This window comes from Nonomuraea sp. NPDC001699, assembly GCF_053596455.1.
In genome coordinates, this window is the sequence record NZ_JBSFGF010000035.1 from 1 (window position 1) to 56184 (window position 56184).

The following is a 56184-nucleotide window of genomic DNA, read 5'->3' on the forward strand; positions in this document are numbered from 1 at the left end:
GCGAGAACTGCCTACGACGCCTCGTCACGTACCTACCTCTTCCAGACTTCTGTCAGCTTATGTAGCCGACTGTCCGGAATCTGCTGGGCACCTCAGATAGACATTTGACCCGAAGCTGGTCTCTTTTCGCACTCATCACGGAAAGCAGACCAGTATGCAGGAACTTACGCGCTCGTGGTGGCTGCTGCTCATCCGTGGCATCGCCGCGATCATCTTCGGTGTGCTGGCGTTGATCTGGCCGGGAATCACGCTGCTGGTGCTGGTGATCTTCTTCGGTGCGTACGCCATCGTCTCCGGCGTCTTCGAGTTGTTCGCCGCCTTCCGGCACGGCGCCCGGTCACGGGCCTGGCTGATCTTCTCGGGCATCGTCGGCATCGTGGCGGGTGTCATCGCCTTCGTCTGGCCGGGGATCACCTCACTCGCCCTGCTCTACCTCATCGCCTTCTGGGCCATCATCTCCGGCGTCTCCGAGATCGTGGCGGGCGTGCGGCTGCGCAAGAGCATCGAGAACGAATGGATGTTCATCATCGCCGGCATCCTGTCGGTGATCTTCGGTGTGCTGCTGCTCATCTGGCCCGGCGCCGGAATGCTGAGCCTTGTCTGGCTGATCGGCATTTTCGCGATCCTGTATGGAATCGCAATGATTGTGCTGTCACTTCGTTTGAAGAAGTTCACTCGCGGGGCAGGAATACCGTAAATTTTACGGATACGACCGGGTTCCCTGTGAGGAACCTCCGGCCTGTCTCACGACATTGGAGAAGGCATGGACGTACACACCCGCCTTGCCCGTCACCTGCTCGTCGATGGCTACCGTCTCGTCCTCGATCTCGAACTCAGCCGTGGCTCCTGGTTGGTCGACGCCCGCAACGGCCGCCGCTACCTGGACTTCTACACCTTCTTCGCGTCCGCCCCCCTCGGTGTGAACCCGCCCTTCGACCGCGACTTCGCCGCGCTGCTCGGCCAGGTCGCCCGGAACAAGCCCGCCAACCCCGACATCTACACCGAGCACCTGGCCGACTTCGTCGACACGTTCGCCCGGGTGCTCGGCGACCCGGAGCTGCCTCACCTGTTCTTCGTCGAGGGCGGCGCCCTGGCCGTGGAGAACGCGCTCAAGACCGCCTTCGACTGGAAGAGCCGGCGCAACGAGGCCGCCGGCCGCCCCCGCGACCTGGGCACCAAGGTCATGCACCTGACCCGGGCCTTCCACGGCCGCAGCGGCTACACGCTGAGCCTGACCAACACCGAGCCGGGCAAGACCGACCGCTTCCCGAAGTTCGACTGGCCGCGCATCGACGTGCCGGCCATCCACCTCGGCGACGTGGAGGCCGCCGAGGCCCGCGCGCTGGCCCAGGCCAGGGAGGCGTTCGCCCGCCACCCGCACGACATCGCCTGCTTCATCGCCGAGCCGATCCAGGGCGAGGGCGGCGACAACCACATGCGGGCCGAGTTCCTGCGCGCGATGCAGGACCTGTGCCACGAGCACGACGCCCTGTTCGTCCTGGACGAGGTCCAGACCGGCGGCGGCACCACCGGCACGCCCTGGGCCTACCAGCAGCTCGGCCTGGCCCCCGACGTGGTGGCCTTCGCCAAGAAGGTGCAGGTCGGCGGGATCATGGCCGGCCGCAGGGTCGACCAGGTGGCCGACAACGTCTTCCAGCTCAGCGGCCGGATCAACTCCACGTGGGGCGGCGGCCTGGTGGACATGGTCCGCAGCCGCGGCATCCTGGAGATCGTCGAACGCGACGGCCTGATCGCCCGGGCCGGCACGCTCGGCGGCGTCCTGCTCGAACGGCTCACCAAGCTGGAGGCCGAGCACCCCGACACGGTCTCGGCCGTGCGCGGCAGGGGCCTGATGTGCGCCTTCGACCTGCCCGACCAGGCCGCCCGCGACGGGTTCGTGACCCGGCTCAGGGAGGAGCACGGCGTGCTGGCGCTGCCCTGCGGGCCCCGGTCCGTACGCCTGCGCCCGGCGCTGAACATCCCCGAGACCGACCTCGAACACGGCCTGAACGCGCTGTCCGCCGCGCTCTGAGCGCCGCTCACTCGGTCGAGGCGATGCTGGTGGCGCTGCGGCGCGGCCCGCCGTAGCGCCAGAAGAAGTTCAGCAGCACGCTGACCCGGTTGCGCCCGCCCAGCAGGTACGCCACGTGCACGAAGATCCAGGCCAGCCAGGCGGGCAGGCCGCGCATGGTCAGCCCGTCGCGCAGCTGGAGCACCGCCTCGGCCTTGCCGACCGTGGCCATGATCCCCGGGTCTCGGTAGGAGAAGCGGCTGAGCGGCCGCCCGTGCGCCGCGGCCAGGACCTGCCTGCCCACGTGCTTGCCCATCTGGATGGCCGGCTGGGCGAGCTGGGGCAGCGCGTCCGGCTGCCCCGCGAGGTCGCCGGCCACGAAGATCTCGGGATGGTCGGGCACGTTCAGCGCGTCGGTGAGCGTGATCCGGCCGCCCTTGCCCTGCGGCAGCCCCCAGTCGGTCACCTCCTTGGGCGCGGTGACGCCGAGGGCCCAGACGGTCACGTCGCTCGCCAGGCGCGTCCCGTCCTCCAGGATGACGGCGTCCGGCTCCACGCCCGCCACCGTGGCTCCCAGGCGCATCCGCACGCCTCTCCTGCGCAGCGCCGCGGCCGCCGCGTCCCGCAGCCGCGGCTTGTACGGGGCCAGGACGTAGTCGAACCGCTCGACCAGGGTGACGCTCGTCTGGTCGGGCCGGATCTCCGGATGCGTCAGCGGCACCGTACGGCGGCGCAGCTCGGCCAGCGTGCCCGCGGTCTCCACGCCGGTCGCGCCGCCGCCTACCACCACGACGTGGGTGCCCTCGCGCCGGCCCGCCGCGGTGTCCTCCAGGTAGTGCTGGAGCCGCCGCCGCAGCTCGGCCGCGTCGCGCAGCGAGTAGATCGGCAGCGCGTTCTCCTCGGCGCCGCTCACGTGGATCCAGTTGGTGGTGACGCCGGTGGCGATCACCAGGTAGTCGTAGTCGAGGGTGGAGCCGTCCTCGAACTCCACCCGCCGGTCGGACGGGTGCACCTTGCTCAGCGCGGCCCGGTGGGCGCGGACGTTCGGCCACTTCGCGGCGAACGTACGGATCGGGTAGGAGATGTCGGACGTGCCCATCCCCGCGGTGGCCACCTGGTAGAGCAGGGGCTGGAAGGTCGAGTAGGGGTTCCGGTCCACGAGCGTGACCAGGGCGCCGCCCTTGGCCAGTTCCCGCGTCGCGGCCAGGCCGGCGAAGCCCGCTCCCACGACGACGACGCGCGCTCTCCGCACTATGACCACGTTCCTTCCCGAGATTCCGATTCATGGTCCATATGGCACCCAGAGCATCGGTTAAACCATTTCTGTCGGATACACCACCGGGAAGTGGGGAGATCCGGGGTAGGGCATTTCGTATGTCTGAGCAAGTGACCACGATGGAACGTCTGGGCCGCCGCATCGCCGAACGCCGCGAATCGCTGAACCTGAGCCGGCAGGACCTGGCCGACAGGTCCGGCGTGGCGGCCGGCTACGTCGCCTATCTGGAGGACCAGTCCGGCATCTCGGTGCGCGAGGCCCTGACCCGCCTGGCCGCGGCGCTGGAGACGACCGTGGAGGGCCTGCTCGGGGAGGTGGCGGACACGCCCGCCGGCGTGGGCCCGGCCTCGGCGCACCCGACGCTGCTCCCGCTGGGCGAGGAGGAGTGCCTGCACCTGCTGCGGTCCGGGGGAGTGGGCCGCATCGCCTTCGAGGGCCGCTACGGCCTGACCGTGCTGCCGGTGAACTTCCGCATGTCCGAGGGGGCGATCGTGTTCCGCACGGTGGCGGGCGGCAGCACCGACGAGGACCTGAACACAGGGGTGGAGAACGTCGAGTACGAGGTCGCGTTCGAGGTCGACCGCATCGAGGAGCTGACCCGGGGCGGCTGGAGCGTGCTGGTCCGCGGCTCGCTCCACCACGTCACGACCGAGCGGGAACGCGCGGAGGCGGAGAGCACGGGCGTCGAGCCGTGGGCCGGCGGGCGGCGCCAGCACTACCTGAAGATCAGGCCCACCCGCCTGACCGGACGCAGGATCGCGCCCGGCTGAAACCCCTCACCCGATCAGGCGCCGTCCTTCCTGATCGAGAGCCACAGCCCGATGGCCGTCACCCGGGAGTCGACGCCGAGCTTGGCGTAGATCCGGTTGACGTGGTTCTTCACGGTCTTCTCGCTGAGGAACAGGCGCTGGGCGATCTGGCCGTTGGACTGGCCCGTGGCGATCAGGTCCATGACCTCGGCCTCGCGTTTGCTCAAGGACGTGAGCACGCTATCGAACGCTGCGTCGTCGACTCTCATCCGGCCTCCGGGGGCGCGCAGACGGTCTGATCGCCGATGGCCCCCGTGCTTCCGGCGTTAGCGGTAGACAGCGAGCATAACTCGCATTGTCCTGATTTGGGGGCGTTGTCGGGAGAAAACGACAACAGCCGGTCCCGAGGGACCGGCTGTGCGCTTGGGGTGAGTGAAGGGACTTGAACCCTCGACATCCAGGACCACAACCTGGCGCTCTGCCAACTGAGCTACACCCACCATGGCCGCCAACTCCGTGGCGGCACAGGAAAAGTGTAGCGGGGTTCGGGAGTCTTTACGCCATCCAATTAGCCGCTGACCCGCTCGGCGAGTTGCCGGGCGGTCGCCGAGTCGGGCCCGGGCTGGGCCACGAAGATCGCCGCGCGGTAGTAGCGCAGCTCCCTGATGCTCTCCTTGATGTCGGCCAGCGCGCGGTGGCCGCCCTGCTTCTCGGGGGCCGCGAAGTAGACCCGCGGGTACCAGCGGCGGGCCAGCTCCTTGATCGACGACACGTCGACCATGCGGTAGTGGAGATAGCCGTCGACGCCGGGCATGTCCCTGGCGATGAACGTGCGGTCGGTGCCGATCGAGTTGCCGCACAGCGGCGCCTTCTTCGCCTCCGGCACGTGACGCCGGATGTAGTCGAGCACGAGCGACTCCGCCTCGGCCAGCGTGACGCCGCCCGGCAGCTCGGGCAGCAGGCCCGAGGCGGTGTGCATCTCGCGCACCACCTGCGACATCTGCTCCAGCGACTCCGGCGGCGGCTTGATGACCACGTCGACGCCTTCGTCGAGCTGATTGAGCTCGCTGTCGGTGATGACACACGCCACCTCGACCAGCGCGTCGCGCCCCAGGTCGAGCCCGGTCATCTCGCAGTCGATCCAGACCAGCACGTCACTCATTCGATCTCCTCGCCCAGCGGCTCGGAGCAATCCGCCCGCTTGTTACCCCACCAGCCTAGTGCCACCCGCTTACGCGGGCTTGAGGGAGCCGAGAACCTTGCCGACCACGTCGGTGCCCAGGTTGTCGGGAACGGAGATGTACAGCAGCGTCGGACGCTGCCCCGGCCCGCGGTCCATGAGCACGATCGCGGCGTTCTCCTTCTTCCACTTGTAGCCGTTCTTCTCCGCCACGGCGGTGAAGTCGAGCTGGAACTGCATCACCCACGCCTGGCGGTCGCCGATCTTGACGCCCTTGTTCTCGATGATCTTGGTCGTGTGCTGCGGCTCGTAGAACTCGGTGCTGAACTGCATGAACAGCGCCTTGCTCGTCTCCTCCAGCCCCGAGGCGCCCGCGTACGGGATGAGCCCGGCCAGCGGGCCCGCGTAGGCGTTGCCGATCCAGTCCTTGTCGCCCTCGTAGTTCTCCTGCGAGCTGGCCTGCACGCCGCTCGTCCACATCTGCTGGGACGGGTCCGAGCCGTTGACGTCGCCGTACGCGGGCACCTTCCAGCCGTCGGGCGCCAGGTAGGACAGGCCGCTCCGCGCGTCGGTGATGCGGCCGTCCTGGGGCTGCGGCAGCTCGCCGCCCTGCGAGGGCAGCTCGGTCGGCGGCCCGCCGGAGGGCGGCTCCTCGGTCGGGAACGGCTGCGACTCCTCGGTGGAGGGCGAGGCCACCGGGGTGCTGCCGCCCCGGTTGAGGAAGAAGATCCCGGCGACCACGATCAGCGCGACCACGACCAGCGCGGCCAGTCCGCCGAACACCCACGGCAGCGGGTTGCCCTGCTTGGGCGGCGCCTGCCCGGGGCCGGGCAGCGGACCGCCGGACCACTGTGTGGGCTGCTGTGTGGGCTGCCCGTGGGCGGCACGGCCCTGGGCGGGCTGCTGTCCGGCCGCGGGCTGCCCGTAGGGGGGCTGGCCGAAGGTGGGCTGGCCGAAGGTGGGCTGGCCGTACTGGAGAGTGGGGTTCGCCGGGCTGGCCGACCAGTCGGGGGACGACTGGGGCTGCGCCCCCGGGCCCGGCTGCGGCCCGGAGGACGGCTGCTGCGGCTGCGGCTGCGGCTGCCGCTCCTGCGCGTGGGTGGCGTCCGTCCATTGGTTGCCGTCCCACCAGCGGAGCTGCGGCTCTCCGTACGGGTCGGGGTACCAGCCCGCGGGGGTCTGCGTGGTCATGCCCGTCAGATTAGTAAGAACCGCTTTGTTGCGCATTCAGGGAACGTCAGCACTTGTACGTGAAGCTCGCCTTGTCCGTACGCACCGGGCCCGGTGAGAGCACCTTGAGCGTGGCCGTGGCCTTGACGTTGCTCTTGCCCGACAACGTCCAGCGCAACGGCACCGAGTAGGACGTCTTGTCCGCGCTCGTGCGCAGGCTGCCCTCGACCACCTCCTTGTCCAGGTTCTTGCGCCACTCGTAGCGGATCTCGCCCACGCCTCCGTTGGTGACCACCGTCGCGGTGAGGACGATCGCGCCGTCGCAGCCCAGCGTCTTCTTCGGCGCCACCACGTCGATCGACCGGACCGCCAGCTCGGGGGCGTCCGTCAGCCGGAACCAGGCCACGATCGCGCCCGCCATGACGACCGCGAAGATCGCCGTGGACAGGATCGTGCGCCGCCGCCGTCGCCGCGTGACCTTGGCCACCCGGCCGCCGGACCGCCTCTCCGGCTGGTGGACGGTCGCCGCGCCGTCACGTCCCTCGCGCCAGATCCGCTCGGCCGTCGTCTCCTGCCGGTACTGCTGCGCGGTCCCGGCGGCCCCCGCCCCTGCTCCCGGGCCCACCCCCGGCCCGAACTGCAGGCGCGGCGGCGACCCCGGCGACCCCGACGACGGCACGTGCAGCAGCGTGACGATGTCGCCCTCGTCCTGGGGCACCGGCGGCGGCTGCGCGGCGAACGACGGCGCCTGCGCGAACGCCGACCGGCCGCGTGCCGCACGGGCCAGCGCGTCCCGGCTGATCAGGCCGCCGGGCAGCGCCGCGCGTTCCTGGCTCAGCAGGGCGCGGGCCGCGTCGAGGCCGAGCGTGGTGGCCGTGCCGGCGGCCCGTTCGAACAGGCCGGCGGCGCGCGGCGCGGTCTGCGTGAACGAGGCGGCCAGCCCGCGGGCCAGCGACGCCCAGCCCGCCGCGTCCCGCTCGCGCGGCGAGACCTGGCCGCGGATCGCGTCGGACAGGCCGCGCTCCGACAGCAGCGCGGCCCCCTCGGCGGTGATCACCACCGTGCCGGGGTGCACCGAGCCGTGCGTGACCCCGGCGGCGTGCAGCGCGAGCAGCGTCTGCCCGGTCTCCATCAGCACCGACGCCGCCCCCGCCGGGTCGATGGGCGCGCCGGAGAGCAGATCGGCCAGTGTGGGGCTGACCGCCTGCGCGGTGAGCAGCCACACCTGGTCGCCGGCCGCGACCACGTCGGCCACCGGGATCAGCCCGCCCAGGCCGCCCAGCACGAGGTGCTGGTCGGTCATGACCGTGTTCACCACCCGCTCCCGGACGCCGGGCCGGCCGATGACCCGCGGGTCGAACAGCAGCGCCCCGGCCCTGCGGCCGTCCGGCGAGATGGCGTCGATCCAGTTGCCCAGCTCGGTCATCCACGTGTGCTCGGTCAGCCGGAACCCGGCGATGCCGTTCCTGTGGTTGTCCATCCCCCTTGGCCCCCCGGCGCGTCTAGCGCTGCTTCCTGTGGCGTCCCGTCATGCGACGTTTCACCGCAAGTGTGACCGGAACCGCGCCGGACGTCATCAGGCCGAGCGCGAGCAGTCCGGCCTGAGCCTGGCCCACCTTGTCCAGGGTGGGCGTTTCGGTGCCGCCCCCGCCGCCTTCGCCGTCGTCGGTCGAGGTCCTTGTCGGCGTCTGCGATGTCTCCGAGGGGCCCGGGCTGGTCGGGGGCTGGCTGGTCGGGGGCGTCCTGGTGGGCGGGGCGGTGGTCGGGGGCGTCGGGGGCGGGGTGCGCGTGGGGGCGGCGGTGGTGGGCCTGCTGCCGTCGCTGGTCGTGCTGTTCTTGCCGGTGATGTCCGGCTCGGGGGAGTCCGTCGGGGTCGGCTTCGGCGTCCTGACCGGCCGCCTGGTCGGCTTCCGCGTCGGGGTCGGCCGGGGCGTCTTGGACGGCGATGCCGAGGCCGACGCCGTCGCCGTCGGCAGGACGGCCGGCGGGGTCGAGGCCACCGGGTCCGCGGACGTCGGCGTCGGGTCCGGCTCCTGGGTGCTCTCCTCGGGCGTCGCGGTCGGCTCCTCCGTGGGGTCGTCCGTGGGCTCGTCCTCGATCACCGGGTCGGCCCCGGTGGGCGTGACCTCGCTCGTCTGGGCCCGCAGCACCGGCTCGTCGGTGGAGGAGTTGACCAGGATCACGCCCACGGCCACCACCACGCCCACGGCCACCGCGCCGATCGCCACCTTGGCCGAGAGCTTGCTCAGCAGGCGGGCGGGGTCGGGGAAGCGGGTCTCGGTGAGCGCGGTCTGCGTCTCGGCGGGATCGTGCAGCGGGCTCGGGAACAGCAGGATCAGCAGGCCCGCCAGCGCGGCCAGGCGGCGGCGTCCGCGCTCCTCCCAGTCGGCGCCGTACGCCTCGGCCGCGATGGCCTCCAGCTCGGTCAGGAACGCCTCGGCGGACGGCGGCCGCTCGCCCGGCTGCTTGGCCAGCCCGCGTTCGACCAGGTTCTGCAGCGCCGTCGGCACCTCCTCGACGGGCGGCGGCGCGCTCTGGTGCTGACGGGCGAGCGCGGCGATGTTCGGCGCCCGGTAGGGCCGGGTGCCGGTCAGGCACTCGAAGAACACGACGGTGGCGGCGTAGACGTCGGTCGCGGGCCCGGCGGCCCCGCCCATCCACTGCTCCGGCGCCATGTACGGCGGCGTGCCCGCGGCGCTGACCCCCTCGCCGGCCCGGACCGCGATGCCGAAGTCCACCAGCTTGCTGACGCCGTCGCCCTGGACCATCACGTTCTCGGGCTTGAAGTCCCGGTGGACGACGCCGATCGCGTGCGCGGCGGCCAGGCCCTGGAGCGAGCCCTTGAGCACGACCAGCGCGGCCTCGGGCCCGGTCGGCCCCTCGGAGCGCAGGATCTCGCGCAGCGAGACGCCGTTGATCAGCTCCATGACGATCGCCGCGCCCTGCCCCGACTCGACGTAGTCGATCAGGCGCGCGTGGTGCGAGCTCTGCAGGGTGCCGAGCAGCCGGGCCTCGTGCCGGAACCTGGCCACGAAGCCCATGTCGGACCTGAGCTCGTCATTGAGGTATTTGATGGCGACTTCCACGCCGTCGTGATCGCGCGTGGCCAGGACCACCCGGCCGGCGGCACCGCTGCCCAGTTCCCGGACTTCGGTGTAGCCGGGGACCCCCCACTGCCCTTCGCCGTACATAAAACGGTCTCCTCTGGAGTCATCGGGCCCCCACCCGCATCAAACGCTGCGTAGCTTAACCAGAGGGAAGGGCTTTCCCGCCACCGATATGCCGATATGGCCGAATTTGCGAGGTTAGTCCGCTGTGTCGGTCTTATGGGATTGTGGGGTTTCCTGCGATTTGGGCGTTTCCTGTGGTTTTGGGGTTTCTTCCGGCTTGGGGGTTTCTCCAGGGCATTCCGGGGTCTTCCCGGTCGCCCGGTCCGCGCCGCCGTCCGCCGCGGGCGACGTGCTCGCCGTGACCGTCCAGGTGGTGCCGCACGGGACGGTCCTGAGCGCCCGGCTCACCGTCCTGGTGTACGTCGTGTCGCCGGACAGCGTGACCCGCTCCGAGCCGACCGATTCCCCGCCGATCAGGAACCCCACGTCCAGCGTCACCGGCCGGTCGTCGGCCGTGACCACCGAGACGGTCGCCACCAGGCCGTTCTCGCCCAGCCCGGCCCGGACGACCGAGACCTTCCGTACGGCGGGCGGGCAGGCGACCTCGGCGCGGGCGGTCTGGACGCGGTCGCCGGCGCGGACCCGTACCGAGAGGGTGGAGCCGCAGGGGCGCGACCGGAAGGCGTGGGTGAAGACGCGGGAGTAGGCGGTCCGGCCGGACAGGCTCGCCGAACGGGTGCCGACGGTCTCGCCGTCCACCGCGAACGCGGCCTCGACCGGGATCTCGCCGGCGCCGGTGGCGAGCACCCTGACCTGGGCGCGCGCGGTCAGCCCCGGCGCGTCGGGCATCGCCAGCGAGACGAACAGCCCGCTCACCCGTGTCGGGCAGGCCGGCACCGACACCGAGGACGACCGGGGGCCGCCGGGCGCGGCGGGAGAGGTGGCGACGGTCAGCGTGACGGTCCTGCCGCAGGGACGTTCGCCGAGGTCCCAGGTGAAGGCGCGGGTGTAGGAGGTCGCGCCGCTGAGCCGCAGCCGCTGGACGCGGCCGTCGTCGCCCGGCGCGGTCCACGTCCCGGTGGCGGTGACGGCGGCGCCCCCGCCGGTCCGGACGGTGACGGAGGCGCGCGCGACGCCGTCGTCGTCGACCGTGACGTCACCGACGCTCACCCCGAGGACGGTCGCGACGGGTGTCGGCGTCGGGGTGGGGGTCGGGGTGGGGGTCGGGGTGGGCGTGGGGGTCGGGGCGGGCGTCACCGGGGGTTTCGGCGTGGCGGTCCCGGTCGGCTTCCTCGTGGGCGTGGGCGTGGGCGTCGGTGTACGCGTCGGCGTGCGCGGGGCAGCGGTGGCGGTGGGCGGTCGCGAGGCGGGGGCCGTCGGCGGCGGCAGCAGCTCCGGCGAGGACGACGGGGACGGCGGCCCCTCCGGCGAGGTCCGCGGCGTCGCCTCGGGCGTCCTCGGCGGCGCGATCACGGCCTCCTCGGTGCCCGGCGGCGCGGTCACCGCCTCGGTCGTGGCCGGCGGCACCGCGACGGCCGCGCCGACCGGCTGCTCGGGCGGCTGCCGCCGGGCAGCGAGCGCGACCACCACCGCCACCGTCACCACCGCCACCAGGGCGGTGCCCATGCCCACCCGCACCGCGTTGGAACGCAGGCCGCGGAAGACCGTCCTGGCCAGCGACGTGGTGACCTCGGGGGTGGGCTGCGGCGGGGTCGGCAGGAGCAGCGCGAGCAGGGCCACCAGCGCGGCCAGGCGCCGCCGGCCGCGCTCCTCCCAGTCCTCGCCGTACGCGGCCCGCGCCGTGGCCTCCAGCTCCTCCACGAAGGCCAGCGCGCTCTGCGGCCGGTCCCGCGGCTCCTTGGCCAGGCCGCGCCGGACGAGCTCCTGAACCGGCTCGGGCGCGTCGTGGAAGGGCACCGGGGCGTGCACGTGCTGGTAGCCGAGCACGCTGGCCTCGGTGGACCGGTACGGCCGGTGCCCGGTCAGGCACTCGAAGAAGACCGCGGTGGCCGCGTACACGTCGGTCGCCGGGGAGGCGGGCCTGCCGGCCCACAACTCCGGCGCCATGTAGGGCGGCGTGCCCTCCGGATGCGTGGCCGTGCCCTGCGGCACCGCGACGCCGAAGTCCACGAGCTTGCTCATGCCGTCGTCGCGGACGAGCACGTTCTCGGGCTTGTAGTCCTTGTGCACGACCCCGGACCTGTGGGCCCTGGCCAGGCCCAGCAGCGAGCCCTTCAGCACGACCAGCGCCGCCTCGGGCTCGGTCGTGCCGTTCTCACGCAGCAGGGCGCGCAGCGAGACGCCGTTGACCAGCTCCATCACGATGCAGGCGCCGTTCGGCTCCTGGATGTACTCCCACATCGTGGCGATGTTGGGATCGCGCAGCGAGGTCAGCACCCGCGCCTCGGCCTGGAAGCGGGACAGGGCGGCGGGGTCGCGCAGCAGTGCCTCGGAGAGGTACTTGATCGCGACCTTCACGCCCGTCTCGTCGTGCACGCCCAGCACGACGCGCCCGCTCGCGCCCGCGCCGAGCTGTCTGATCTCCGTGTAACCGGGAGCACTCCACTCCATCGCCCTCTCCCATCAGGAGCCGGCCCACCTGATGAGACGCGTGATCAAGGAGTCGGGTTTGCCAGGTGGTTCCGGAATTATGGAACTACTCCCGATGGAGGATGTGAACCGGTATATCGATACCTTCTGGAAGTGCCGGATCCGGTTGCGGTTCGCCCCAGGTCGTGACCAGCGGATGCACCCCGGCCCAGACCGGAAGCGCATAGTCCTCCTCGTCGTCCTCCGGAGCCCCCTGGCGGATCTTGACCGACGCCTCCGCCAGCGACAGGGCCAGCACGGCCGTGGCGGCCAGCTCCTTGCGCGTGGGCGGGCGGACGTAGTCCCACTGGCCGGGGGCGAGCTGCTCGGTGAGCGCCCGCAGCGCCGCCAGCCGCTCGTCGGGATCGGTGACCAGCCGGGCCCGGCCGTAGACGATCGCCGAACGGTAGTTGACGGAGTGGTTGAAGACCGAACGGGCCAGCACGATGCCGTCCACGTGGGTGACCGTGACGCACACCTCGTCGCCGTCGCCGGCCCGCAGCGACCGGGCGCCGGTGGAGCCGTGCAGGTAGAGGGTGTCGCCGATCCTGCCGTAGCCGGTGGGCACGACCATGGGACAGCCGTCGGCCAGCACACCCAGGTGGCAGACGAGCCCGGCGTCGAGCACCTCGTAGAGGTCGTTCCTGTCGGTGCTGCCGCGGTGCTTCTCTCGGCCGAGGGTCGTGCGCGGGGTGGAGGAGAGCATGATTCGACGCTAGTCGCGAAGTGGACCTATCCTGTAGGGCCACTAACCGACCCTTCCTAGAGACCACTTCCGTGCGCACCAACGTTGACCTGCCCGTATCCCTGTCCCGCGACTCGGCCGTGCCGCTGACCACCCAGCTCGCCGACTGGCTGCGCCGCGCCATGATGGGCGGCGCGCTCGCGCCGGGCGAGCGGTTGCCGTCCACGCGGGCGCTGGCCGACCAGCTCAAGGTCAGCCGGACGGTCGTCACCGAGGCGTACCAGCAGCTCTACGCCGAGGGCTGGCTGGAGGGGCGCCACGGGTCCGGCACGTTCGTGGCGGCCATGGAGTCGCACGTCCCGCCCCGCGAGAGCCCGTACGAGCCGGCGCCGCCCGCCCGCCGCCCCCAAGGGGAGTGGATCGACCTGCGTCCCGGCGACCCCTGGGTGCGCGACTACGACCGGGCCGCCTGGAAGCGGGCCTGGCGCAGGGCCGGCGAGCTGCCGCCCGGCGACTCGCCCGACCCCCACGGCCTGCCGCGCCTGCGCGAGCTGCTCGCCGACCACCTGCGCAGGGCCAGAGGCATGGCCGTCGGCCCGGAGAACGTCCTGGTCACCAGGGGCACCGGCAACGGCCTCGACCTGTGCGCGCTGGCCCTGCTGTCCGGCGGCGGACGCGCGGGCGTCGAGGACCCGGGCTACCACGTGGCCCGCACGGTGTTCGCGGCCAGGGGCGCCGAGGTCGTGCCCTGCCCGGTCGACGAGGACGGCGTGATCGTCGACGGCCTCCCGCGCGACCTGCGCGTCCTCTACACCACCCCGGCCCACCAGTACCCGCTGGGCGGCCGGCTGCCGATCCCGCGCAGGGAACGCCTGCTGTCCTGGGCCAGGAGCACCGGCGCCACGATCGTCGAGGACGACTACGACGGCGAGTTCCGCTACGACGTCGCCCCCCTGCCGGCCCTCTTCGGCCTCGACCCCACCCGCGTCGTGCTGCTCGGCAGCCTGTCCAAGACCCTCTCGCCCGACGTCGGCGTCGGCTGGCTGGTCGGCACGCCCGACCTGGTGAGCCGGATCGCCGCCGTCCGCGACATGATGTCCGACCGCACCAGCGGCCCGGTGCAGCACGCCGTCGCCACTCTCCTGGAACGCGGCGACCTCGACCGCCACCTGCGCAGGATGCGCCTGGAGTACGCCCGCCGCCGGGCCGCCATCGTGGAGATCCTCGGCCCGGTCTGCCGCCTGCGCGGCGACACCGCCGGCCTGCACGTGCTGGCCGAGCTGCCGGCGGGCGACGTCCAGGGGGTCGTCGACCGGGCCAGGGAGCGCGGCGTGCTGCTCGACCCCGCCGACCGCCACCACCACGACCGCGCCCGCCTGCACGGCCTGGTCCTCGGCTACGGCTCGGCCTCGCTCAGGGACGTCCGGCGCGGCTGCGCGGTGCTGGCCGGCCTGATCCGGGATGCTCAGGGCGGATTGAGTATCTGAGCGCTGGCGGCGGACGTCCCGCCGTCGGCAGGGTGGCGGGCATGAAACCCTGGCTCCTGCTGATCTCGTTGCTCGTCACGGCGGTCACCGCCTGGCTCGTGCTCCACGCGGGCGTGCCCCTGTCCACGTTGCTGTCGCTGGGCCTGGGCGCGGTCTGCCTGTTCTGGCTGGTCGTCCTGCTGACCTTCCCGTGGAACCTGTCCTTCGCCGCCCGGCAGGTGGTGCACGACATCGCGGTCTCCCGCGAGTCGGGCATCGAGGTCCCGGCCCACCGCGAGGAGGAGGCCAGGACGATCGCCCGCCGCATGCTCGTCCTCGCGGTCGCCGGGCACGTGGTCTCGGCCGTCGTGGTCGCGGTCGTCACGTTCTTCTCCGGCCGGCAGGTCGGCTACTACTTCGCCGGGTTCTACCTGCTGGCCACCGCGTTCCGGCCGGCCGGGGCCTACGTCGCGCACCTGCGCGAGCGGGTCAGGACCCTCGGCGGCGAGATCCGCTACCCGCGCCTCGACGTGATCGCGCTGCGCGGCCAGGTCGAGACGCTGACCGCCGCCTCCGAACGGCTCGCCGGGCAGGTCGAGGAGCTCGGCGGCGAGCTCGCGGCCGCCAGGGCCGGTCTGGAGCAGGCCGACCACGACCTGGCCCGCCGCATCACGCTGATGGCCCGCCGCTTCGAGGAGACCGTGGACGGCCTGAACGACAACCAGGAGATCATCACCGGACTGCGCGCGTTCCTCAGGCTGGTTCGCGCGGACCCCGCGTAGGCGGCTCAAGAGCGCGCAGCACGGGCAGGGAACGGGACACGTACACCGGGTCGACGGGCAGCACGTGCCGGGCCCACCAGCGGGCGGGGCCCGGGTCCGGCGAGGCGTCGGTGAAGCCGGGGGCGTAGTCGTCGTACGGCGGGTCGTACAGGTAGCCGGTGGCCACCCCGCGGCGCTCCAGCTCGGCGACGGCCGCGTCCCGGTCGCGCACCAGCAGCGGGACGCGGAACAGCGGCTGGTCGAGGTTGTCCAGCACGGCGGGCGCCACCGTGGGCAGCTCGGCCAGCCGGGCGATCCCGGCCAGCCGCCGCGCCCGCTCGCCGGGCACCTTGGCCAGGCGCCTGGACTGGTACCAGTCGACCAGCCGCCCCCGCCGGGCGCGGTAGGCCGCCAGGTCGGCGCGTACCCACGGGTCGAACGGCGGCAGCGCGGGCACCTGCTTGAGCGCCAGCTCCAGCGCGTCGGCCTCCAGGGCGATGCGGTAGCCCTCGCGCTCCTCCTGCATGCCGAGGGCGCGCATGAGCGCGAGCGCGGGCCGTACGAGGCCGAGCCGGAGCGCCGCCTGCCGGGCCATGGACGTGGCGACGCTGACCAGGTCGGCGCGGAGCGCGCCGGGGACGAGCAATTCGTCGCGGGCGCGTTCGAGCGCTTCGAGGTCGGCGCGGTCGGTCACGGCCAGCACGCCGCCCGAGCCCGCCCCCGGATGCTTGGACAGGCTGAAGACCCCCGCCTGTCCGAACGTGCCCAGCGGACGCCCGCCGGGAGCGGTCTCCAGGGCGTGTGCCACGTCCTCGATCAGGATTTTTCCCGCGAAGGCGGACACCTGGTCGGGCAGGCCGTACAGGTTCGTGGTCAGGACGGCGTCCACGGTGGACAGGTCGGCGCGGGAGACGTCGATGTTGCCGTCACGCGGGTTCAGCGGCGCGATCACCGGCCGCAGGCCGGCCGCCAGCACCAGGAAGAGGATCTCGTCGGCCGAGATCGGCGACATGAGCAGCCGCTGACCCGGCAGGCACCAGTGGCGCAGCGCGAGGTAGAGGCCGAGGCGGTTGGAGGGGAGCGACAGGCAGTGCCGTCCGGTGCGCTCCGCGATGAGTCTCACCCTTGTAGGACGGTACGCAGTCGCCCAAAGGTTTTCAACGCTTTGTCCGCGGTCTTGAGCAGCAGCGGGTTGGCCATCACCGTGGCGCGCGTCTTGCGCACCGGCACCCGCATCATCCAGTGGACCCCGGCCGCCACCCCGGCCCTGGCCACCCGGCCCTCGGCCACCTCGTACTGGCCGTTCTTCAGCTTGTCCTTGTACTCCTTCTCGCCCCGGCCCATGTCGATCACCTGGACGCCCGAGGCGGCGGCCGCCTCGGCCATCGCCAGGTGGTGGATGAGCCCGGGGGAGTACTTGGCGAACTGCGTGTCGTAGGCCGGGAACCAGCCGGCCAGCGTCGTACGGGTGCGCACCCCGAAGTGCCCGGCCACCGGCACGTCGTCGACGTAGACCATGTCGAGCACGCCGGCGAAGCCGTCGGATTGGGTCGCGAGCAGCCGCTCGACCAGCTCGACGATCCACCGCTGGGCGAACCGGTCGGTGCGCCCGGTACGCCGGTACTGGTCGGTCTTCCAGCCGAGCAGCGTCTGCAGCGGCCCGGTGTCGGTGATCGCGTAGTCGTGGCGCAGCGCGCCCGCCTCGCGTTGCAGCTTGCGCGACTTGGCCAGGGTCGACTTGTACGTCTTGCCGGACTGGGCCTTCAACGTCTCGGTGTAGGGGCCGTAGCCGTCGCGCAGGTCGATGATCGGCGAGGGGTGCGTGGTGTGCCGCCCGTCGAGCAGCGGCTGGCCCGCGACCAGGTGGTCGAACTCGTAGACCGACAGCCCGCACGCCTTGATCAGACGGTGCGGGTCGAGGTCGAACCCCTTGGCGTGGACCAGGCCCTGCGCGTCGGTGAGCCCCGCGGCGACCGGCTTGCCGATGCCCAGCGGATGGCGTTCGAAGGGGAAGAAGCCGACGATGTCCGGCCCGTCGTACAGGATGGCCACCCGGACAGGATCGCGCAGATCGCCCACCGTGACCGTGAACTCCGGGGACAGGAAGGGGTTGTCGAAGGCGGCGTCCGACTCCTGAAGGGCGCGCCATCGGCTGATCTCGGGCTGTCCCAATTCGCGAGGGTGGGCAACGGTGACGCGCATGGGCTCCTACTGTCGGCTTACCACGATCTGACCAGCATGCGGTCAGAGGTGTATGGCCAGATTAAAGGATGAGAATCCATGCCTGGGCTAGGCCGGGCCTACTGTTATGCAACTCTCAGCTGGCTTTCAGGACCGAGTGGCGTTCTAATGTGTTTCCATGACCGTACCAGGGATCGACTGGCCCCGGCTGGTCTCGTGGCTGGGCCTGAACGTGCCGGACGCGGGGGAGCCGCTGTCCGTCTCGCTGATCTCCGGAGGCAGGTCGAACCTGACCTACCTGGTGGAGGCGCGCGAGCGCCGGCTGGTGCTGCGCAGGCCGCCGCTGGGTCACGTGCTGCCCACCGCCCACGACATGCGGCGGGAGTGGCGGGTCATCTCCGCGCTCGCGCGGACGCCCGTCCCGGTGCCCGAGCCGGTCGCCTTCTGCGCCGACGAAGAGGTGGTCGGGGCGCCGTTCTACGTCATGGGGTACGTGCCGGGCGCCGCCGTCCAGACCAGGGCCGAGCTGGGCGAGCCGACGCCGGCCCAGACGCGGCGGCTGTCGGAGCGGCTGGCCGAGGTGCTGGCCGCCATCCACGCCGTGGACTACCGCGAGGTGGGCCTCGGCGACTTCGGCCGGCCCGAGGGGTACATGGCCAGGCAGCTCGACCGGTGGTGCCAGCAGTGGGAGCGGTCGAAGACCGCAGACCTGCCCGACTACGACAGCCTCGTACGGCGGCTGCGCGAGCGGCTGCCCGTCACGTCCGACAGCACGTTGGTGCACGGCGACTACCGGCTCGACAACACGCTGGTGCGCCTGGCGCCGCCGCCGGCCGAGATCGAGATCATGGCCGTGGTCGACTGGGAGATGTCCACGCTCGGCGACCCGCTGGCCGACCTGGGGCTGACGCTGACGTACTGGCACGATCGCGGGGACGACGAGCGGGCCCGCATCCCGGTGTCGGGGGACGTGACGGTGGCGCCGGGGTTCATGAACGCCGCCGAGTTCGCCGCCCACTACGGGAAAGTGTCAGGTCGCGATATTTCGGACCTTGGGTTCTATGTGGCCTTTGGCAATTTCAAGCTCGCGGTCATCGTGGAGGGTATCCACGCCCGGTTCAAGCAGGGTAAGACCGTGGGGGAGGGGTTCGACCGCATCGGCGCGGCCGTTCCGACGCTGATCTCCCGCGCCCATCGCATGCTCGACCAGCCCTGACCTTCCGCGTCCATCGCGATGCCCGACCAGCCCTGACCTTCCGCGTCCACCGCGATGCTCGACCAGCCCTGACCTTCCGCGTCCATCGCGATGCTCGACCAGTCCCGACCTTCCGCGCCCATCGCAATGCTCGACCAGCCGCGACCCTCGCAAGGAGCGTTATGAGCACAGTTGCACTCATCACCGGAGCGGCGAGCGGCATCGGCGCCGCGGTGGCCCGGCGGTTGTCGTCGGGCGGCGCGAAGTGCGTCCTCGTCGACCGCGACGCCGAGGGGGTCGAGCGGCTGGCCAAGGAGGTCGAGGGCGCGTGGCTGGCCGCCGACGTCAGCAACGAGGAAGCCTCGCTGGAGGCCGTCGCGCTCGCCGAGCAGCGGTACGGCCGCCTCGACCTGGTGCACCTCAACGCCGGCATCTCCGGCGGCGTCGACCTCGCGGACTTCGACCTGGACCGCTACCGCGCGATCGTCGGCGTGAACGTGGACGGCGTCGTCTTCGGCGTGCGCGCCAGCGTGCCGCTGCTGACCAGGTCGGGCGGCGGCGCGATCGTGGCCACGTCCTCGCTGGCCGGGCTGGTGGCCTTCGCCGGCGACCCGATCTACACGATGACCAAGCACGCCGTCGTCGGACTCGTCCGGGCGCTGGCCGAGCCGCTGTCCCAGCAGAACATCCGGATCAACGCCGTCTGCCCCGGATTCACCGACACTCCGCTGGTGGCCGCCGCTCGGGAGATGTTCGTGAACGCCGGATTCCCGCTGCTCACGGCCGAGGACGTCGCCGCCGCCGTCGAGTCGGCCTTCTACGCCGAGACGCCGGGCACCCTTCTCGTCGTGCAGCCGGGTAGGCAGCCGGTGCCGTACCGTTACTCGGGGGTTCCCGGGCCCGCGGGCGGTCAGCGGCCACCCGCTTCCGACTGACGTCAAGTCTGCTGCAAGCGGGACGATTACCGTCATAAGGGCTGGGCACTGCCCGGTTCTTGATACGTTGCGTGATGGTAAGGAGCGTTCCGTGATTCCCAGCGACGGCAGACACGCGCGCAGACGGTCGCCATGGCCGATCGCCCTCGGGGCGGGCATCCTCGCGGTCGTGCTCGTCGTCGGCATCATGATCTACGCGGGCGTCCGGTCGAGCTCGCGCGTGGGCGACAAGGGCTACAAGGGCGGCGAGGTGGCCGAGGTCGGGCCGTCCCAGGCCCCGCCGCAGCTCGAACAGCCGCCCGTGCTCCAGAACTGGCCCCGCTGGGGCGTCACGCACACGCAGTACAGCACGGAGACCGAGCCGCGGCAGGTCGTCGAGCAGGCCAGGGGCATGCTGGGACGGGTGCCGATGCTGCAGAACCAGCACATCATGGGCTGGGGGGTGGGCAACCCCGAGCCGAGCCCCGGCCAGTTCAGCTTCCGCGACCTCGACCGGCGGCTGACGTTCATGGCGTCGTCGCGGGCCGTGCCGGTGATCACCCTGTGCTGCGCGCCCGACTGGATGAAGGGCGGGCAGCCCGGACGTACCGACTGGAGCAAGAACCACACCGTCGCTCCCAAACCAGAGCATTTCGACGACTACGCCAAGCTGGCCGCGCGGGTGGCCAGGCAGTACCCGACCGTCAAGTACTACATGGTGTGGAACGAGTTCAAGGGCTTCTGGGACCCGTCGACCAACCGGTGGGACGCCGAGGGATACACGCAGCTGTACAACAAGGTCTACACGGCGTTGAAGAAGGTGGACCCGCAGATCAAGGTGGGCGGGCCGTACATGCCGATCGAGAGCGGCTCGGGCGACGGCGCCTCCGAGCTGAAGGGGCCGTGGGGAACCGTCGACCAGCGGGCGCTCGACGCGATCGAGTACTGGATCCAGAACAAGAAGGGCGCCGACTTCGTCGTCGTGGACGGCGCCTCCATGACGACCGACAAGGGGAACGTTCCCGACGACTTCGGCGCGCTCGGCAAGTTCAGCGCGATCACCACGTGGCTGCGGCAGAAGAGCGACGACCTGCCCGTCTGGTGGGCCGAGTGGTACGTCGAGCCGGAGAACTCGGGGTGGAGCGAGGAGCGGCGCACGGCCGTGCAGGCGGCGGCGCTGATGGAGTTCGCCAGGAGCGGCGTCACCACGGCCCTGTACTGGAACCCGCAGGTGAAGGGCTCCGGTGACTGCCCCGGCTGCCTGTGGGCTCCCGGGCGGGGGGACGAGATGCCGATGGCGGGGCTGCTGAGCGGGTTCACCCGGTGGTTCCCGGCGGGGGCGCGGCTCGACGGGGCGGTGACGTCGTCCGATCCCAAAGTGAAGGTGCTGGCGCAGGAGCAGCAGGTCGTCATGGTGAACACGTCCGACCGGGAGGTCACGGCCACGGTCGACGGCAGGGCGGTGACGCTGGGGGCGTACGAGATCAAGTGGGCCGGCAGAGGCGGCACCTGACGACCTCAGTCTCACGGCCTGGCCACGACATCTGGCGTGGCGTGCTGACGCTGCGAAAGCGGCGGCCCGCCACCTGAGTTCGCGCCACGGCACCCCTGACCGGCACGGTCCACCACTCCACTGATCCAGACAGACGGGAACGTAGAGTGGTGCTCCATAAGCTGAAAGTGACCGACTTGTGATGCCGGGGGCCGTGATGACCGACAGCAGCAACGCCGAGCCGCCCATCGTGCACCTTCTCGACCCGATGAGCGCGGCCTACGACGCCGCCTTCGCCACCTTCCTGGCCCACACCGACCAGAAGATCCGGGCCCGCGAGGAACTGGGCCGGATCGTGGACCGGCTGCCCCACCGCCGTACGCTCATCGACGCCGGCGCGGGGACGGGCGAGACCACCGCCTGGCTGGCCCCCAGCTTCGAGCGGACCATCGCCATCGAGCCCAACGAGCACCTCCGGGCGGAACTGGTCAGGCGGTGTCCTGAGGCGACCGTCCTCGGCCAGGGGGTTGCCGTCGCCGATCCGGGGGAGTCGGCCGACCTCGTGTTGTGTGCGCACGTCCTGTACTACATCCCGCAGGAGTCCTGGCTGCATCAGCTCCAGCGGCTGGCCTCCTGGACCGCCGAGGGCGGCTTCACCGTGGTCGTCATGCAGAACCCCGACAGCGACTGCATGCGCCTGCTGCGGCGTTTCACCGGGCACCGCTACGACCTGGACGCGCTCGGACGCGCCTTCGCCGCCACCGCCGGCGCCGAATGGGAGATCGGCATCAGCACGGACCCGGCCTCCGTCACCATGCCCGACCTGGAAACCGCCCTGGCCGTCGCGCAGTTCATGCTCAACGTGGTCCCGCTGGCGCAGCCGCCCGTCGTGGACGAGGTCGCCGCCTACCTCCAGGAGCACTTCCGCACCCCGGACGGCTACCGCCTGAGCTGCGACCAGGACTTCCTGGAACTACAACGCAACGGCCCAGACACCTGACCGGCCCGTACGCCTGACCGGCCCGTACGCCTGAACGGCCCGACATCGTGAACGGCCCAGGGGCTTGAACGGCCGGACCATCCGAGCGGCCCGGACACCCGAGCAAGCCGCTCGCGCCCGAACCCCCTCAGCCGACCTGGGCGTGCGGCGGTGTGACGGCCATCGTGAAGGCGGTCTCGGTGAGGAGCGCGTGGTCGAAGGAGATGTGCGGCCGCGTGCCGCGTTCGAGCTGCTGCAACCCGAGCACCACCGCCAGCGCGAGCAGCGCGCGCCGTTCCGCCTCCTCCGCGCCGAAGCCCAGCTCCACCAGGAGCCCGGCGACGAAGTCGACGCGGCGGCGGGTGACCCGGGTGACGACGTCGGCGACGCCTTCGTGTTCGGCGTCGAGGTAGAGGCGGCTCTCGCCGCCGCGCCGCCCGGCGCGGGCCGCGACCGTGCCGAACAGGGCGCGCAGCCGGGCGCGTGGCTCGGCCTCGGCGGAGGCGGCCGCGATGATGTGCTCGGTCTCCTCGGCCTCCCAGCGTTCCATGACGGCCCGGACGAGCGCGCCGCGGTCGGCGTGGTGCCAGTAGAAGGAGCCCTTGGTGGTGCCGAGGTCGCGGGCGACGGCCTCGACCCGCACCGAGTCCAGTCCGATCTTGGTGAAACGCGCGTACGCGGCGTCCACCCACTGTTCCGCCGTGATCCTGCGGCCCCCTTGCGCCATTTGCCATACGGTACCGTATAGTCCTGACCATACGGCACCGTATGGAGGCGTCATGAGAACACCCGTCTACTGGTCGTCCGCCCTGGAGGACATCCCCGCGCCCGACTACGCCGACATGATCGTCGGCGTGCTGCCGCCCCGCGCGACCGACGATCCGCGGGTCTGGGCGAAGACCATCTTCTCGATCAGGTCGATGCCCCGCTGGATCACCGCGGCCATGGGGCTGCGGCAGGCGATCGTGCCGCTGATCGGCATCCCGCGCGCGCCGCGCGACGTCTTCCGGGTCGGCCGCGTCGAGGGGGACGAGGCGCTGATCGCGGCCGACGACTGGCATCTCGACTTCCGCTGCGGCGTGGGGGTCGACCGGGAGGCCCGGCTCGTGCGGGTCACGACCACGGTCCGGCTGAAGGGGTGGCGCGGCCGGCTCTACTTCTGGCCGGTACGCCTGGTGCACCCGATCGTCGTCCGGGCCATGCTCCGCTCCGCCCAGCGCCGCCTGGGAGCGCCTAGAGGGTGACGACGACCTTGCCTGTGGCGTGGCCCTGCTCGACGTGGGCGATGGCCTGCGGCACCTCGTCCAGCCGGTACGTCCGGCTGACGACCGGGACGACCTCGCCCGCCTCGACGAGCCCGCGTACGGCGGCCAGCGCGTCCCGGTCCTCGGCCGTGACGAAGTTGACCAGGCGCTGCCGGACGAACGGCTTGGCCGCGAGCACGCGCAGGATGCGCCCGGACGGCCCGAGGAAGGCCCCGCCGCCGGAGCCCGAGTTGGGGATGTAGGTGCCGGTACGGGGGAGGACGCGCAGGCAGTCCGACAGGCGCCGGTCGCCGACGTTGTCGAGGATGAGGTCGTAGCGGCCGGTGTGGTGGGCGAAGTCCTGCCTGGTGTAGTCGATGATCTCGTCTGCCCCCAGGGACGCCACCAGCTCCGCCTTGCCGCCGCTGCACACGCCCGTCACCTCGGCGCCCAGTGCCTTGGCGATCTGCACCGCGAACGTCCCCACCCCGCCCGCCGCGCCGATGACCAGCACCTTCTGTCCCGGTTTGACCTCGCCTCTGGTGGCCAGGGCCTCGTAGGCGGTCAGCGCCGCCGACGGCACGGCCGCCGCCTGCTCGTACGTCGTACCGGCCGGCTTGGTCAGCAGCGCCTTGTCCTGCGGGACGGCGACGTACTCGGCGAAGGCGCCCCGGCAGTGGCCGAACACCTCGTCGCCGATCTTCAGCCGGGTGACGTTGCGGCCGGTCGCCTCGACCTGCCCGGCCAGGTCCATGCCGAGCCCGCCGAACCTCGGCCGGCGCAACCCGGAGACGGCCCGCATGACGTACGGCAGGCCGCGCACGTAGTGCCAGTCGCCGGGGTTGACGGCCGCCGCCCGCACCCGGACCAGCACGTCGTCGTCGCCGACCGCGGGCGGGTCGACCTCTCGCAGCTCGATGACGGTATCGGGCGGCCCGTAGGCGGCGTAACGGATGGCCTTCATGGCACGCTCCTACTCGACGGTTCTCAGGATCTGCTCGATCGACGCCGTACGGGCGCGCAGCTCGGCCAGGTCGGCGGCCGAGCGCTGCTGGGCGTCGAGGGTGTTCTCGGCGAGCTGCTCGAACCGGTGCACCAGCCGACGCAGATCGTCCTTCTGCATGGCCTCCAGCTTCGCCTTGCGGAAGTCGAAGAGGCCGACGATGACCAGGCAGATCAGGAAGCCGGTCACGAGCAGCACGCCGAGGATGAAGATCACCTCGGGCCAGGCGGTGGGCATCAGGGGCGCTCCTTGGGCTCCGGGTCGGGCGCGGTGAGGGTCTTGGCCGCCTCGGCCAGCGCCGCGGCGGTGAGGTGGAGGTCGAAGTCGGTGACTTCGTAGTACTTCATGGCCTTGCCGTCCTCGGAGAGCTCCAGCGTGCCGACGATCAGGCCGGCCGCTTCGAGCCGCCGCAGGTGCATGTGGAGGAGCGGACGGCTGACGCCGATCTCGCGGGCCAGATGGCTCACGTAGTCGCGGCCGGCGGACAGGGTCGCGAGGATGCGCACCCGCAGGGGGTTGGCCAGCGCCGCCAGCATCTCGACCAGTTCGTCACCGGTCGGCCCGGCATCGGTCATGATTTCCCGTCACGTGAAAGGTTTTCCTTACATGTCCGAGCGTACCTCGCCCAAGGACGGTTTGGACAGACGAGTTTCAGGCGATCTGCGCGGAGCCGCGGGCCTTGCGCCGCTCGCTCGTGGGCCTGCGCCAGTATGTGAGGAAGCGCAGCACCCACTCCACCGGCCCGTACCGGTGTCCCTTGAGCCACCAGTGGCTGTAGAGCACCTGGACGACGAAGATGGCCAGCGCGATCAGCACCTCGACGGCCGGGCTGACCCGGTCCACGAGGGCCAGGCCGTAGCCGGTGAAGATCAGTGAACAGATCAGCGACTGGCCCAGGTAATTCGACAGGGCCATGCGTCCGGGAGCGGCCAGGGCCCGGCCCACCCGCGGCAGGTACGGCAGCACCCGCAGGAACGTGGCCGCGTACGCGGCGGCCAGCAGCGGCGCGGTCACCAGGTCCACGGCCTCGCCCAGGAACTTGTTCACCGTGCCGTTCCAGGCAGACTGCGTGTAGACGAAGGCGCCGGCCAGGCCGACCGTGAACCCGGTCCACTGCAACCTGCGCAGCACCACCTTGTGCGCCGACAGGTTCCGCAACACGCCCAGCTTGCCGACGGCCAGCCCGATCAGGCACGCGGCCAGCACCGCCGGCCCCTGGAACAGCACGCGCAGCAGGACGATCAGCGACAGCTTGCGCATGTGCTCGGAGATGATCTGCCAGAACACCCCGCCGAGCGCGGTGTCGGACCTGGCGGCCTCGGCGGTGCCCTCGGCGACCGTGCCGGACGCGTCGAGGCCGACCATCGCCAGCAGGGCCAGCATCAGGAACCCGAACGCCAGCATCAGGGTCAGCAGCCCGGCCAGCACGATCGCGGTCTTGGGGCCGATCCTGCGCAGCACCAGCAGCGCGATCCCGACGAACGCGTACGTCGTCAGGATGTCACCGGGGAACAGCAGCACCGCGTGGGCCAGGCCGATCAGCAGCAGCCCGGCCAGGCGGCGTAGGAACATCGGCACGAACGTCCGCCCCTGCCGTACGGCCGAGTCGAGCTGGAGCGTGAAGCTGTAGCCGAACAGGAAGGAGAACAGCAGATAGAACTTGTTCTCCATGAACAGCGTCACGAGCCAGCGCACGACCCAGTCGAGCGAGGAGTCGAAGCCGGGCTCCGCCATCCCGGCCATCCGGTAGCCGGAGGCCAGGAAGGCGATGTTGACGACGAGGATCCCCAGCAGGGAGAAGCCGCGCAGGGCGTCTACAGAAGTGATCCTCGCAGCCGCGAGTCGTGCGTCGGGCATGGCGGGAAGTGTCTCCTGTGTCCTCATCAGGCGTACATCATCCCGCAAAACCTTAGCGTTTCCTGTGAATTCAGTTATTTAGTGCTATGTGGATGAATCTCTCAATGATCACTGCTATAGAGATCAAAAACGCCGGGATGGCCAGGAACATCAGCCCTCTGCGCGCCCGTCGCGCCCGCTTCGGCCCGTTCAGCCCGATGACCTCGTAGCCGAACAGCGCCACCCAGGTCACGACCAGCGCCCCGATGCCGACGGGCGTCCATGGTGAGGTGGGGTCGCCACGGCCCTTGTAGGGGTTCGGATCGGGGATCTCCGTCCCCTTCACGAACTTCTTCCACGTGTAGAGCGCGGCGTCCTCGTTGGAGAAGACCTTCTTCAGGTCGGGCGAGGCGTCCAGCGCGGCCCGGAACCGCTGCCCCCAGTCCTCGGGGAAGCCCTCGTTGAGCTGCAGGTAGCTGACCTGCCCACGGCTCACCATCAGGTACGAGTTGCGCGGCTGCTCCTTCAGCTTCGCCACCGCGTCGGCGATCTGCGTCGGGTCCTTGTGCACCAGCGCCTGCACGCCGAAGTTGACCAGCTCGACGTCCCGTTCGCCCCACGGCATGGTGGGCGTGACCTCCTGGCCCTCCTTGGGCACCAGGTAGAGCACCTTGGCGCTCGGCTTGTCGTGGTCGTACACGTAGTGCATGGCGGCCACCTCACCGGTGGTGACCCGCTCGAACTTCTCGTTGCCGTACCGGGCCAGCAGGAACGCGAACGCGAACAGCACCGCGAAGCAGGCCGCGAGCACGACCGAGAGCTTCCTGGTCAGCTCGGGGTTGAAGCGCACGTTCCGCCTGCGCAGCGGCACGGTCTCCTCGCGCACGTCCGCGCTGTCGGCCGGCAGGTTCGGGAAGAACGCGTACGCGGCCAGCAGGCAGGAGCCCGGCAGCGCGAACATGTAGATGCGCAGGCCGATCTCGCCGCCGTAACTCTGCAGCCCCAGCGCCAGCACCGGCACGCACAGCAGGATCAGCGCGGACCGGTCGAACACCCCGCGCCGCAGCCGCCGGAACAGCCCGGCCGCCGCCAGCGAGAGGATGACCCCGAGGATGCCGAGCCGCGCCTGCAGCACCATCGCGTGCGCGGGGTCGCTGCCCTCGACGCGGTCGGAGGTGGCGCTGCCGATGTTCTGCCAGATCTTGCCCAGACCGCCGAAGATCGCGTCGATCTGACCCGCCCAGAACCCCACGGTCATGTAGCTGATCCACGCCAGCGTCACGAGCCCGAGGAAGAACGGCATCGCCCACGTCAGCGAGGTGCGCTTGAAGATCAGGAACGCCGTCACCACGCCCATCATCATGAACGGCGTGATCTGGTGCGAGGCCACCGACGCGAAGAACAGTGCCAGCAGCATCAGCAGCATCAGCAGCTTGTCGGCCCGGTAGGTGCCGGTGTTCACGATCTCGCCGGGCGTCATCGCGTCGAGCTTGCCGAGCAGCTTGCGCAGCCCCTTGGGCGGCACCGGCTTCGTACGCGGCTCCACCCGTCCGAACCACCGCAACAGGATCGCCACGAACGCCAGATAAAGGGCGAACGTGAACCCTTGCGGCGAGAAGTAGTCCTGCCCGATCCACTGCACGAGGATGAACAGCAGCGCCGCGAACCAACGCGCCCGCGTCGTCGCCACCACCTGACGCAGGATCAGGACGAACGGGAGCAGATAGAGCAGGTTCGACAGCAGCGGCGTCCATTGCAGGATCGTCGTCATGTCGGTGATGCCGGCGGCCTTGGTGACGAACGCGAACAACGCGAAGAAGCCCGGCCAGCCCATGCGGGCGTCGATGCTGATCGCGGTCTCGCCCGTTCTGGAGATGAACTCCACGAAACCGGCATGGATGTACGCCGTGGGGAAACGTGGCTCGCTGGCCACCAGCGCGCCCGCGCCGTGCAGGGCGAACGTGATGGCGGCGATCTGGAACAGCAGCAGGAACTTGCGGTCGGTGCTCTGGGCGACCGTGACGAAGAACGACGCGATCATGATCAGGATGGCGATGAACGCCGTCGTGGGCAGCGCCGAGATCAGGCCCAGGCCGTTGATGTTCGCCGGGTCCACACCCCGCAGCGGGCCCGGGGGCACGCGCAGGGCGAGGATGTACATGAGCAGGCCCTCAAGCACGAGGACGACGGGCAACCACTTGGGCGCGCTCGCGATCAGCGCCCCGACCCGCCCCCCGGCGACCCTGCCCTTCTGCCCCGCCGCGACGGGCGCGCCTGCGGCAACTTGGCCCTTACCTGCGGGTACGTCGACCCGCTCGACAACCGGAGCCCCAACCGGAGCCCCCACAACCGCAACCCCCGGCCCCCCTGCAACACCGCCACGGGAAGCACCCCCCTCGGCGGCACCACCCCCGGAAGCACCGCCGGCGGAAGCGCCACCGGAGGCACCACTCCCGGGAGCGCCACCAGCGGAAGCGCCACCAGCCGGGCCACCGTTAGCCGCACCGGCACCGGCACCGGCGGCACCGGCAACGGTCGTCCTGGAACCGGGCGCGCGGAAGGCGACGGTCCGGCCGTCAGCCTCTCCGGCCTCAGGCCCTTCACCCTCAGCCTCGCCATCACGGCCGACCTCGCCGGCAGCACCACCGGCACCGGTCCCACTGGCGCTGGTCCTACTGGCGTTCGTCGCCTCGGGGCTCGCCCCACCAGGTCGGCCCGCCGTGGAACCGGCTCCCTCGGAGCCGGCACCAGCGCCGGACGCGCCTTCGCCCGTCACGTCGGCGGTACCCGCACGGCCCGCTCCCGCACCGGCCGCACCGGCGCCCTTGGGGGCCGTCGAGCCGGGGTGCGCGGCCGTCTCCGAACCCGCCGTGCCTTCGCCGGACGCCTCGGGAGCCGGACTCTCGGCACCCCCGGAGGCGGGGGCCTGAGAGGGCTCCGCGGTCGGCATGGGCATGGTCCCAGCCGCCGCCGACCCCTTCGAGGCCGAAGCCGGACCACCCGACGCCGCCCCCGCCGGGGACGGGTCCGGTGCGTGCGGCGCCCTGGCGGTGAACGCGTTGGGCCCGGAAGTCTGCGCCTCCGCGCCACGCTCCGCGAACGCCTGCGGAGGCCCGGAAGAGGGCTCGTCAGCCGTGGGAGGGTGGCCGATGTGCACGTTCCCGGGGATGCGGAACGCCGTCGTCGTGTCGGCGTTCACTTCGGCAGAGGAATCAGCCGAATCCGAATCCGAGGAGCCGGCGGCGTCCTCGTCGGACGCGCCCTCCTGGCCGCCGTCGAACGTCAGCCGCGGGATCACCCCTGTGGCCTCCGGATCGAAGGGTGCCTCTGTCTCCTCGCCGGCGTCCTTGCGAACGTCGGAAGAGCCGGTTTTCCCCTTAGTCATGCCATCGCCGTCCCGTTGCCTCACGTTGACCATCATGCGGCCCCGGACGACCCCTGAGTGACAGTCGGCTGCCCAGTTTCACCAAAATTGAGTATTTTGCGTAGATTTCCGAAGATCAAAAGTGCTACCAGCAGCTCACTGAAGAGCAGTCCGTAGCCGACGGCGTTCACCCCGAAGCTGGGGAACAGCGCCACCGTGGACACCAGCACCAGCACCGCCAGCCCGATCTGCACCAGCGCCAGCGTGCGCGCGTGACTCTGTGCCCGCAGCGCGCTCAGGTACACCTCGATCAGCACCCGCGGCAGCACCGCCAGCGCCATCAGCCGCAGCAGCGTGGACCCCTCGTCGGCGAACTCGGCGCCGAAGACGGTCAGGATCAGCGGCGCCCCGATGATCGCGACCACGATGATCGGCGTCACGATCATGAAGCCGCGCCGCAGCGCCCGCCGGCAGTTCAGGGCCAGTTTGGAACGATCGAAGGACCCCTCGACCGTCAGCGACACCGCCATGTTCATGGCCAGCAGCTCGATCATGCTGGCCAGGGTGTGGGCCATCGAGAAGCGCCCGAACGTGGCCTCGCCCACCTTGGTCGCCACGACCACGGGCACCAGGTAGACGATCGCCAGGATCGACAGCGTCCCGGGGAAGTCACCGGCCAGGAACCGGCCGATCTGCCGCAGCCGGGGCGGTTCGTGGGCGGTGCCGAGGCTCTTGACGTGCCGGGGCACCACGACGCCGAAGATCAGCCAGTTGACCGGGATGAGGGCGAGCGCGGTCGGGATCATCCACGAGACGAAGATCCCGCCGTCGGGCAGCGCACTGGCCAGCGCGACCAGCAGGCCCATCTTGACCAGCCCGAACACCAGGTTGTTGACCGGCACCCAGGTGGCCTTGCGCAAGCCGGTGAGCACGACGTCCTGGAGCGTGAAGACGGCCCACACCAGCACCGAGGCGAGGAAGAACAGCCCTGGCCCGAAGCCGGCCAGCACCGAGTACGTCTTCCCCCACAGCGGCAGCGTCAGCAGGAAGCCGAGCGCCGCGACCCCGCCCGTGGCGGCGGCCAGGCCGTAGCCGCGCAGGATGAGCTCGGGGGTACGCCGCCCGGCCACCGGCAGGAAGCGGGCCAGCGCGCCCACGAAGCCGAGCGCGGTCAGCGACGCGAACAGCCGCATCGCGGTGATCACCGCCTGGCCGCGCCCGAACTCCTCGGGGGTGTAGAAGTGCGCCGCCAGCAGCCAGTAGCCCATGCCGAGGGTGCCCGTGACGACCGTGTTGGCCATCAGGGCGTAACCCTGGCGGAAGAGCGGATTGCTGAGGTCGCGGAGGATCTTTTCCCGCAGGCTAGACATTTCCGCGCACCCGCTGCAGCCCGTACCTCGTCCGCCGGACGACCGCGTACCCCTTGGTGAGGATGCGTTCGCGCAGGTAGATGAGAGGTACGGCGTTGCCTTCGACGGCGCGTCTGAACATGCTGATGGTCGTCGGCTTGCCGACCGTCAGCCGGGGGATGGCGAGCATGTCGTGGCGGTCGGCCGCGATCGTGTTGCTCACGGCGCAGGCGGCGAAGTAGCCGGCCTTGCGCACCTCGTGGCGGACCCGGGCGCTGGAGTAGCCATAGGGGTAGGCCATGGTGGCGACCGGCGCGCCGATCTTCTCCTCCAGCAGGCCCTTGTTCCTGCGCAGCTCCTGCCGCAGTTCGTCGGTGCGGAGCTGGTCGAGCTGCGGGTGGCTGTGGCTGTGGCCGCCGATCTCGATGCCGTTCTGGGCGGCCTCGCGGGCCTGGCCCCACGACAGCATGTCGTCGAGCGGACGGCCCGCCGCGTCCTTGCCCGCGTCGGACACCCAGCCGCTGGTCAGGAAGACCGTGGCCGGGAAGTTGTAGCGGTCGAGCAGGGGCAGCGCCTGGCTGTGGAAGTCGGCGTAGCCGTCGTCGAAGGTCAGGACGATCGGCTTCTCCGGCACCGTACGGCCGTCGATCTTGTTCAGCGCGGCCACCAGGTCGCCCAGCGTGAGCGGGGTGAACCCGCTCTCCGACAGGTAGGCGAGCTGCTCGGCCAGGTCGGACGGCCGCACGGCGTGCGGGCGCGTGTCGTCGTTGGGGGTGTCGCTGACCGAGTGGTACATCAGGATCGGAATGCGGATCATGAGCGTGCCGCCTTCAGCCTTGCCGTGCCCACCACGTAACCCCAGGTCGTCCAGGCCAGGCCGACGACGATCGCCGCGGCCCTGCCGAGCCCGGACAGGTCGCCGCGCAGGGCGTCGCCCACCCCGCGAAGCGCGCCGAGCGGCAGCGTCTTCATGGCGTGGGCGCGCTCGCTGGCCAGCCCGTCCTGGGTGCCGACCTCCCGCGTGACCAGGGCCTTCGACAGGCCCTCCGCGTAGCACCTGGACCTGAAGTAGGCGAAGCCCTCGCGCTGCCTGGACACCTTGTGCCCGATGACCGCGCGGGGCTCGAACAACATCACCGAGCCTGGCTTGCGCTGGCTCAGCCTGATGCAGAACTCGGTCTCCTCGCAGCCCAGCGGGCGCGACTTGCGGCCCTGCACGCTGCGGCCGATGCCGCTGTGGAAGCCGCCGACCTCGGCGACGACCTCGCGCAGGAAGGCGGCGTTTCCGCCCATGACGTTGCGGATCGGCGCACGTACCGCGGGCATGCCGCGGTACGTGCACCCGACCGTCCAGTCGAACTCGTACGGGAACCAGCGGGGCCGGCGCTTGGACGCCCACAACGGGTCGGTACGCCCGCCCACGCCCACCACACCGGATTCCTGGAAGCCCTCCTCCAAAGCCTCCAGCCATCCCGCTTCGGCGACCGCGTCGTCGTCGAGAAACGCGACGATCTCACCGGTGGCCGTGGCCACGCCGGTGTTCTTGCCGCCGGACAACCCCTGCTCATGCGTGTTCTCCACCACAATGGCCTGTGGATAGGTGCGCTTGAGCTTCAGGTGCAGGTCCGGATTGTGGTCGACCACCAGGATCAGCTCGTGTGCCGGGCGGCTCTGGTTCTCGACCGACTCGACTGCCTGCCTGATGTCCTCCCAGCGCTCTTCTGTGTAGACGCAGATGACAACAGACGTGTTCACAACGGTTCCTCTTACGCGACGCCTCGGTCAGCGGCGGGAGTGGCGGTGGGCTCAGGCTGAGGGGCGGAGGGCTGGCGACGCCACTCCTTCAGGATCGTCTTGAGCACACGGAAGCCATCTCGTACGGCACGCAGGTTGCTCTCGCCATGAATGCGGTTGCGCTCGTGGCTGGGCACCTCGTGCACCTTCAGCCCGGCCTTGGCCGCGCGCACGTTCATCAGGGTCTCGACCTCGAAGCCGTCGCAGTCGAGGTCGAGCACGTCGAGGTGACGCGCCCAGAACGCGTTGTAGCCGTAGCACAGGTCGGTGTAGCTGGTCTTGTACATCACGTTGACGATGCCGGTGAGGACCTTGTTGCCCAGGCGCCGGTTGAGCGTCAGGTCGTCGCTGCCGCCGCCGGCGGCGTAGCGCGAGCCCTTGACGAAGTCGGCCCCGGTCACGAGGGCGCCCACGAACGAGATGATCTCGCGGCCGTCCGTCGAGCCGTCGGCGTCGATCATGACGATGATGTCGCTGGTGCACGCGGCGAAGCCGGCGGACAGGGCGTCGCCCTTGCCCTTGCCGGTCTGCGTGACGATTTTCACGTTGGGCCGCAGGCGCTTGGCGACCTCGACGGTGTCGTCGACGGAGTTGCCGTCGACGAGCACGATCTCGTCGACCCACTGGGGGATCGTCGCGAAGACGTGCGGGAGGTTCTCGGCCTCGTTCATCGCCGGTACGACCACGCTCACCGTCGGGGAAATGGCCAGGTGAGGGGTGACCGGCGTGAAGCTGGAAGGCGGAGGCATGGAACGCAAGGGCGACTTCTGGGCCTTGCCGTTGTGCTTGGTGATCTCGGGACTCATGGCGAGGGATATCCTTCCGGGACCCGGCCCTGCTCACCGCCCGGAGTCATCCCCGGGTGCTGCGGGAATGGCGGAGCCGTCGAGCGGTGCACTATGGGTCCTGTGGAGTGAGGGTGTGCTGGTGCCGGGGGGTGGTGCCAGGAGCGCTCAGCTCGCTCCCGTTGGTTCCTTGACTACATTGGGTGACTCCTGTTGCTGCTGCATCGAGGTGCGCACCCGACCAAAGCCCTTGAGGACGCGGTCGGCCGCCCTATAAAGAGACGGTCGATCCATCACGATTGTTCGAGCTTTGTTGAAAGGAGTTCGGCCCATCCAGTGGACGGCCGCTGTCGCGGACGGTCGTGAGATGCGGCCTTCGGCGACGTACAGGACCCCGCTCTTGAGCCAGTCTTTGTACTCCTTGCCGCCCTTGCCCATGTCGACCATGTGCATCCCGTCGTTCGCGGCGGCCTCGGCCATCTGCAGGTGATGGACGATGCCGGGCGAGTAGCGGGCGTACTCGGTGTCGTAGGCGGGGAACCACCCTACAAGGGTCGTGGCGGTACGGAGGCCGAAATGCCCAGCGACGGGCACGTCCCCGGCATAAAGCATGGTGAGGATGCCCGAGAAATCCGATGATTTCTCGGCATGCATCATGTCGATCAGTTCGACGATCCACGGCTGCGCGAACCGGTCGACCCGGCCGGTGCGCCGGTACTGGTCGGACTTCCAGGTCAGCAGCGTGCGCAGAACCTCGGGGTCGGTCGCGTTCCACTCGAAGCGCAGCCCGCCCTGCTCCCGGCCGAACTTGCGCTCCTTGTAGCGGACGGTCTTGAGGTTCTTGGGAGAGTTGACCTTGACCTGCTCCAGCCATGAGTCGAAGCCGGAGGTGAAGTCCATCACGGGGGCCGGGCGCACGTCGGCCTCGTACGGGGCGAACGTCGGCTGGCCGGCGACCAGGTGGTCGAAGTCGAAGACGCTGAGCTTGCAGGCGCGCAGCAGGTCCTTCGCGTCGAGCCGCAGGTCAGGCACGGCGATCAGGCCGTGGCAGGTGGTGAGGAAGCCGCCGAGCGGTTTCCCGATGCCGAAGCTGTGCCGTTCGTACGGGAAGAACCCGGCGATGCGGTTGCCGTCGGAGATGACCGCCACGCGCACATAGTCGCGCAGCTGGTCCATCGCGACCGCGAACTCGACCGAAAGGAACGGGTTGTCCAGACTCGGGTCGGCCTTCTGGAGCTCGCGCCATCGGGCGCGTTCGGAGTCTCCGAGGTCTCTCGGGCGCACTACCTGGATGTTCACCTTGCCCTGGCCCCCTGTTCGGTCTGCATGTTCTTCCCCCGGTACAACACGCGAAGCACGTACATGAACCCTCCGAGCACGGCGACCGTCGCGACCCCGGCTCTGGGCGACCATGCGTTGAACAGCAGCATGGCTTCGGCGAGGAGCACGTTCAGGACGAGGCTGGCCGCGGCTCCTACTGATAGTGCGGCAAGCGGGTCACGATCGCGCAACAGTCCCACGACCGCCGCCCCCGGAACCACGAGAAGGAACAAGGAGATCAAGAACGGGCGCAGCGGGGTGTCGAGGTCGAACAAGGCGACCACGGCCCCCGCTATGCAGGCGAGTGCCAGCAGCCATGCCAGCGCTCTGCGGTGCTTGAGCATCTCCTGTTTCTCTCCTGCTCTTTCTGGTTAAGACATGGTTGATCCACTTTCATGGGACCAATCCGGGTCCGGACACGTCAATGCCGACGCTTGGAGAGCCGCATAGGTTCACCGGCATGGCGAAGTTCTTCATGTGACTTCCGCCACGTGACATGGTGACTCCGGGTTTCCAGGCGTGTTCCCCAAGCTAACCAGAATGCCCTATGTGGCCTATGATGTTCGAGCCAGGGTCCTGTTTATCCCGTTATGTCCGCTCTAGCTGGGAGGCTGTTCGTCACCCTTGTGGTGCCGCGTCCACATTCGACGACTGGTCCTCGCTCGCCAGCTCGGACGGCTCGGGGGTGGCCGGGGGGTCGGACGGCGGGTCGGTCTGCGGAGCGCGGTCGGCGTTCCAGGCCAGCGAGCAGGTGGCGGCACCGCCGTTCGAGGTGAACGCGACCCGGCCGCGGCCCGCGGCGCTCGGGTCCAGGACGGTCACCCAGATCGACACCGAGCGTCCCGCCTTGACCGAACCGCTGGCCGGGAACACGTCCAGGCCCTGTGACGCGGTCGCCGTCCAGGAGACCGCGGCGTTGCGGGCGCGCAGCCCGATCTTGGCGGCGCCCGCGATCGAGCCGGGGCACGACGTGCCGAGCCGGGCGACCGGCACCGGCCTGCGGCGGACCACCGTGGGCGCGGCCGGCCCGCGACTGGGCCGCCGGGCGGACGGCCGGGCCGTGGGCGTGGCGGCCGGGGACGTCTCCGGCCCGCCGTCGCTCGGCGTGGGCTCGGGCGTCAGGTCGTCGTCCGGCTCCGGCTCGGGGTCAGGCTCGGGTGTGACCGCCGGCTCGACGGAGGAGAGGGCGGGCGTGGGCGTCACGGTGAGCGCCGTCTGCGCGGTGTCGCCGCCGTTCATCACGACCACCGCCCCGGTCGCGGCCAGCACGCACGCCCCGGCCAGCACCACCGGCCCGAGACGGCGCGGACGGCGGCGGCGCGAGCGCCGCTCGGCCACCACCGGGAAGCCGGCCCTGTCGAAGCTGTCGCCGCGGTCGGTGATCAGCGTCCTGGTCTGGTCGCGTTCGGGATTGACGCAGGTGTCGATCACCCGGCGGCGCAGCGAGATCGGCGGGAACTCGACCGGCACCAGGTCGAGCAGCCGCGACGCCGAGATCTGCCGGTGCTTGCCCTCGGTGCACACCTCGCACCCGGCGATGTGCCCCGACAGCCGCCGCCGCAGCAACGGGGTGAGCGGCCCCTCCCACGAATCCACCATCGCCGACAGATCCGGGCAGTGCGCGCGGCCCGTCTTCGCCAGGACGACCGCCGCGGCGGCGTTCTCCAACTGGTCGCGGGCCCGGCCGAGCCGCGTGGCGGCCTGGCGGGAGGTCAGCCCCAGCACCGAGGCGACCTCGACCGGCGTCAGGCCGTGACGCACCGACAGCTCGACGATCTCGCGCTCGTTCCCGCTCAGCTCGGCCAGCGTCTCGCGGACCAGCTCGGCCAGCTCGGAGTCGGGCTGCCCGGCCGGCGGCGTCCGCGGCACGCCCCCGGCGGGCGTGCCGCGATGCGCCATCCTGGCCCGGACCTGGAACCTGGTCAGCGCGTACAGCCAGGGGCGCAGGCGGCCGGCCTCCTTCAGCCGCTCCACGCAACCCTGCGCGGTCACCAGGGCGTCGTGCACGGCGTCCGCGGCCGCCTCCCGGTCGCCGATCAGCGAGAAGGCGTAGTCGTGGAGCCGTTCGCCGTAGGAGTCGTACAGGTCGGCGGGGGCGTCGGTGTCGGCCCGTCGCAGGGCGTCGACCAGCTCTTGATCGTCGGCGCGGCCGACCGTCGGCCATCCAGGCACGGATTCCCCTCCCCGCGGGTGAACGGGCGCTCAAAGCACCCACGCGGGAGAGGACGCCGCCTCGATCGGCCAGGTTGACCGGCGCGGCCCCGGCCATGCCCAACAGGCATGACCTCGTGATGGTTGTGACGGGAGTGGCTCAGCCGTCGCAGCTGGGGGCGCAGAGCCGGCGTTCCATGCCCTGCAGGAAGAAGTCGCGGACCTGGAGCACGTCCTTGGCGATGTAGGCCTCGCCGCCGGTCGTCTTGGCCAGCGTGTCCATCTGCTTCCTGCCCGCCTCGGCCTCCGGGCCGAAGGCGATGAGCAGGATGCTGATCGGCCGCTTCGGGTTGTAGGTCTTCTTGAGGTACTGCAGGATCTGCGCGTTCGTGACGCCGCCGTCGGGGTCGTCGTTGCCGGCGCCGTCCGTGAGGATCAGCAGCGTGTTGATCTTGTCGTCCTGGTACGTCTTCGTCAGCTCGCCGTAGGCCGCCCTGATGGTGTCGTTCAGGCCGGTGTCGCCGGTGGCCTTGGCCTGGATCTGCCCGAACTGGGCGGCCAGCGCCTGCTTGCGGAGCACGCCGTCGGTCGACTCGGCGAGCGGGCCGACGGAGACGAGTTCCTTCCAGTCCTTGCCCTGTCCGTCCATGTGCGTGGAGAACGTCCACAGGCCCAGCTCGGAGTCGGCGGGGAACAGGCCCAGCCCCTCCATGGCGATCTTGTTGATGGCCTGCATCCGGGTCATGTTCGTGCCGGGCACGGGCAGCGCCATCGTGCCGGAGACGTCGAGCAGGGTGAGCAGGCGGGTGCCGAGGTTCAGCCGGGACCAGGTCTGCACCATCGAGGCCACGGCCTTGGCGTCGGGCTTGGGCAGCGCCTCCGGCTTGTCGGGGACGAACCCCTTCTCCTTCGACAGCGCGTCGCCGGCCTTGCCGTCGGCGCTGCGGAAGCCCGCGGCGCGCAGGGTCTTCTTGGCCGCGTCCGTGCCGAGGTCCTGCCTGAAGTCCGTGGCCGCCTTCTGGACCGCCGGGTCCTTGGTGAGGACCGTGATCGGGTAGTCGAGGCTGAGCGTGCCCTCCTTGGGATAGAGAGCGACCACCGGGGCCTCGGGCTTCTTGGCGTTGTGGGCGTAGACGGCCTGCTCGGTGGCGACGCCGACCGGCACCCTTCTGCCCGACTTCACCGTCAGGCTGGCCAGCAGCGCCGCCGGGTCGGAGGCGAGCTGGCCGGAGATCTCCTTCAGCGCGCCCACCAGCGCCTTGTCCTGCTTGGCCTCCTTGGCCGAGGTGGCGGCGGCCAGCAGCGCGGCCAGCCCGGCGGAGTTCTTCTGCGGGTCGAGCGCCAGCACCCGGACCTTCCTGCCCGGTCCGTCGGGGTTGGCGACGTTCGCCGCGGCGATCATGCCCGCCCAGCTCGGCGTGAGGCTGCCGGACAGCTTGGCCGCGGCGGACTTGGCGGTCGCCAGCACGACGGGCGAGACGGCGACCGAGCCGGCCGGCTCCGGCAGCGCCGAGCCCGCGGGGGAGTTGCGGACGTTGCCCACCAGCAGGCTGGAGTCGGCCACCCACACGTCCGCGGCGGACTTGCCGGCGGCCAGCCCGTTCGCGGTCTTGGCCGCCCCTTCCTTGGCCACGGTGACCTCGACGCACTTGCTGTCGATCGAATGCATGGCCTTGGTGTAGCTGGCGGCGATCTTGCTGAGCGCGGGGTGGATGTCGGGGGTGGCCACGACGCGCAGCGGCAGCTTGCCGGCCGAGCAGTCGTGCTCGCGGTTGAAGATCACGAACGCCGCGACGCCGAGGAGCACGGCCAGGGCGACGGCCCCGGCCAGCGGTACGAGCACTCTGCCACGCCCGCTGACGGACCGCCTGCGGGAGGGTGGTTCCTGGGCTCGGTAGCCGCCATCGAGCTCGTCTGTCCGGTGTCGCCCCACGATGTCCTCTTGGTGTCCTCTTAGGCGTTGAGACCTTCCGGAGACCCTAGCGGGAGTTGCTCCGCAATACTTCGGGAACGATACTCGGTGGACTCTGTGTGGCAAAACCGCTCTTTTGGTGCGCCTATTACGGAGAGTGGCGCTCAGTGGCAGCAGGCGTGACCGCGCCAGGCGCGCGTCCCCTCACGCACGGCGACCGCCGCGAGGGCCACCGCCATGGCCGGGTCCACCCACCACCAGCCCAGCGTGTTCAGCCACAGGCCGACCAGGACGCCGGCCGCCATGGCGGCGCAGATCAGGTTCTGGGTGCCCTCCCCGGACGTCGCCGCCGACGCCAGCCGCGCCCCCAGCCGCCGCTTGACCAGCCCCAGCGCCGGCATGCTGACCAGGCTGACCGTCGTGACCACGATGCCGAGCACGGTCGGCGTGGCCCGGTGGCCGGCGTCGAGGTCGTGCGCGACGTGCCCGACGAGGTAGGGCGCGAGCAGCCAGAAGCTCACCGCCACCGCGCGCCTGGCGGTGGTCTCGGCGTGCGGCGAGAGCGTGCGGGCGCCGGTGAAGCGCCACACCACGATCAGGCTCGCCCCCGCCTCGGCGAAGGCCGACAGCCCCCAGCCGATCAGCGCGACGGAGTGCGCCGACAGCCCGGCGGCCAGGCCGAGCGTGCTCTCCACGGCCAGCCAGGCGAGCGTGGCAACAGAGAGCGCACGCGCGGCGCGGGCGGCCCGCAGCCAGTCGGCCGTCGCGGCCGGATGCTCATGAATCCGCTGGTCAGACACCATGAACCCCCGAACTCCCGGCTATCCGGCCGTCGACAGCGTTACGTAACGTACCCATGACTCAGGGTGACTTTAAGGCCTGTGCGGCAAAGGATGTTCAAGATTCACCGGATAATGGCGGTCATCGTCCGGGGGAGGGGTCGTGCCGTTCACGCCGAGTCACATCGCCGCCGTGCTGCCGCTGGTGGCCTCCGAACGGGCGCGGCGGTTCGCCGATCCGTGGGCGCTCGCGCTGGGGGCGATGGTCCCCGACCTGCCGATCTTCGTGCCGTTCCTGCCCGTCTACGGGAACTGGCACTCCTGGCAGGGCGTGCTCACCCTCGACCTGGCCGCCGTGCTGCTGCTCCTGCCGCTGTTCCACCTCGTGCTGCGCGATCCGCTGATCTCGCTGCTGCCGCCGTCGCTCACCGGCCGGGCCGCGCTCCTGCGTCCGGTCCGGCTCAGAATCCTGCCGGTGGCGGCCGGTGGGGTGATCGGCGCGGCCACCCACGTGTTCTGGGACTCCTTCACCCACTCCTACGCCTCCGCCCGCTGGGGCGCCTGGCCGGACACCCTCGTCTACGGCACGACCAGGCTCTTCAGCGTGTTGCAGTACACCTCGTCGGCCGTCGGGCTGACCGTGGTCGTGTGGTGGGCGTGGCGCGCCCTGTCCAGGAGCGAGGCGGCCCACGTGCCGGGCCGCCTGCGGCTCGCCCCCGCCGCACGGTGGGTCGTGCTGGCCGCGTGCGCGCTCGGCGTCGTCGCCGGCGCCCTGCTGTGGCCGCTGGTGGACGAGCCCAACCCCGCGCTGGGCTTCAGGAGCGTGGTCACCAAGACGGGCGCCGGCACCGTGGTCGGGCTCTCGGCCGTTCTGGTCTGCTACGCGGTCGTCTGGCAGGTCAGGCGGCGCATGGCAGTATCGGAAGGTGCCTGACTACGTGTTCGACGCCGACGACCCCCGAATCGCCGACTACACCCGGCTGCGGGACGTCGAGCTGCGCAAGAGCCTGGAGGCGGAGCGCGGCCTGTTCCTCGCCGAGGGGGAGAAGGTGATCAGGCGGGCCGTCGCCGCCGGCTACCCCATCCGCTCGGTCCTGACCACCCGGCGCTGGTACGAGTCGCTGTCCGACGTCATCGGCGACGCCACCGTCTACGAGGTGAGCGACGAGCTGATGACCGGCATCGCGGGCTTTCAGATCCACCGCGGCGCGCTGGCCTCCATGCAACGCCTGCCGCTGCCCACGGCCGCGACCCTGATCAAGGGCGCCCGCCGGCTGCTGGTCCTGGAGGACCTCGTCGACCACTCCAACGTCGGCGCGATCTTCCGCTGCGCCGCCGCGCTCGGCGTCGACGGCGTCCTGCTCTCGCCGCGCTGCGCCGACCCGCTCTACCGCCGGGCCGTCAAGGTCTCCATGGGCGCGGTCTTCTCGATCCCGTACGCTCGGCTCGACGACTGGTACACCGGCCTCGGCGAGCTGCGCGAGGCCGGGTTCCAGAGCCTGGCGCTGACCCCCGACCAGAGCGCGACCCCCATCGACCGGATCGCGATGGGTGACCGGGTGGCGCTCCTGCTCGGCGCCGAGGGCGACGGCCTGTCCTCCCACTGGCTGCACGAGGCCGACCACGCGGTGTGCATCCCCATGAGCCCGGCCGCGATGGACGCCGGCGTCGACTCGCTCAACGTGGTGGCCGCGGCGGCGATCGCCTGCCACGGGCTGATGCGCCCGGCCGGGTGCTGACCTCCCGGCGAGTGGGTCTGGTGGCGTCTCGACCAGCCGTGTAACCCTGTAATCATGCAGACCTTGTTCGAGCACGCCGGCGGCGAAGAGGGCTTACGCCGCTTCATCGAGATCTTCTACCGCAGCCTGCTGACGGACCCGCTGCTCCAGCCGCTGTTCGGTGAGGGCAAAGCGGGCCACGTGGACAACCTGACCGCCTTCACCGTCGAGACCTTCGGCGGCCCCGACACGTTCTCGGCGGAGATGGGCGGCTTCCCGCTGCTCATCGAGGCGCATCGCGGGCTGGCCATCGAGGAGGCCCAGCGGCTGCGGTTCGTCGAGCTGTACATGCGGGCCGCCGACGAGGCCGGGCTGCCCGGCGACGAGCCGTTCCGGGCCTCGCTCCGCTCGCACGTGGAGTTCGGCACGCAGGTCGCGCTCCAGAACTCCCACGCCGAGACCGACGACCAGCTCCATCCGCTGCGCGAGGTGCCGCGCTGGGACTGGGAGCAGCCGCCGCGATAGCCGGTTCAGGGGCGGTCGGTGTCCTCGGTGAGCCAGTCGGGGTAGGTGTCGATGTCGTGCAGCACCGGCTGGGAGTCGACGGCGCCGCCGTTCGCGACGATGTGCGCCTCCAGCGCGGCGGCCCGCTCCCGCGGGGTGATGAGCGTGAGCTGCCAGGAGTCCCCGGCCTCCGCGGCCGGGGCTTCCGCGATGTCGATCGAGGTGGCCAGCTCCGCGAGCAGGATCGTGTGCGCGAGCGCGGCGGCCTGCTCATGGCCCTCGATCGTCGTGCGGACTTCGATGAATTCCGCCATGATCTTCCTTATTGCGGAGGGGTAGATTCACCACCCTATCTGCGTGAATCGACCCTGGGGTCGGCTTCGGGGGGCGAAGTCCACCTGAGTGGTTTCAGTTTGCGATCAGCGGGTACCCAGGGCCGGCCGCCTCAATCGCGACCGACGGCCAGGCTGTCGCCTTTCGGGCCGGCGGAGGACCGTCACCCACCGGGGATACGGCAAGATGTGAGCTGCCGATCACCGAGAGCGACCGACGGAGGTCCTGTGAAGCTGGCCTGGATCATCGCGGCCGCGGCCGCGGCGACCCCGTACGCGTCGGCGGCCTCCCCTCTGTGGGCCGCTCCCGACCAGCACGCCCTGACCTGCGCCGTCAGCTCACCCGACGGCCGGCCGCTGACCTTCAGCCCGCGCGTCGGCCTGACCGCGAGGCCGGTGTCGGTCCGCGGCAACCTCCAGCTCACCGGCTGCCTGTCGGGCGACGGCACGGCCCCCTACCTGCGCTCGGGCTGGGTCACCCTGAAGAGCGTCGGCCAGGCTTCGTGCGCGAGCGCCCGGCGCGTCCACGGCGTCGTCCGCATCACCTGGTTCGGCCTCGACGGGCGGCCGGTCGGCACCTCGCAGGTGCGCGCGCGGGCCGACCGGCTGGCCACCCAGAGCCCGGCCGACAGCTTCCTGACCGGCACGGTCGCCTCGGGGCCGCTGTCCGGCGAGCACGTCCGCGGCTCGATCACGCCCGCCATGGGCATCCTGGCCTGTGCGACCGGGGGCCTGAGCACGTTGCCCGCGGCGGGCCGGCTCACGTTCGGCTGACCCTCGCGGGTCAGCCGGCGGCCATCTGCTCGCCCGCGTAGTCCAGCAGTTGCGCGGCGGTGGTGAAGCGGCGCTCGTCCCCGTCGTGGAGCAGCGCCCCCACCACGAGCTTGCCGTTGCGCTCACCGGCGAACAGCAGGCAGTACTGCGCCGCGTTCGTGTAGCCGGTCTTCACGCCCAGCACGCCGTCCGACCGGCCGAGCAGCTTGTTGGAGTTGCGCCAGGTGTGCGCCCGGTGCAGGGCCGACTTGGCGACCTTGTGCACCTGGCTGCCCACCACCGCGCGGAAGGTCGGGTCGGTCAGCGCCCGCTGCGCCAGCGTGACCTGGTCCACGGCGGTCGAGTAGCCGCCGTTGGCCGGCGTGGGCAGCCCGTCGGGGTTGGTGTAGCGGGTGTCGGCGAGGCCGAGCGAGCGGGCGGCCCGGTTCATCTTGGCCACGAACGCCGTCTTGCCCGGCCCGTACTTCCTGGCCAGGGCGTTGGCGGCATCGGCGCCCGAGGGGAGCATGAGGCCGTACAGCAGGTCCCTGGCCGTGAGGCGCTCGCCCTTGCGCAGGCCCGCCGTAGTCGCGCCGTTGCTGGTCGCGTGCTTCGTGTCGGCGGCGGTGACCGTGATCGCCTCGTTCAGGCGTCCCTCCCGCAGGACGACGTAGGCCGTCATCACCTTGACCAGGCTGGCGACCGGCACCCGCCGGGTCTCCCGCTTCCTGAAGTGGATCGTTCCGTCCGAGTCCACCACGTACGCCGCCCCGGCCTTCACCGCCGGGACGTCGGCGGCCCGTGCGGCGGACGCCGGGTAAGAGATCCCCACAAGCAACGCGAGTACGGCAGAGCCGATGAAACCCCCAATACGCATGCCAGACATGTTCGCAGGAGATCAAGGCTTGGTTTGCGAAACTCGGCCGTAAGTGGCGCCCAGTTGGGGGTAAATGCTTGATAGATCCGACATCTGCGGGGAGACGAGGCCGTGGCAGGCAGATTCATCATCAGTCAGGACGAGCGAGGTGCGTTCCGTTTCGCGCTCGTCGCGAACAACGGGCAGACGCTGGCCGTGGGCGAGGGCTATCCCAGCAAGGCCGCCTGCGTGAACGGCATCGAGACCGTACGCAGGAACGCTCCAGAGGCCGCCATCGACGACCAGACCCCGGCGGCGATCTAGGACGAGGCCAGCGCCTTACGCCGGCGGCGGACGAAGAACCACGCGACGCCGGCCGCGACCGCCGCGAGCAGCAGCAGCGCGCCGGCGGGCGAGCGGGCGGCCAGCTCCAGCCAGCCCCACACCAGCGCCGTGAGCCCGAACCACCAGATGGGCGCCCAGGTCAGGCAGCCGAGCGCGCTCGCCACCACGTACCAGGGATAGGACACCCGAAGCGCGCCCGCCACCCACGGCAGCGTGTGCCGCAGCATGGGCACCCAGAAGCAGCCGTAGACGGCCAGCGCGCCCCACTTCTCGACGACGCCCTCGATCCTGGCGATGCGCTCGCGGCCGAGCCGTACGCCGACCCGCGACTCGTGGAGCTTCTCGCCGAGCTTGCGGCCGACCCAGTAGTAGACCTGGAACGCGCCGAACAGCGCGAGGATGAGAACGGCCCCCACCAGCCAGTACGGCAGCCCGAACCAGAACGGCCGGGCGGGATCAGGGAGGGCGGCAGCCGCATGCCACATGAGCCCGCTCACCCCCACTCCAACGCCTTAGGTCAGCCTTACCTTAGTCAAGGAGAAGGCATTCCGCCACATCAGCTTGCAAGGGCATGGCACCGGCTGCAAGTAGGCGACAACCACCCCTCAACCCTCACGCCCTATACCTGAACTGAGCAAAAGGGGTGTTGATCATGTCGTCGAGAAGCGCGGTGGTCCTGGCAGGCGGTACCGCCAACGCGGTCAAGCTGTTCGTGGCGGCCTTGGCCTTCACCAGCGCCTACGTCGGCGTCTCCGCCTACGGCAGCGCCGGCTCGGACACCGGGCCCGCGCGGACCGTCACCCTCTCGGCCCGCGAGCTGCCCATCACCGCCCCGGCCCGGAGCGCCCCCGCCAGGGCGGGCGAGATCGCCCTCAGCGCCCTGCCCGACGCCACCCCCGGCTGCGGCAAGTCGTTCCTGGCCCGCGGCCTGCTGGTCAACCCGCGGCCGGGCACGACGGTCCTGTACCGCTGGCGGCTGTCGCGCTGGAGCCCGGCGGCCAGGACGTGGCGCACCTACCTGGTGGACCACTCCGGATTCGCCGGCGGCAGCCGGAACGTGGAATGGCAGCCGCAGATCACCGGCAACGCCGGGTGGTACCGGGTCGAGCTGATCGCCCGGCCCGGCGGGACCGTCATGAGCGAGCGTTTCCAGGTGAGCTGCTGACCGAGCGCCGCGCCGCCTCGACCCAGCGCGGCACGCCCACCCGCTGGGCCACCTCCAGCGCCTTCTCGTAGTGCGCGCGCGCCGCGTCGGGCTGGCCCAGCCGGATGGCCAGGTCGCCGAGGGTCAGCGCCACCGGCCACAGCGCCACGACGCCCGTGCCCGCGCCGGCCACCCGGTCGGCGAACGGCTTGAGCTTGTCGTAGCAGTCGACCATGCGCTCGCGGTCGTCCAGCAGCATGCCCGCCAGGGCGCGCCAGGTCATCACCAGCTCGTAGAGGAAGTCGGGCCGGACCGGCGGGCGCGTCGCGGCGACCGCCCTGGCGTCGTCGAGATGCCCGGCCGAGGCCAGCGCGAGCGCGTAGGCGTCGAGCGTCCACTTGGCGCCACGCTGGTGGGCCGCCGCCAGCAGGTCGACGGTCTGGGCCGCCCGGCCGTCGACCAGGTGCAGGCAGAACGCGGTGATCAGCGGGAGGTCCTGGCGGCCTTCGAGCATGCCGGCCCGCGCGGTCATCCGGGCGGCCTCACGGTAGGTGCGTTCGGCGCCCGCGTAGTCGCCGGAGATCATCAGGCGCTGGCCGGCGTACCAGACGACGACGGCCGCGGGGGCCGACAGGTCGTACTGCTTGGCCAGCCGGTCGGCGGCGGCGGCGTGCTGGTCGGCGGCCGCGAACTCGCCCCTGGCCGCCGCGCACTCCAGCAGCACCAGGTGGGCCAGGGCCTGCGTGGCCATCTGGCCCGAGCGCTGGGCGACCTCCAGCAGCTCCCTGCCGATGCCCTCGCGGGTGTCGACGGCCGGGATGTCGTAGGACTGGCGCAGCCGGCCGCTCAACGCCGCCGCGATCAGCGTCGGGTCGCCGCTCTGCCTGGCCAGCTCCAGCGCCTCCAGCGACGCCTGACGCCCGCGCTCGGGCGAGGAGGAGCCCTCCAGCTCCAGCGCCAGCGTGGTGAGCAGGCTCGCCCGCAGGCGCTGCTCGCCCGCAGGCAGCTCGATGAGCGCCTGCTCGGTCACGTCGACGATCTCCCACGCGGTGCGGGTGAAGTCGCGCGCCATGCCCTTGTGCGGCACGGCCAGCGACGCCGCCACCTTCGCGGTGATCTCCAGGTCGCCGAGCGGCAGCGCGGCGTCCATGGCCTGGCGGCGCAGCAGCCTGGCGGCCGTCATGTCGCCGCACAGCGCCAGCGCCTTGATCTGGCGCAGCATCAGCCGCAGCCGCTCCTTGGCACGCTCCTGGCCGGGCTCGCGCCCCTTGTCCTCGGTACGGGGGCCGCCCCGGTCGAAGGCCGCGATGGCCTGCTCCCACAACGTGGCCGCCTCGCGGTGGGCGAAGCGCCGCTCGGCCTGCTCGGCCGCCAGGCCCGCGTAGTGGACGGCCTTCTCGGCCGCGTCGGCCAGGAAGTAGTGGTGGGCCAGCGCCGCCACGTCGGAGGACGTGCGCTGCTCGATCACCGCGGCGACGGCGGCGTGCAGCCGGGTGCGGCGCAGCCGGGAGGCGTCGGAGTAGATCGTGTCGCGCACCAGGTCGTGGTCGAAGCGCAGCAGCCCCGGCCCCGGCTCGGTCACCAGGCCGGCCAGCAGCGCGGCCTCGACCGCCTCGATCACCGCGTCTTCGTCACCGGCGACCGTGACCAGCACGTCGAGGTCGACGTCGCGGCCGATGACCGCGGCCTGGAGCAGGATCTGCTGGGCGCCCGCGGGCAGCCGCGAGATGCGCCGCCGCAGCACGTCGCGCACGCCCGAGGGCACGCGCGAGAGCACCTGCGTGGCGCTGGCCCGGTCGGCCGCGCCCTCGGCGTCGAGCAGGCGCACGGTCTCGCGCACGAAGAACGGGTTGCCGCCGGTGCGCTCGACGATGGACTCGACCGCGTCCTCGTCGATCTCGCGGACGCAGGTGGCCTTGACCAGCTCGGCCACGGCCTTGGGGTCGAGACCGGACAGGCCCACGCGGACCGGTTCGAGGCGGGCCAGGGCGGCCAGCACGTCGGACTGGCGGTCGTCGAGCTCGCTCTCCCGGCACGTCACGACGAGCAGGACGCGGCTGGTGGCCAGCAGGCTCGGCAGCGCGCGCAGCAGGGCCAGCGTCTGGTCGTCGGCCCAGTGGAGGTCTTCCAGCGTCAGCAGCACCGGCGCGCGGCGGGCCACGCCGGCGAGGTAGCCGCCGACCGCGCGGTGCAGGCGGAAGCCGCCGGAGACCTCGTCCTCGTCGGGGTCGGGGGCGGTGTCGTCGAGCAGGGGGGCGAGGAGCTGGGCGTATTCGCCGGCGCCGGTCGCGCCGATCAGCGAGCGCAGGATCTCCACCCAGGCCCAGCCCGGCGGGGTCGCGCTGGAGTCGGGGCAGGCGCCGGAGGCGGTGATCCAGCCGTCGGCGCCGAGCCTGCCGTCGAGCTGGCGCAGCAGCGTGGTCTTGCCCGCGCCGGCGACGCCGGTCACGATCGAGACCTGGAAGCGGCCGGTGCGCGAGGCGGCGGTGGTCAGCCTGGCCAGCTCGGCGTCGCGGCCGACGAACGGCTCGGGCTCCAGCGGCGGCGGCTCGACGTGGGCGGCGGCGGGCCGCGGCGGCCAGGTGTCGGTGACCGGGGCGGACCTGGCGGGCCGCGGCGGCGCGGCCAGCTCCAGTTCGGGGGACTGGGCCAGGATGTCGGACTCCAGCTTGCGCAGCGCGGGGCCCGGGTCGATGCCCAGCTCGTCGGCCAGCATGTTCCTGGCCCTGCGCAGCGCGGCCAGCGCGTCGCCCTGCCGGCCGCAGCGGTAGAGGCCGAGCGCCAGCAGCCGCCAGCCCTCCTCGCGCAGCGGGTGTTCGGTGGTCAGCGCCTCCAGGTCGGGCACGGTCTCGGCGTGCAGGCCCAGCCGCAGGCCGGTGTCGGCGTGCCGCTCGCGGGCCACCAGGCGCAGCTCGGCCAGCCGGTTGACCTCGGCCTCGGCCCAGGGCTGGTCGGCGAAGTCGGAGTAGGGGGTGCCGCGCCACAGGCCGAGCGCCTTCTCCAGGCGGCCGCGGGCGGACTGCGGGTCGCCCTCTTCGAGGTGTTCGCCCGCCGCCCTGACCAGTTGCTCGAAGCGCAGCGCGTCGACCTGCTCGGCGGCCACGCGCAGGGCGTAGCCGGAGGCGACGGTCACCAGCAGACGGTTGGGGCCGCCGCGCGGACGGCCCGGTTCGAGCACTCTGCGCAGGCGGGAGATGTAGACCTGGAGACCCGACTGGGCGCCCTTGGCGGCGTCGTCGTCCCACAGATCGTAAAGAAGCGTGTCAACCGGCACGACCTGACCTCTGGCCACGAGAAGTCGGGCGAGGACGGCCCGCTGCCGCAACCCGCCGAGGTCGAGTTCGTCGTCGTGTTCGTACGCCTCGACTGGCCCCAGAACCCGGAACGCCACCATGTCAGCCGCCACGCTATGCGGGCTTCCGAACGGCGCACAAGGTGTTTGATGGCTTTGGGATTGTCACTGAGGGGCCTTCGAGATCGCGGACGGGGGCTCCGCGGCGGCGTTCCGGCCGTTGCGCCTGCGCAGGAGCGCCCACGCGCCCAGTGCGAGGCCGCCGAACGGGATCTCGATAGTGTAAGTCCAGAAGCCGAAAAGTAGTGCTGTCGCGACGGCCGGAGTGCCCGGCACCCCGAACGTGATCAGCAACGCGGCGACCCCGCTCTCCATGATCCCGGCCCCGCTGGGCGTGATCACGGCGCTGGTGAGCACGCGGGACAGCGCGAAGACCGCGATCGACTGGGCCAGGCCCGGCCAGGCGCCGGTGGCCCACATGCAGGCCGCCATGATCGCCCACTGGAAGCCCAGGAAGAACACCATGCCGAGCGACAGGCCGAGCGCGCGCGTACGGACGATCTCCGCGGTGTCGGCGCGCAGCCGGTGGAAGGCCTCGGAGGCGTGCACCTTCAGGCGCAGCAGCCGGGTGAGCCCGTCGAGCGCCCGGCCGAGCACGGCGGCGGCGCGGTCCCAGTAGAGGGCGACGGCCACGATCACGCAGAGCGCCAGGATGGAGATCGCGCCCGTCCAGCCCGCCTTGACGAACGCCGGGTCGAGCACCTCGCCCGCCATGAGCAGCGCGATGATGCCCACGGCCGGCAGGATGAACCTGAACAAGGTGTTCCAGATGCCGCTGACCAGCGTCATCACCACGATGGGCCGGTTGGCGAAGCCCCAGCCCCTGGTCATGGCGAACGACAGCGCCACCCCGACCGCGCCGCCGAACGGCAGCAGGTTGCTGACCGCGCTGCCCGCCGCGTTGAGTGTGAGGCCCTGGAGGTTGGTCAGCCCCGGCAGCGAGTTGGTCAGCACGAACGTGTACGCCAGCAGGCTCAGCAGCCACAGGGCCGTCATCAGGACGATCTGGCCGGCGCCGAGCGCCCCGAAGACCTCGCCGATTGCGTGCCAGGAGACCGGCTTGCCGGTGAGCGTGCGCACGATCTGCGGCAGGTAGACCACGAGCAGCACGGCCAGCCCGAGCGACAGGACGGACAGGGCGATCTGGAGCGGCTTGTTCTTCATCGCCCACCAGTCTGACGGGTCGCCGGAGCCGGCACGTCACCCTCAGGTGCTACTTCGGCCATCGGTCGAAAGGGTGAGTGAGACGAGCGCCGGGGGGCAGGTCGCGGCGGACGAACCACTCGGTGCCGAAGACCAGGCGGTAGAGCGGGCCGGGGACCTTCAGCACGACGGCGAGGGTGCGGTCGCTGTCGCCGCCGCTGGCCTGGGAGGCGTGCGCGGCCATCGAGGCGCGCTTCTGCCGGGCGTACCGGCGGACGTTGACCCGGTGGGTGATCGTGTCGCTCGCCGAGTACGCGCTCTCGAACGTGCGCACGTCGAACTCCGGCGGGAACTTGTACACCCGGCCCGCCATGCGCAGCAGCCGTACCAGCGGGTCGCGGTTGACCGTCGCCTCCAGGACGATCTCCGTGCCCGCGATCTGCGCCGCCCGCTTGCCCACCCGGTGGACCTGCACGTGGTCGGGGTGCCCGTAGCCGCCGGCCGGGTCGTAGATCGACAGCAGGTCGGCCTTCTCCTCCTCCAGGATCGCCGCCAGCGCCCTGGCCGCGGCCTCGGTGTCGGCGTCGATGAAGGCGTTGTCGGGCCGCTCGTCGGCGACGCCGCCCTTGGGGCTGAGCCCGGAGTCGCCGTAGCCCAGGCACTCGACGCGGGCGCAGCCGAGCAGCGCGGCCGACTCGTAGAGCTCCTTGAGCCTGGTCTCGCGCAGCTCCTCGCCGGGGCCGATCTCGGCCAGGCCGCGTTCGCCGGCCGTCGCGACCACGAGCACCACGCGGTGGCCCTCGGCCGCGAGCATCGCCATGGTGCCCGCCGTGAGCAAAGCCTCGTCGTCGGGATGGGCGTGGAAGAAGACCGCGGTACGTGGAGGCACACGCCCAGATTAGTCTGGGAGGGGTGCGGATCTTTCACGTGAGTGACTGTTACCTGCCGAGACTCGGGGGGATCGAGGTCCAGGTGGCCGACCTCGTGCGCGCTCAGCGCGAGGCCGGGCACGACGTGCTCGTGGCCACGGCGACCAGGGGCGAGGCGTTGCCGGGGGTGCGCAGGGTCGTCGCCAGGATGCCGTTCGACCTGCCGGTCCATCCGTTCGGAGTGGGGCATCTCACTCGGGGCATCTCCGTCGTCCGGCCCGACGTGGTGCACGTGCACACCGGAGCGGTCTCGCCGTTCGCCTGGATGGGGGTGCGGGCGGCGCGGCGGGCGGGGGTGCCGTGCGTGGTGACCGTGCACAGCATGTGGGACCCGGTCACGCGGGGGCTCTACCGGCTGCTGCGGCTGGCGTTCGGCTGGCAGCGCTGGGGGCTGGTGGCCACCACGGTGAGCACGGCGGCGGCGGCGCCGATCAGGGCGGTGGCGGGGCCCGGCGTGCCGGTTCGGGTGGTCCCCAACGGCCTCGACCTGACGGGCTGGGCGCCCTCCCCGGGCGTGCCCGCCGCGCGGGCGGAGGTGCACGTGGTCGCCGTCGGCCGGCTCGCGCCGCGCAAGCAGCCCGTACGGCTGCTCAGGCTGCTGCTGGCCGCGCGGGAGCGGGTGCCCGCCGAGATCCCGATGCGCGCCACGATCGTGGGCGACGGGCCCGCCCGCGCCCGCATGGAACGGTTCCTGGTCAAGCACGGCATGACCGGCTGGGTGTCGCTGCCGGGCCGCTACACGCGGGAGCAGATCGCCAAGGTGCTCGACTCGGCCGACGTCTTCGTGGCCCCGGCGGCCAGGGAGTCGTTCGGCATCGCGGCGCTGGAGGCGCGGGCGGCCGGCGTGCCGGTGGTGGCCAGGGCCCAGAGCGGTGTCGCCGACTTCGTCAAGGACGGCACCGAGGGGCTGCTCGGCCGCACGCTGGGCGACCTGGCCGGGGCGGTGGCGCGGCTGTGCTCCGACGCGGGGCTGCGCCGGGAGATCGCCGCCCACAACCGCTCGACGCCGCCCGTCGCGGGCTCGTGGGCCGGGGTGCTGGAGGGGTTCGACCGGGCCTACGAGCAGGCGATCGCGCGTTAGGCCAGGCGGCCCCTGCGCAGCGTGTACTCGCGCGAGGCGAAGTCGCCGCCCTGCGGGACGCCCTCGGTGAAGAAGGCGTCCGGCGTGCCGGTCACGCGGGCGGCGTACGACTCGGCGTCGTCCTCGGGCTCGTAGCCGAGTTCGGGGGAGAGCAGCCAGAAGCGGCGGGTGTTGGCCGAGACGGCGTAGGCGGCCAGGAAGCGCAGGCCGGGCGTGGTGACGGCGGCGTGGACGAACCCGGCGCAGTCGCGGGGGCTCAGCCAGGTCGCCAGGTGGCGGACGTCCTGAGGCTCGGACTCCAGGCTGCCGATGCGCAGGCAGACCACCTCAAGGCCGAACTTGTCGGCGTACAGGCGGCCGAGGGCCTCCACGGCGGCCTTGCTGACGCCGTACAGGCCGTCGGGGCGCGGCGGAAGGTCGGGGGAGATCGTCGCGGTGGCCGGGTACATGCCGGTCAGGCGGTTGCTACTGGCCAGCACCACGCGTGGCACGCCGGCCAGCCGGGCCGCCTCCAGCACGCGGTGGGTGGTCAGCACGTTGCCGTCGAGCAGGTCGGGCAGGGGCGCCTCGTCCGGCACGCCGGCCAGGTGCACGATCGCGTCGGCGCCCTTGACCAGCGCCACGGTCGCGGCCAGGTCCGACAGGTCGGTGCGGACGGCCTCCTCGCCCGGCCCGGCCTCCACGGGCTCCCTGTCGACCAGGATCAGCCTGGTGGCGGACTGGCGGAGCCGCTCGCGTACGGCGCCGCCCACCATGCCGGCGGCGCCGGTGAGCACGATCATTCCCATGCCGACATTCTGCGGCATCGGCCGGTACGGTCAGTTCCGCCGGAGGACGACGTACCCGTCGCGTTCGTACACCTTCGTGTAGCCCTCGGTCTGGAGCTGCTCGACCCGGTTGCGCTGGTCGTCGGCCGAGCCGAACGGGAACTCCCAGCGGGCGGTGTCGGCCACGATCCACGGGGCGCCGCGCGGGGCCGCGCTCCACAGCAGGACGGTGGTGCGCGAGCTCAGCGCGGGACCGACGGAGTTGACCGCCTCGACCGTCACCCCCGAGGGCACCCTGCTCACCGCCTCGGCCGCGGCGGCGGCCTTGTCCTCCTTGTAGAAGGCGGGATGGTAGAGCTGGTCGAGCGCGAACCTGGGCACCAGGGTGAGGGCGACGGCGCAGGCCGCGGCGGCCCAGGCCAGTTCGAGCCCCCGCCGATCGGCGCGGCCGGTCCAGCGCAGCAGCCTGGCCAGGCCGTCCACGCCGGCGCAGAAGAGGATCAGCACGGTGAACGCGCTGTACTGGAAGTCGGCCTGCCACCACTGCGGACGGTCGGACAGCAGGCGTTCGAGCACGTGCGGCAGCGCCGCCAGCGACAGCGGCGACAGCAGGCACAGCAACAGCGTCGGCCAGACCAGCAGGAACAGCGTGTCGACCTTGGCCTCGTCGCTGAAGGGCAGCAGCAGGGCGGCGAGCGGGTCGCGCAACATCGCGAGCAGCGCGCCGGGCGCGTCGGGGCCGAGGTGGCCGTAGGCCCAGAAGTCCTTGCTGTCGCCGCCGAACGAGGTGATCAGCAGGCCGCGGACGAGCACGACGGCCCCCGCGCCGAGCAGCGCGGCCACGACGCCGCGCAGGCGGTCGCCGACGGCGAACAGGTACAGCCCCGCCCCGATCACCAGGAGCCCCATGTCCTCCTTGACGAGCAGGAGCCCGAGCATCGCCAGGAACGCCGGCAGCACGCGCCCGGCGTGGTAACGCTCGATCATGATCGCGGTGAGCAGCGGGACGAACATCACCTCGTGCGCGTCGAAGGCGACGGCCTGCGCGATCGGCCACGACAGCGCGTACGCCACGGCGACCAGATAGGCGGGCCCGACCCCGAGCACGCGCCGGGTGAACAGCCACAGGAACGGGATCGCCCCCGCGAACAGCAGCGCCTGGGCCACGATGAGCGTCTCGGGCCCGTCGTGCACCCAGTAGAACGGCGCGAGCAGCGCGTAGATGGGCGAGAAGTGGTCGGCGAGCTGGAGGTAGTCCGTGCCGCGCTCGTGGAAGACGCCGAGCACCGGCACGTACGGCGGCCGGAACCGGGCGTAGTTGCGCACGGCCTGATCCACGATCACCAGGTCGAACGTGGTCGCGCGGAAGGTGGCCAGCTTGACCAGCCCGAGAACGGCGTACGCCACCGCGGCGAGCAGCGCGAGGGCGCCGACCCGCACACGGTGGCGGAAGAGCACTCTGGCGGGGAGTGCGGTGTCTGCCTGCGGCCGTGCGATCACCGTTTCGTCCGTCACGGCAGCAAGCGTAAAGGGGCCATCCGGTCCTGTCCGTTCCCCATTCCGACGGACCGGATGACGCGGTCACCGCGCCGGCCTGCCCCCCGCAGGCGGTGCGGCGACCGCGGGCCGATCAGGAGCAGGCAGCGGTGATCTTGGAAGTGAAGCCGCTCATCTTGCCGCTGAACTCGGTCGCCTTGCTGAGGTCGCCGCTCTCCAGGCTCTCGAAGCCGGAGGCGAAGTCGTTCAGGGCGGCCGCGACGTCGCCGTCGTACTTGCCGGCGAGCTCCTTGGTCTTGGCGGCGGCGGCCTTGGAGGCGTCGCCGATCGCCGCGGTGTCCGTGGCGTTCTTCGTGATGGCGCCGCTCCACTCAGTGGTGATCTTCGAAAGCTCGTTGACGGCGCTGTTGCAGTCAACGGCCTGGCCGACGGCACCGCAGGCGGTGGACAGAACGGCAAGGGAGATCGTCGCGACCGCGAGGGCGAGTCGGCGAGGGGGAGTCATTTTTGGTGCCCTTCGTTGGTTTTCCGTACGAGGAGGACATTAGCGATCTCTGCTTGATCGCCGCTTGCACGCCGCTAACATTCCGGCCGTCAGATGCGCGTAAAGCCGCGCAGCAGCACCTCGACGACCTCCGCGGGGCCGGGCATGGGCAGGTCGAGCATGCCTCGGTAGGTCACCAGGCCCGCGAACAGGTCCGTCAGCAGCCACAGGTCGGCGTCCGGGGGCAGCTCGCCGCGGTCGATCGCGCGCTCGTAGACGATCCACGAACGTTCCATGCGGGTGCGCATGCCGGTGCGGATGATGTCGGCCACGGCGGGGTCGCGGCCGGTCTCGCCGTACATCTGCCTGGTCAGGCGGGCGACGCCGGGCTGCCGCCACAGGGCGAGGGTGTCGGCGACCACCACGCGCAGGTCGCCTTCGAGCGAGCCGGTGTCGGGGACGGCGACGTGCGTGTCCATGAGGCCGCCGAGCGATTCGAGCAGCATGTCGCGTTTGGTGGCGTAGCGACGGAACACGCTCGCCCGGCCCACGCCTGCCGCGTGGGCGACGTCGTCCATGGTGAAGTCCAGACCGTGGGAGAGCAGCAGCTCGGTGGCGGCCTGCCTGATGCGGTGATGGACCGTGGGGTCGGGCTTGCGGCCACGCGCGGACATTGTGATACTCCAAGTATCTGATACTGACAGTCTCTCAAAGTGGGGCTTCTATGAGAGTAATCGTGGCGGGAGCCGGGGTCGCGGGGCTCGCGGCGGCGCGCGGCCTGCTGAACGCCGGTCATGACGTCGAGGTGTACGAGAAGGCGCCCGAGCAGCGCACGGCGGGCGGCTCGGTCACCCTGTGGCCCGGCAGCACGGCCATCCTCGACGAGCTCGGCGTCGGGCACGCGGACGTCGGATGGCGGCTGGAGACGATGGAGTCATGGGCCGACGACGGCCGCCGGCTGTTCACCATCGACCTCACCGCCGCCGAGCGGCGCTACGGGCGTCCGTGCGTCCACGTGGCCCGGCGTGAGCTGGTCGAGGCGTTGTGCGAGGGTGTGCCCGTCGTCTACGGCGCGGGCGTCGAGCACGCCGAGCCCGAGCGGGCCGAGGCGCGGCTGTCCGACGGCCGCGTCGTACGCGGCGACCTGCTGGTGGGGGCCGACGGCCGCAGGTCGGCGGTGCGCCGCGCCCTGTGGGGGGACGATCCGGCCACGCTGAGCGGCTGGGTCACCTGGCAGGGGTTCACCACCGCGCCGACGTCGCTGACCGGGGCTCGCCGGGCCGTGATGATCGCCGGACGGCGGGAGCTGTGCGGGCTGATCCCGGCGGGCGAGGGCAGGCTGCTGTGGTGGTTCGACGTCCAGGCGTCGCCCGGCGGGCCGTTCTGGGGGGACGACCCCGACATCGTGCCGCGCCTGCGCGAGCGGTTCGGCGGCTGGGCCGACCCGGTGCCCACGGTGCTGGAGACGATGAAGGAGATCGACTTCTTCCCGCACCACCGGCACACGATCCCCCGGGTGTGGGGCAGGGGCCCGACCACGCTGGCCGGGGACGCGGCCCACACCATGCCGCCCACCATGGCCCAGGGCGCCAACCAGGCGCTGGAGGACGCCTGGCTGCTGACCCGCTCGGCCGGTGGCGACCTGCGCGCGTACGAGCGGGCCAGGGCGCGGATCGCGCGGCGGCCCGCCATGATCGCCGGGACCGAGGTGACGAACCGGCAGCGCTCGTTCGCCGGACTGCTCCCCGACCGGATGGCGACCTGGGTGCACACGGAGTCGCTGCGCAGGTTCAGCTCCTACCTCTTGACAGCCTTGTGAAAGCCGCCGGACGATGTCGCATATAGAGCAACTCGGTGCGTAATGCGCAACAAGGGGTGTCGGTTGACCACCACGTCGAGCTTGATCTCCACGCTTCCCGGCCGCTCCTACACCGATCCCGACCTGTTCGCCGAGGAGCAGGCCAAGATCTTCGAGTCCATGTGG

The 56184-nt window shown here is 71.3% G+C and carries 54 protein-coding genes and 1 tRNA gene (1 of these 55 only partly in view); 19 read left to right on the forward strand and 36 right to left on the reverse strand.

Annotation, left to right across the window (positions count from 1 at the left end; translation table 11 throughout):
- Positions 1-154: 154 nt before the first annotated feature.
- A complete protein-coding gene (locus tag ACWCSU_RS48510) occupies positions 155-697 on the forward strand; it encodes an HdeD family acid-resistance protein (RefSeq protein ID WP_357699224.1) in 543 nt (180 codons plus the stop codon).
- A 66-nt stretch (positions 698-763) separates the two neighbouring features.
- Positions 764-2032 carry an L-lysine 6-transaminase gene (gene lat, locus ACWCSU_RS48515; protein WP_449943467.1) on the forward strand — a complete coding sequence of 423 codons (1269 nt, stop codon included), beginning with the start codon at positions 764-766 and terminating at the stop codon, positions 2030-2032.
- Between the two features lie 7 nt (positions 2033-2039).
- On the opposite strand, the gene ACWCSU_RS48520 is transcribed toward lat, so the two are convergent.
- Complete coding sequence (locus ACWCSU_RS48520) at positions 2040-3263, reverse strand: NAD(P)/FAD-dependent oxidoreductase (RefSeq protein WP_449943468.1); 1224 nt, start codon at positions 3261-3263, stop codon at positions 2040-2042.
- 122 nt (positions 3264-3385) lie between these two features.
- On the opposite strand from ACWCSU_RS48520, the gene ACWCSU_RS48525 reads away from it, so the two are divergent.
- Positions 3386-4057: a helix-turn-helix domain-containing protein gene (locus ACWCSU_RS48525; RefSeq protein ID WP_357699229.1), complete on the forward strand. Its 672-nt coding sequence runs from the start codon at positions 3386-3388 to the stop codon at positions 4055-4057.
- 14 nt (positions 4058-4071) lie between these two features.
- Here the strand turns inward: ACWCSU_RS48525 and ACWCSU_RS48530 are convergent, their stop codons facing one another.
- The 8 genes from ACWCSU_RS48530 to ACWCSU_RS48565 form a co-directional block, all read right to left on the reverse strand.
- Entirely contained in the window at positions 4072-4305 is a 234-nt protein-coding gene (locus tag ACWCSU_RS48530) for a helix-turn-helix domain-containing protein (RefSeq protein WP_357699231.1), read from the reverse strand.
- 155 nt (positions 4306-4460) lie between these two features.
- Positions 4461-4536 (reverse strand) — tRNA-His (locus ACWCSU_RS48535).
- A 68-nt stretch (positions 4537-4604) separates the two neighbouring features.
- Positions 4605-5198, reverse strand: a complete 594-nt coding sequence (gene orn, locus ACWCSU_RS48540) for an oligoribonuclease (protein ID WP_357699233.1) — start codon at positions 5196-5198, stop codon at positions 4605-4607.
- 69 nt (positions 5199-5267) lie between these two features.
- Complete coding sequence (locus ACWCSU_RS48545) at positions 5268-6407, reverse strand: DUF2510 domain-containing protein (RefSeq protein ID WP_449943473.1); 1140 nt, start codon at positions 6405-6407, stop codon at positions 5268-5270.
- Between the two features lie 46 nt (positions 6408-6453).
- Positions 6454-7866 (reverse strand): hypothetical protein, encoded by a 1413-nt coding sequence (locus ACWCSU_RS48550; protein ID WP_449943476.1) that lies wholly within the window; start codon positions 7864-7866, stop codon positions 6454-6456.
- A gap of 22 nt (positions 7867-7888) precedes the next feature.
- The gene (locus tag ACWCSU_RS48555) at positions 7889-9577 is read right to left on the reverse strand and encodes a protein kinase domain-containing protein (RefSeq protein WP_449943479.1); all 1689 of its coding nucleotides are present in this window, start codon (positions 9575-9577) and stop codon (positions 7889-7891) included.
- Positions 9578-9691: 114 nt separating this feature from the next.
- A complete protein-coding gene (locus ACWCSU_RS48560; protein WP_449943481.1) occupies positions 9692-12067 on the reverse strand; it encodes a serine/threonine-protein kinase in 2376 nt (791 codons plus the stop codon).
- Positions 12068-12152: 85 nt separating this feature from the next.
- On the reverse strand, positions 12153-12791 hold the full coding sequence (locus ACWCSU_RS48565; protein WP_357699243.1) for a pyridoxamine 5'-phosphate oxidase family protein: 639 nt from the start codon (positions 12789-12791) through the stop codon (positions 12153-12155).
- 71 nt (positions 12792-12862) lie between these two features.
- Here ACWCSU_RS48565 and pdxR point away from each other — a divergent pair, with 71 nt between their 5' ends.
- Both pdxR and ACWCSU_RS48575 read left to right on the forward strand, forming a co-directional pair.
- A complete protein-coding gene (pdxR, locus tag ACWCSU_RS48570) occupies positions 12863-14257 on the forward strand; it encodes a MocR-like pyridoxine biosynthesis transcription factor PdxR (protein WP_449943484.1) in 1395 nt (464 codons plus the stop codon).
- A 41-nt stretch (positions 14258-14298) separates the two neighbouring features.
- Positions 14299-15018, forward strand: coding sequence for a hypothetical protein (locus ACWCSU_RS48575; RefSeq protein ID WP_449943487.1), 720 nt, complete (start codon positions 14299-14301; stop codon positions 15016-15018).
- On the opposite strand, the gene ACWCSU_RS48580 is transcribed toward ACWCSU_RS48575, so the two are convergent.
- Positions 14990-16120, reverse strand: coding sequence for a DegT/DnrJ/EryC1/StrS family aminotransferase (locus ACWCSU_RS48580; protein ID WP_449943490.1), 1131 nt, complete (start codon positions 16118-16120; stop codon positions 14990-14992). The two genes, ACWCSU_RS48575 and ACWCSU_RS48580, sit on opposite strands and share 29 nt — an antisense overlap.
- Positions 16117-17199 (reverse strand): GNAT family N-acetyltransferase, encoded by a 1083-nt coding sequence (locus ACWCSU_RS48585; protein WP_364084569.1) that lies wholly within the window; start codon positions 17197-17199, stop codon positions 16117-16119. Before ACWCSU_RS48585 ends, ACWCSU_RS48580 begins: the two co-directional genes overlap by 4 nt.
- 157 nt (positions 17200-17356) lie before the next feature.
- On the opposite strand from ACWCSU_RS48585, the gene ACWCSU_RS48590 reads away from it, so the two are divergent.
- The 4 genes from ACWCSU_RS48590 (at position 17357) to ACWCSU_RS48605 (ending at position 21779) form a co-directional block, all read left to right on the forward strand.
- On the forward strand, positions 17357-18394 hold the full coding sequence (locus ACWCSU_RS48590) for a phosphotransferase family protein (protein ID WP_364084566.1): 1038 nt from the start codon (positions 17357-17359) through the stop codon (positions 18392-18394).
- Positions 18395-18555: 161 nt separating this feature from the next.
- Positions 18556-19308 (forward strand): SDR family oxidoreductase, encoded by a 753-nt coding sequence (locus tag ACWCSU_RS48595; protein WP_357699255.1) that lies wholly within the window; start codon positions 18556-18558, stop codon positions 19306-19308.
- 91 nt (positions 19309-19399) lie between these two features.
- Complete coding sequence (locus ACWCSU_RS48600) at positions 19400-20800, forward strand: GH39 family glycosyl hydrolase (protein WP_449943494.1); 1401 nt, start codon at positions 19400-19402, stop codon at positions 20798-20800.
- A 196-nt stretch (positions 20801-20996) separates the two neighbouring features.
- A complete protein-coding gene (locus ACWCSU_RS48605) occupies positions 20997-21779 on the forward strand; it encodes a class I SAM-dependent methyltransferase (RefSeq protein WP_449943497.1) in 783 nt (260 codons plus the stop codon).
- A 127-nt stretch (positions 21780-21906) separates the two neighbouring features.
- On the opposite strand, the gene ACWCSU_RS48610 is transcribed toward ACWCSU_RS48605, so the two are convergent.
- Positions 21907-22485, reverse strand: a complete 579-nt coding sequence (locus ACWCSU_RS48610) for a TetR/AcrR family transcriptional regulator (protein WP_397037560.1) — start codon at positions 22483-22485, stop codon at positions 21907-21909.
- A gap of 52 nt (positions 22486-22537) precedes the next feature.
- On the opposite strand from ACWCSU_RS48610, the gene ACWCSU_RS48615 reads away from it, so the two are divergent.
- Entirely contained in the window at positions 22538-23002 is a 465-nt protein-coding gene (locus ACWCSU_RS48615; protein ID WP_449943501.1) for a DUF2867 domain-containing protein, read from the forward strand.
- On the opposite strand, the gene ACWCSU_RS48620 is transcribed toward ACWCSU_RS48615, so the two are convergent.
- From ACWCSU_RS48620 to ACWCSU_RS48685, 14 genes are all read right to left on the reverse strand, one after another.
- A complete protein-coding gene (locus tag ACWCSU_RS48620; RefSeq protein ID WP_449943504.1) occupies positions 22992-23966 on the reverse strand; it encodes an NAD(P)-dependent alcohol dehydrogenase in 975 nt (324 codons plus the stop codon). The genes ACWCSU_RS48615 and ACWCSU_RS48620 overlap by 11 nt on opposite strands.
- A gap of 9 nt (positions 23967-23975) precedes the next feature.
- Entirely contained in the window at positions 23976-24242 is a 267-nt protein-coding gene (locus ACWCSU_RS48625; protein ID WP_357699267.1) for a hypothetical protein, read from the reverse strand.
- Complete coding sequence (locus tag ACWCSU_RS48630; RefSeq protein WP_357699269.1) at positions 24242-24580, reverse strand: ArsR/SmtB family transcription factor; 339 nt, start codon at positions 24578-24580, stop codon at positions 24242-24244. Before ACWCSU_RS48630 ends, ACWCSU_RS48625 begins: the two co-directional genes overlap by 1 nt.
- Positions 24581-24656: 76 nt before the next feature.
- Positions 24657-25862, reverse strand: a complete 1206-nt coding sequence (locus ACWCSU_RS48635) for a DUF418 domain-containing protein (RefSeq protein ID WP_449943507.1) — start codon at positions 25860-25862, stop codon at positions 24657-24659.
- A gap of 70 nt (positions 25863-25932) precedes the next feature.
- On the reverse strand, positions 25933-28188 hold the full coding sequence (locus tag ACWCSU_RS48640; protein WP_449943510.1) for a hypothetical protein: 2256 nt from the start codon (positions 28186-28188) through the stop codon (positions 25933-25935).
- Between the two features lie 1070 nt (positions 28189-29258).
- The gene (locus ACWCSU_RS48645; RefSeq protein WP_397037554.1) at positions 29259-30575 is read right to left on the reverse strand and encodes a lipopolysaccharide biosynthesis protein; all 1317 of its coding nucleotides are present in this window, start codon (positions 30573-30575) and stop codon (positions 29259-29261) included.
- Positions 30568-31371: a polysaccharide deacetylase family protein gene (locus tag ACWCSU_RS48650; RefSeq protein ID WP_357699276.1), complete on the reverse strand. Its 804-nt coding sequence runs from the start codon at positions 31369-31371 to the stop codon at positions 30568-30570. Before ACWCSU_RS48650 ends, ACWCSU_RS48645 begins: the two co-directional genes overlap by 8 nt.
- Positions 31368-32309, reverse strand: coding sequence for a glycosyltransferase family 2 protein (locus tag ACWCSU_RS48655; protein WP_357699278.1), 942 nt, complete (start codon positions 32307-32309; stop codon positions 31368-31370). Before ACWCSU_RS48655 ends, ACWCSU_RS48650 begins: the two co-directional genes overlap by 4 nt.
- Before the next feature lie 11 nt (positions 32310-32320).
- Positions 32321-33154, reverse strand: a complete 834-nt coding sequence (locus tag ACWCSU_RS48660; protein WP_357699280.1) for a glycosyltransferase family 2 protein — start codon at positions 33152-33154, stop codon at positions 32321-32323.
- Between the two features lie 147 nt (positions 33155-33301).
- A complete protein-coding gene (locus tag ACWCSU_RS48665) occupies positions 33302-34417 on the reverse strand; it encodes a GNAT family N-acetyltransferase (protein WP_449943516.1) in 1116 nt (371 codons plus the stop codon).
- 11 nt (positions 34418-34428) lie between these two features.
- A complete protein-coding gene (locus ACWCSU_RS48670) occupies positions 34429-34797 on the reverse strand; it encodes a hypothetical protein (protein WP_357699284.1) in 369 nt (122 codons plus the stop codon).
- A gap of 274 nt (positions 34798-35071) precedes the next feature.
- On the reverse strand, positions 35072-36625 hold the full coding sequence (locus ACWCSU_RS48675; RefSeq protein WP_449943518.1) for a sigma-70 family RNA polymerase sigma factor: 1554 nt from the start codon (positions 36623-36625) through the stop codon (positions 35072-35074).
- Between the two features lie 139 nt (positions 36626-36764).
- On the reverse strand, positions 36765-38447 hold the full coding sequence (locus ACWCSU_RS48680; protein ID WP_357699288.1) for a substrate-binding and VWA domain-containing protein: 1683 nt from the start codon (positions 38445-38447) through the stop codon (positions 36765-36767).
- A 233-nt stretch (positions 38448-38680) separates the two neighbouring features.
- Positions 38681-39319 (reverse strand): cation diffusion facilitator family transporter, encoded by a 639-nt coding sequence (locus ACWCSU_RS48685; RefSeq protein WP_357699290.1) that lies wholly within the window; start codon positions 39317-39319, stop codon positions 38681-38683.
- 139 nt (positions 39320-39458) lie between these two features.
- On the opposite strand from ACWCSU_RS48685, the gene ACWCSU_RS48690 reads away from it, so the two are divergent.
- The 3 genes from ACWCSU_RS48690 to ACWCSU_RS48700 are packed head-to-tail and all read left to right on the forward strand — an operon-like array spanning position 39459 to position 41538.
- Positions 39459-40229, forward strand: a complete 771-nt coding sequence (locus tag ACWCSU_RS48690) for a DUF4184 family protein (protein ID WP_449943523.1) — start codon at positions 39459-39461, stop codon at positions 40227-40229.
- On the forward strand, positions 40222-41034 hold the full coding sequence (locus ACWCSU_RS48695) for a TrmH family RNA methyltransferase (RefSeq protein ID WP_449943526.1): 813 nt from the start codon (positions 40222-40224) through the stop codon (positions 41032-41034). The genes ACWCSU_RS48690 and ACWCSU_RS48695 overlap by 8 nt, the downstream gene beginning before the upstream one ends.
- A 54-nt stretch (positions 41035-41088) precedes the next feature.
- Positions 41089-41538: a group II truncated hemoglobin gene (locus ACWCSU_RS48700; RefSeq protein WP_357699295.1), complete on the forward strand. Its 450-nt coding sequence runs from the start codon at positions 41089-41091 to the stop codon at positions 41536-41538.
- 5 nt (positions 41539-41543) lie between these two features.
- On the opposite strand, the gene ACWCSU_RS48705 is transcribed toward ACWCSU_RS48700, so the two are convergent.
- Entirely contained in the window at positions 41544-41831 is a 288-nt protein-coding gene (locus ACWCSU_RS48705; protein ID WP_357699297.1) for a hypothetical protein, read from the reverse strand.
- A 246-nt stretch (positions 41832-42077) separates the two neighbouring features.
- Between ACWCSU_RS48705 and ACWCSU_RS48710 the strand changes: the two genes are divergently transcribed.
- Positions 42078-42623, forward strand: a complete 546-nt coding sequence (locus ACWCSU_RS48710; RefSeq protein ID WP_449943528.1) for a hypothetical protein — start codon at positions 42078-42080, stop codon at positions 42621-42623.
- A 10-nt stretch (positions 42624-42633) separates the two neighbouring features.
- Here ACWCSU_RS48710 and ACWCSU_RS48715 read toward each other — a convergent pair whose 3' ends face one another.
- Positions 42634-43434, reverse strand: coding sequence for a D-alanyl-D-alanine carboxypeptidase family protein (locus ACWCSU_RS48715; protein ID WP_449943530.1), 801 nt, complete (start codon positions 43432-43434; stop codon positions 42634-42636).
- A gap of 156 nt (positions 43435-43590) precedes the next feature.
- On the opposite strand from ACWCSU_RS48715, the gene ACWCSU_RS48720 reads away from it, so the two are divergent.
- Positions 43591-43782 (forward strand): YegP family protein, encoded by a 192-nt coding sequence (locus tag ACWCSU_RS48720; protein ID WP_357699303.1) that lies wholly within the window; start codon positions 43591-43593, stop codon positions 43780-43782.
- Here ACWCSU_RS48720 and ACWCSU_RS48725 read toward each other — a convergent pair.
- Entirely contained in the window at positions 43779-44300 is a 522-nt protein-coding gene (locus ACWCSU_RS48725; protein ID WP_449943533.1) for a DedA family protein, read from the reverse strand. The genes ACWCSU_RS48720 and ACWCSU_RS48725 overlap by 4 nt on opposite strands.
- Before the next feature lie 155 nt (positions 44301-44455).
- Here ACWCSU_RS48725 and ACWCSU_RS48730 point away from each other — a divergent pair, with 155 nt between their 5' ends.
- Positions 44456-44968: a hypothetical protein gene (locus tag ACWCSU_RS48730; protein WP_449943536.1), complete on the forward strand. Its 513-nt coding sequence runs from the start codon at positions 44456-44458 to the stop codon at positions 44966-44968.
- On the opposite strand, the gene ACWCSU_RS48735 is transcribed toward ACWCSU_RS48730, so the two are convergent.
- From ACWCSU_RS48735 to ACWCSU_RS48745, 3 genes are all read right to left on the reverse strand, one after another.
- Positions 44937-48341: a BTAD domain-containing putative transcriptional regulator gene (locus tag ACWCSU_RS48735; protein ID WP_449943539.1), complete on the reverse strand. Its 3405-nt coding sequence runs from the start codon at positions 48339-48341 to the stop codon at positions 44937-44939. The two genes, ACWCSU_RS48730 and ACWCSU_RS48735, sit on opposite strands and share 32 nt — an antisense overlap.
- 63 nt (positions 48342-48404) lie before the next feature.
- On the reverse strand, positions 48405-49463 hold the full coding sequence (locus tag ACWCSU_RS48740) for a lysylphosphatidylglycerol synthase transmembrane domain-containing protein (RefSeq protein WP_357699311.1): 1059 nt from the start codon (positions 49461-49463) through the stop codon (positions 48405-48407).
- 49 nt (positions 49464-49512) lie between these two features.
- Positions 49513-50331 carry a PIG-L deacetylase family protein gene (locus tag ACWCSU_RS48745; RefSeq protein ID WP_449943542.1) on the reverse strand — a complete coding sequence of 273 codons (819 nt, stop codon included), beginning with the start codon at positions 50329-50331 and terminating at the stop codon, positions 49513-49515.
- Positions 50332-50369: 38 nt separating this feature from the next.
- Between ACWCSU_RS48745 and ACWCSU_RS48750 the strand changes: the two genes are divergently transcribed.
- On the forward strand, positions 50370-51452 hold the full coding sequence (locus ACWCSU_RS48750) for a glycosyltransferase (RefSeq protein WP_449943545.1): 1083 nt from the start codon (positions 50370-50372) through the stop codon (positions 51450-51452).
- On the opposite strand, the gene ACWCSU_RS48755 is transcribed toward ACWCSU_RS48750, so the two are convergent.
- From ACWCSU_RS48755 to ACWCSU_RS48770, 4 genes are all read right to left on the reverse strand, one after another.
- The gene (locus ACWCSU_RS48755; protein WP_449943548.1) at positions 51449-52240 is read right to left on the reverse strand and encodes an NAD-dependent epimerase/dehydratase family protein; all 792 of its coding nucleotides are present in this window, start codon (positions 52238-52240) and stop codon (positions 51449-51451) included. The two genes, ACWCSU_RS48750 and ACWCSU_RS48755, sit on opposite strands and share 4 nt — an antisense overlap.
- Positions 52241-52270: 30 nt before the next feature.
- Positions 52271-53734 carry a DUF2079 domain-containing protein gene (locus tag ACWCSU_RS48760; protein WP_449943551.1) on the reverse strand — a complete coding sequence of 488 codons (1464 nt, stop codon included), beginning with the start codon at positions 53732-53734 and terminating at the stop codon, positions 52271-52273.
- Between the two features lie 115 nt (positions 53735-53849).
- Positions 53850-54221, reverse strand: a complete 372-nt coding sequence (locus tag ACWCSU_RS48765; protein ID WP_449943554.1) for a hypothetical protein — start codon at positions 54219-54221, stop codon at positions 53850-53852.
- 89 nt (positions 54222-54310) lie between these two features.
- Positions 54311-54874, reverse strand: coding sequence for a TetR/AcrR family transcriptional regulator (locus ACWCSU_RS48770; protein WP_357699322.1), 564 nt, complete (start codon positions 54872-54874; stop codon positions 54311-54313).
- A 50-nt stretch (positions 54875-54924) separates the two neighbouring features.
- Between ACWCSU_RS48770 and ACWCSU_RS48775 the strand changes: the two genes are divergently transcribed.
- Both ACWCSU_RS48775 and ACWCSU_RS48780 read left to right on the forward strand, forming a co-directional pair.
- On the forward strand, positions 54925-56019 hold the full coding sequence (locus ACWCSU_RS48775) for an FAD-dependent oxidoreductase (RefSeq protein ID WP_449943557.1): 1095 nt from the start codon (positions 54925-54927) through the stop codon (positions 56017-56019).
- A 42-nt stretch (positions 56020-56061) separates the two neighbouring features.
- Positions 56062-56184: the beginning of an aromatic ring-hydroxylating oxygenase subunit alpha gene (locus ACWCSU_RS48780; protein ID WP_449943560.1), read on the forward strand. 1011 nt of this gene lie beyond the right edge of the window; 123 of the gene's 1134 nt are visible here — the first part of the coding sequence; its start codon is at positions 56062-56064; the stop codon falls past the right edge of the window.

What these genes read in the sequence shown, in the direction of transcription:
- ACWCSU_RS48615 (WP_449943501.1), top strand. Translation starts at nt 22,538, where the DNA reads ATGAGAACACCCGTCTACTGGTCGTCCGCCCTGGAGGACATCCCCGCG.
- ACWCSU_RS48670 (WP_357699284.1), bottom strand. Translation starts at nt 34,797, where the DNA reads ATGCTCAAGCACCGCAGAGCGCTGGCATGGCTGCTGGCACTCGCCTGC.
- ACWCSU_RS48620 (WP_449943504.1), bottom strand. Translation starts at nt 23,966, where the DNA reads ATGAAGGCCATCCGTTACGCCGCCTACGGGCCGCCCGATACCGTCATC.
- ACWCSU_RS48510 (WP_357699224.1), top strand. Translation starts at nt 155, where the DNA reads ATGCAGGAACTTACGCGCTCGTGGTGGCTGCTGCTCATCCGTGGCATC.
- ACWCSU_RS48565 (WP_357699243.1), bottom strand. Translation starts at nt 12,791, where the DNA reads ATGCTCTCCTCCACCCCGCGCACGACCCTCGGCCGAGAGAAGCACCGC.
- ACWCSU_RS48530 (WP_357699231.1), bottom strand. Translation starts at nt 4,305, where the DNA reads ATGAGAGTCGACGACGCAGCGTTCGATAGCGTGCTCACGTCCTTGAGC.
- ACWCSU_RS48560 (WP_449943481.1), bottom strand. Translation starts at nt 12,067, where the DNA reads ATGGAGTGGAGTGCTCCCGGTTACACGGAGATCAGACAGCTCGGCGCG.
- ACWCSU_RS48550 (WP_449943476.1), bottom strand. Translation starts at nt 7,866, where the DNA reads ATGGACAACCACAGGAACGGCATCGCCGGGTTCCGGCTGACCGAGCAC.
- ACWCSU_RS48730 (WP_449943536.1), top strand. Translation starts at nt 44,456, where the DNA reads ATGTCGTCGAGAAGCGCGGTGGTCCTGGCAGGCGGTACCGCCAACGCG.
- ACWCSU_RS48685 (WP_357699290.1), bottom strand. Translation starts at nt 39,319, where the DNA reads ATGGTGTCTGACCAGCGGATTCATGAGCATCCGGCCGCGACGGCCGAC.
- ACWCSU_RS48595 (WP_357699255.1), top strand. Translation starts at nt 18,556, where the DNA reads ATGAGCACAGTTGCACTCATCACCGGAGCGGCGAGCGGCATCGGCGCC.
- ACWCSU_RS48645 (WP_397037554.1), bottom strand. Translation starts at nt 30,575, where the DNA reads ATGTCTAGCCTGCGGGAAAAGATCCTCCGCGACCTCAGCAATCCGCTC.
- ACWCSU_RS48590 (WP_364084566.1), top strand. Translation starts at nt 17,357, where the DNA reads ATGACCGTACCAGGGATCGACTGGCCCCGGCTGGTCTCGTGGCTGGGC.
- ACWCSU_RS48575 (WP_449943487.1), top strand. Translation starts at nt 14,299, where the DNA reads ATGAAACCCTGGCTCCTGCTGATCTCGTTGCTCGTCACGGCGGTCACC.
- ACWCSU_RS48555 (WP_449943479.1), bottom strand. Translation starts at nt 9,577, where the DNA reads ATGTACGGCGAAGGGCAGTGGGGGGTCCCCGGCTACACCGAAGTCCGG.
- ACWCSU_RS48630 (WP_357699269.1), bottom strand. Translation starts at nt 24,580, where the DNA reads ATGACCGATGCCGGGCCGACCGGTGACGAACTGGTCGAGATGCTGGCG.
- ACWCSU_RS48775 (WP_449943557.1), top strand. Translation starts at nt 54,925, where the DNA reads ATGAGAGTAATCGTGGCGGGAGCCGGGGTCGCGGGGCTCGCGGCGGCG.
- ACWCSU_RS48755 (WP_449943548.1), bottom strand. Translation starts at nt 52,240, where the DNA reads ATGGGAATGATCGTGCTCACCGGCGCCGCCGGCATGGTGGGCGGCGCC.
- ACWCSU_RS48545 (WP_449943473.1), bottom strand. Translation starts at nt 6,407, where the DNA reads ATGACCACGCAGACCCCCGCGGGCTGGTACCCCGACCCGTACGGAGAG.
- ACWCSU_RS48650 (WP_357699276.1), bottom strand. Translation starts at nt 31,371, where the DNA reads ATGATCCGCATTCCGATCCTGATGTACCACTCGGTCAGCGACACCCCC.
- ACWCSU_RS48735 (WP_449943539.1), bottom strand. Translation starts at nt 48,341, where the DNA reads ATGGTGGCGTTCCGGGTTCTGGGGCCAGTCGAGGCGTACGAACACGAC.
- orn (WP_357699233.1), bottom strand. Translation starts at nt 5,198, where the DNA reads ATGAGTGACGTGCTGGTCTGGATCGACTGCGAGATGACCGGGCTCGAC.
- ACWCSU_RS48635 (WP_449943507.1), bottom strand. Translation starts at nt 25,862, where the DNA reads ATGCCCGACGCACGACTCGCGGCTGCGAGGATCACTTCTGTAGACGCC.
- ACWCSU_RS48705 (WP_357699297.1), bottom strand. Translation starts at nt 41,831, where the DNA reads ATGGCGGAATTCATCGAAGTCCGCACGACGATCGAGGGCCATGAGCAG.
- ACWCSU_RS48660 (WP_357699280.1), bottom strand. Translation starts at nt 33,154, where the DNA reads ATGAGTCCCGAGATCACCAAGCACAACGGCAAGGCCCAGAAGTCGCCC.
- ACWCSU_RS48585 (WP_364084569.1), bottom strand. Translation starts at nt 17,199, where the DNA reads ATGCGCGTCACCGTTGCCCACCCTCGCGAATTGGGACAGCCCGAGATC.
- ACWCSU_RS48625 (WP_357699267.1), bottom strand. Translation starts at nt 24,242, where the DNA reads ATGCCCACCGCCTGGCCCGAGGTGATCTTCATCCTCGGCGTGCTGCTC.
- ACWCSU_RS48700 (WP_357699295.1), top strand. Translation starts at nt 41,089, where the DNA reads ATGCAGACCTTGTTCGAGCACGCCGGCGGCGAAGAGGGCTTACGCCGC.
- ACWCSU_RS48525 (WP_357699229.1), top strand. Translation starts at nt 3,386, where the DNA reads ATGTCTGAGCAAGTGACCACGATGGAACGTCTGGGCCGCCGCATCGCC.
- lat (WP_449943467.1), top strand. Translation starts at nt 764, where the DNA reads ATGGACGTACACACCCGCCTTGCCCGTCACCTGCTCGTCGATGGCTAC.
- ACWCSU_RS48765 (WP_449943554.1), bottom strand. Translation starts at nt 54,221, where the DNA reads ATGACTCCCCCTCGCCGACTCGCCCTCGCGGTCGCGACGATCTCCCTT.
- ACWCSU_RS48605 (WP_449943497.1), top strand. Translation starts at nt 20,997, where the DNA reads ATGACCGACAGCAGCAACGCCGAGCCGCCCATCGTGCACCTTCTCGAC.
- ACWCSU_RS48770 (WP_357699322.1), bottom strand. Translation starts at nt 54,874, where the DNA reads ATGTCCGCGCGTGGCCGCAAGCCCGACCCCACGGTCCATCACCGCATC.
- ACWCSU_RS48610 (WP_397037560.1), bottom strand. Translation starts at nt 22,485, where the DNA reads ATGGCGCAAGGGGGCCGCAGGATCACGGCGGAACAGTGGGTGGACGCC.
- ACWCSU_RS48740 (WP_357699311.1), bottom strand. Translation starts at nt 49,463, where the DNA reads ATGAAGAACAAGCCGCTCCAGATCGCCCTGTCCGTCCTGTCGCTCGGG.